We start from the raw sequence: 57,671 nt of genomic DNA, 5'->3' as shown, positions 1-57,671 counted from the left end.
AGATGGCTGAAGGTAATGAAAAAGGAAGTGGTGGGGGAATTCAACTTCCTGTTCTAATAGATGGAATGATTTATCTTGTAGGCTGTGATAAAGAATTTAAGTACTTTAAGTTATATAAAGAATTTTTGAAAAATGCTAAGGGAATGATTAGCTATATTATAAAGAATATAGAAGCTAATAAAGATTCAGATATGAAGTCATCACTTATTCATCTTAATACCCTTTGTGAAATTGAGCCTAAGAAAGAATACCTATACAATAGGGTAGTTCATCTTATGAATATGTTAGAAAAAACAAGTCTTGAGTTTTTAGAAGAAGAAATACTAAAAAGTTTAGAAAGACTTTCTGAAGAATATGAAGATTTTCCTATGCCATTTTATCACTTAGGTGAATATTATATAAATAAGGATATGGATAAGGCAAAAGTTTACCTTAGAAAGTGTTTAGATTATGATGAAACTAGATTAGATGCCGCGGATCTTTTAGATAGAATAAAAAGTGTTGAGGACTATGACTCTGCTATAGACTTAGTAAAGGAAGGTAGAGGAGAGGAAGCGCTTAAGACTCTATATAATATTACAGATAGCCAACCGGAGAATCTTGATGCTAAGTACTATCTGTGTGTTGCATTAAGACAAAGTAATCATAATCATAAGGCGCTTATGATGCTTAAGGAATTATCAGATAGTATAGAAAGACAAGAAGTTTATGCAGAAATAGCTTTGAACTTAGCTGCTCTTTCTGAATTTGAAGCCGCAATTGATTATTTTAGAAAGGCTCTAAAGATTATGCCTAATGATTCAGGGATTATATGTAATATAGGTGTTTGCCAACTAAATATTGGAGAAATAGATGAAGCAGAAAAAACATTTTCCCTTGCAAGTAGAATAAATAAAAATGATGAAATAGCACTTCAATGGTTAGATTACATTAAAAATTTACAATAAGATAAACAGAATTCTTAAATTAGAAGGAGTTTTAGCTCTAACTGATTTTTAGAAGTCGTTATACAGGAACCTAGCGCCGCTTAGCCATAACTTGCAAAAGTTATGGATTAGTGGCGGTTGGTTATCGGATAAAGCCATCCTAAAATATAGTAGTCTTTAGGATGGCTTATTTATTAATAGTATTTTTTAGGAGGAAGCAATGGACATAGAAAGATTATGTAATGAGTGGAAAACCTTCGATAAGGATACGGAAAATGAATTAGACTTTTTAAATTCAGAGGAAATAGAGGATAGGTTTTATAAGGAAATAAAATTTGGAACTGGGGGAATAAGAGGTAAGATAGGGGCAGGAACTAATAGAATTAACTATTATACTATAGCAAGAGCAACAAGGGGAGTGTCTAATTTTCTAATTAAAAATTTTGAGAAGCCATCTGTTGTAATAGCATATGATTCTAGAAAATTTTCCTTAGAGTTTTCACTTCTTTCTGCATATGTTTTTTCTTCTTATGGTATTAAAGTTAAAGTTTTTAAGGAGCCTACCCCAACCCCTATATTAAGTTATGCAGTTAGAAGATTAAATGCAAGTATAGGAATAGTAATAACTGCTAGTCATAATCCTAAGGAATATAATGGTTATAAGGTTTATGGTGAAGATGGTGGACAAATTATTAAGAAAGTATCAGATGAAATTTTCTCTGAAATATCAAAGCTCGATTATAAATTTGATATAAAATCCTTTAAAAATGTTATGTTGAATAATGAAGTTGATTTTCACTATGTTGATAACTTTGTATTAGATGAGTATATAGATAATGTTTATAAACTTTCACATAATAAAAGTTTAATAAGGAGGATGGGAGACAGGATAAAGGTAGTGTATACTCCACTGCATGGCACAGGAGGAGAGCCGATTAAAAGGGTATTTGATAAGCTTGGATTTAGCAATTTATACTTTGTTAAGTCCCAAAGATATCCAGATGGAAATTTCCCAACTGTAACATGTCCTAATCCAGAAGAGAAAGATGTCTTTGATTTAGCAGTTAGGGTTGGAATGGAGAAAAAGGCAGAAATTCTTATAGCAACTGATCCTGATTGTGATAGGGTGGGAGTAATGGTAAGAGATAAAAAAGGAGAATATACACCTCTTACAGGAAATCAAATAGGAACTATTTTAACTTACTATATTCTAAGTCAACTTAGTGATAAAGGAGAGATAAACAATAATTACGTAATTGTTAAGACTATAGTTACAACTGATATTACAAAGGCTATATGTGATGATTTTAATGTAAAAATGGAAAGTGTATTAACTGGATTTAAATATATTGGTGAGAGAATTAAAGAATATGAGGGTAAAAAGGATAAAGAATTTTTACTAGGATTTGAAGAAAGTTATGGGTATCTTGTAGGAAGTTTTGTACGAGATAAAGATGCTGTTATAGCATCTTCTTTAATATGTGAGATGGCACTTTACTATAAAGGATTAAATATGAGTCTTTTAGATGTAATGGACAAGATATATAAAAAATATGGATATTACAAAGAAAAACTTTTATCCTTTGTTTTAGATGGAAAAGATGGAGAGAATACCATTAGAATTATTATGGAAAAGGTCATTGATAATGATTTTATTAAAAGCATTGGGATCGAGAATTGTACCCTTTTAGATTACAGAAAGGGAATAGATTCTCTTCCATGCGAAAATGTTGTTAGCATTGAAAGTTCGAGGGGCAAAATAACTATAAGACCATCTGGAACAGAGCCTAAGATAAAATTTTATATATCTTCCAAGGGTAAAACATGTGATGAAGCCTTAGATTATATAAGTGAATTTGAAGGAATTGTAAATAAAATGATGAAAATTGTGCATAATATAGGGGACTAATTAATTTAGTTCCCTATTTTGCTTTTCTACAAAAATTACTATATCTATTAGGAGGTCACATATGAAGAAATACATTATCTTAGGTGTAATGACACTTTTTTTAGGGTTATCTACAATAGAAGTTAATGCATCTGTTATGGCTGAAGATTCCAAGGTAAATATGCTGAGAGTAGGACTTAAAAGAGTAAGTGGGAAGACACTTACATTAACTACGAAGGGTAAGTATTCCTTAAATAACATTGAACTGAGTAGTGGAGAGGAGTTAAGATTTAAAAGTAGTGGAAGCAAAATTATTTATAAGGGAAAAAGTTATGATGTTTTAAAGCTTATGCCAAAACAGAGGAGTAGTCGTATACTAATAAACTATGGGAAAGAAGAGCATGTTTTCTCAGGTAGTTTTGAAGTTAGAAATATTAATGGGGAAATACTACCGATAAATATATTATCTATAGAAGAGTATGTGGAAGGAGTTCTTCCTTATGAAATGTCTAGTAGTTATCCTTTGGAAGCACTTAAGGCACAGGCGGTAGCTGCAAGAAACTATGCAATATCAAATTTAGAAAAGCATAAAAATCAAAAATTCGATGTTTGCGATGGAATTCACTGTCAAGTATATAAAGGGAAGGTTAAAGCCTGTGATAATATTAAGACAGCAGTTGAGAAAACTTCAGGAGAGATTCTTAAACATAAAAATGATATTGTAAAAGCTTTTTTCTATTCTAGTAATGGTGGGCATACAGAATCAAGCAAAAATGTATGGAAATCTGATTATTCCTATCTAATATCACAGAGAGATGAATATGATACATATAAATGGGGTAAGGATGAGACTTTTACAAATATAGAAATAGAAGCAAAACTTAAACAAAAAGGATACATTTCAAAGAATGATATATTTAAAGGAATAGGAAAAGTAAAAACAAATAGTAGTGGGAGAAATTCTGAAATAGAAGTTATTTACAAAAGTTCTAATGGGGAAGAAAAAATTAAAACCTTAGAAGGTGAAGAGCCGAGGATAGTATTCTCACTTAAAAGTAGTATGTTTTATATTGAATATAATAAGGAGAAAAATACCTATACTTTTAAAGGTAGAGGATTTGGACATGGTGTAGGGATGAGTCAATATGGAGCAACAAAAAGGGCTGAAAAAGGTCATAACTACAAAGAGATACTTAAATTCTATTACCCAAACACAAAACTACAAAGTATAAATTAAAACCTAGGCTGTTGATAAGAATAATTATCAACAGCTTTTTATATGCACTAATACAAAAGCGCAAACCTACATGATATTCTAAAATATTTCCCGAGAAATATCAATATTAGATAAAATTTTATGTAAAAAGTTTTTGTAAATCTCTTAAGTTTTTTACATAAATGGAGGTCATTGACTGGTGTGTATATATTTCATATAATGGGGTTAATTTATAGAGAAAGGGGGGAAAAGGATAAAATGGGAAGAAGACTTTTGGGGGTAGTTGTTAGTTGTATTATAATGCTAAGTTTAACATTAAAGGTTTCTGAGGCAAAGACAATTAGCAATCCAGATTTAATTAAAGTAGGTTTAAAAAGTCTTCAGGCCTCTAGCTTAAGTGTAGCCTTGGAAGGACACTATAAAATAAATGGTGTGCTAACTGAAAATAAAAATATTACATTTAGTGTAAATGGTAATAAGGTACAATATAATGGTGCTTTATATGATGAAGTTTATTTAGAGCCGGCAGTATCTTCATCAAAGATAACTACAGTTGCATCAGGTAAGACTAATAGATACGGCGGAATAATTCAGCTTAAAGTATCAGGGGGTAAAATATTACCTGTGAATTATATAGATATGCAAAGTTATCTAAAAGGCGTATTACCATATGAAATATCTAATTCATATCCTATAGAGGCAATAAAGTCTCAGGCTATAACATCAAGAACATTTGCACTTTCTAACTTAAATAAGCATAAATCAGAGGGAATAAATTTATGCGATACAACCAACTGTCAGGTCTATAAAGGAGAAAATTCCTCATATAAAAATATAGAAAAAGCAGTAGAAGAGACAAAAAACATGGTTTTAACCTATAATGGATCACTTGCTAGCGTTACTTTTGGAGCTAGCAATGGAGGTTATACAGAATCCTCATTAAATATATGGGGATCAAATTATTCATATTTACCTGTAATAGAAGATAAATATGATAAAAATCCTTGGCCAGAGAGCAAGGTACATACTACTGCAAGTATAGACACGCTTTTGAAAAGTAAAGGTTACCTGAAAAGTGATGAAAGGTTCTTGAAATTTGGAGAAGTAGTGAAAAATAGTAGTTCTAGAGTTTCAGAGATGGAAGTTATTTATTCTGATAGAAGTGGATCTCAAAGCACGAAACTCCTAAAAAAAGAAGAGCCAAGATGGACATTTGGTTTAAGAAGCATGCTATTTAATGTTAATTATAATGATAAGAATAGCACCTACACATTTAGTGGTAGTGGATATGGCCACGGAGTAGGAATGAGCCAACTTGGGGCAAAGGCTAGAGCAGAAGCAGGCCATAAGTATATCAATATACTAGGATTTTACTTTCCTAGTACTATAATAGAAGTAGTTAATACATCTGAGGGAGAAAAACCTATTCTTCCACCACTTAATCCATCACCAACAAAGCCTGAAAGTTCAAATAAACCAACAACATCAAAGGATAATATATTATCTCAGGTTGGAAAAAGAGGATCCTTAGTTAAAGAAATACAAGGAAGTCTTAATTATTTAGGGTATAATGCTGGAGTAGCAGATGGTATATTTGGAAATAACACAGCAAAGGCAGTTAAGGCCTTTCAAAAAGCTGAAAAGTTAAGCCAAACAGGTATTGTGTATGAATCTACTAAAAATTTACTTGATAAAAGAGTAAATGAAAAAAAAAAGCCTAACTCAAAGCCTATAATTGTAAATAAAGTTATAGCTAAAAGTGGCAGTAGAGGCCAGATAGTAAAAGAAATACAAGCTATGCTTAATAGATTGGGCTATAATGTGGGAAAAGTAGACGGTATTTATGGGAAGAATACTGTAAAAGGAGTTTCATCCTTTCAAAGGGCTAAGAAACTTAGCCAAACAGGTAGTGTAGATCAAGCTACCTATAATTTATTAAAAAAGTAATGATGAAAAACTAAAACACTAGTGTATATAAAAGCTGCTTAAGTAGACTATAGCTACCTAAGTAGCTTTTTTGTGTATAATTATATTAAAAAGGTTAAAAATGTTAATGGTGTTCTAAAAGTTTAATATATTAGGCTGACATAATATGGACATTTATGTTGTATTGCTTTCGTAAAATACAGTATAATAAAGTGGTAAAAGTGTACAAGGCAGAAAGGGAGATACATATGAATAGATACGTAAATCAAGTTCTCCTTGCAATACTAGATGTAATATTCGTTAATGCAGCGATATTTGCAGGTTACTTTGCAAGGTTTCAGTGGAATATTCCAGGGGCTTATCTACACATATATTATAAGTCGTTTATACCAATTACACTAATTATGTTACTGTGTTTCTGGTTTTTTAGGCTATATAAGAGTGTTTGGAGATATGCAAGTATTATTGAACTTATGTATACAATAATGGCGGTTACTTTAGGATCTTTAGGTTCATTATTATATGGGATTCTAGTAGGGTATAGACTTCCGATAAGTGTTTACTTTATAATGTGGGCTCTTATTATGGTAGCTTCTGGTGGAATAAGACTTATATCAAGAGTAATAGCAAGTATAGATATTATTCCAAATTCTATAATAAAACAAAACAAAAGAGTTATTGTTATAGGTGCAGGAGATGCTGGTGCTATGGTTGTTAAAGAAATGAAGAAACATCCAGAGCTTGGGTATAGTCCTGTTGCTCTTATAGATGATGATAAGACAAAAATAGGTGGACTTATCAATGGAACTCCTATTATAGGAACAAGAAATGACATAGGTGATATAGTAAAAAATAGAGATATAGATGAAATCCTAATAGCTCTTCCATCAATAAATAATCATGAGAGAAGAGAAATTATGAAGATTTGTAGTGCAACAGGAGTGAAACTAAAAACCCTTCCTGGTATATATGAACTTATCAATGGAAAGATAAGCATTAATCAAATAAGAGATGTTGAAATAGAAGACCTTCTAGGTCGTGATCCAATAGAACTTAATATTGAAGGAATAGCAGGATATCTAAGTGATAAAGTTGTACTTATAACAGGGGGAGGAGGATCCATAGGATCAGAACTTTGTAGACAAATTGTAAAGTTCGGACCAAAGAAACTAATTGTATTAGATATATATGAAAATGGAGCATATGATCTTCAAATGGAATTAAACTTTAAATACCCTGAAGTAAGTAAAGAAGTAGTTATAGCATCGATCAGGGAAAAGGAAAGGTTAGAGGAAGTTTTTGAAAGATTCAAACCTGATGTAGTTTTTCATGCAGCAGCTCATAAACATGTTCCCCTAATGGAAGCGAACCCTAAAGAAGCAATTAAGAATAATGTAATAGGAACATTAAACTTAGCTAAAACAGCGGACAAGTATAATGTTAAAAAATTTGTTCTTATATCAACAGACAAAGCAGTAAATCCAACTAATATAATGGGTGCAACAAAGAGAATGTGTGAGATGGTTATACAATCAATTGATAAGATAAGTAAAACAGAATTTGTTGCTGTAAGATTTGGTAATGTACTTGGAAGTAATGGAAGTGTTATCCCACTATTTAAAAAACAGATTAAACAAGGGGGTCCAATAACTGTAACTCATCCAGATATAAATAGATACTTTATGACCATTCCAGAGGCAGCACAGCTTGTAATTCAAGCAGGGTCTATGGCAAAGGGTGGTGAAATATTTATACTTGATATGGGTAGTCCAGTTAAAATAGTTGACCTAGCTGAAGACTTGATAAGGCTATCAGGGCTTGAGCCAGGTAAAGATATCAAAATAAAATTCACAGGTTTAAGACCAGGGGAAAAGCTTTATGAAGAGCTATTAATGGATGAAGAAGGTATTACAAATACAAACCATAAAAAAATATTTATAGGTAAACCAGGTCACTATAGCTTTGATGATATAAACATTAAGGTTGATTCATTAAGAAACATATTAGATAAAGATGACGAAAAGATATTTGAACTTGTTGAGGAAATAGTTCCTACCTATAGCAGAAAAAAGTAAAAAGATAGACTATTTTTTGTCAAAGTGTTTGACGATATAAAAAACAAGAAGTATAATTTTGTAGATAGTAAAAAATCATTTTAGATTTAAATATAGAAAATTAGTAGTTTTGAGGAGGGTACAAAATGTCCACTAAGGAAAGCTTAATGAAAAAAATACAAGATAGAACTGCAGTTATAGGGGTAGTAGGACTTGGTTATGTAGGACTTCCACTAGCTGTAGAAAAGGCTAAGGCAGGATATAAGGTAATAGGATTTGATATACAACAATCTAGAGTAGATCAAGTAAACAGAGGTGAGAATTACATAGGAGACGTTGTAGATTCAGAACTTAGTGAACTTGTAGAGTCAGGAATGATCGTTGCTACAACAGATTATGCTAAAATCACAGAAGTTGATGCAGTTTCAATTGCAGTACCAACTCCTCTAGATAAATATAAGCAACCGGATACATCATATGTTGTGGCTTCAACTGAAAGTGTTACTAAGTATCTTCACAGTGGTATGCTTGTTGTTCTTGAAAGTACAACATACCCAGGAACTACTGAAGAAGTAGTTAAGCCAATTCTTGAAAGTACAGGACTAAAGTGCGGGGAAGACTTTTTCCTAGCATTCTCACCAGAGAGAGTAGACCCAGGTAACAAGGTATATAAAACAAAGAATACTCCAAAGGTTGTAGGTGGGGTAACAAAGGATTGTACAGAAATTGCAGCTCAGCTTTATAGAAACGTGCTTGAGGGAGAAATATGTACTGTTTCATCACCAGCTGTTGCAGAAATGGAAAAAATCCTTGAAAATACATTTAGAAATATAAACGTAGCTCTAGCTAATGAAATGGCTATACTTTGTTCAAGAATGGGTATAGATGTTTGGGAAGTTATTGATGCAGCTAAAACTAAACCATATGGATTTATGGCATTTTATCCAGGTCCAGGGCTTGGAGGACACTGTATTCCAATAGATCCATTCTACCTAACTTGGAAGGCTAGAGAGTTCGATTATCATACAAGATTAATAGAAATATCAGGAGAAATAAATGACTACATGCCTGAATTCGTAGTTGAAAAGGCAGGAGTTATTTTAAATGACGACTTTAAAAAACCTTTAAATGGATCAAATGTTTTACTTGTAGGTGTTGCTTACAAAAATGACATTGATGACTTAAGAGAATCACCAGTATTTAAGGTTATAGATAACCTTAAAAAGAGAGGTGCAAACATTATTGTTAATGAGCCATTTGTACCAGAATTCTCACATGAAGGTGTAGATTACAAATCAATTGAGCTTACAAAAGAAAATATTGAGGCTGCAGATATAGTTATAATTACAACTAATCACTCATGTTATGATTATGAGTTTATTGTGGAAAATGCAAAGGTTGTATTTGATACTAGAAATGCAACTAAGGATGTTAAGAACAATAGAGAAAAAATCTACAAGTTATAATTTAATAGATTTAAATTGCTAAGGAATATTAAGGGGGACCCTCTTGGTATTCCTTTAGTAGTAAATAGTTTGAAATAAACAGAATTCTTGAATCAAGGGGAGTTTACTCCTACTGATTCTTAGAAGTTTTTACCTAGGAGTCTAGCAGCGGTAAGATATCGGATAAACTCCTATTCCACTAAGAGGGGATGATTATGATTGTTATACTTTAAATTCCTACTAGTTTTGTCGCTATTTTGTTTATCTTGCTATCTTTTTCAAAGGGCAAGCGGTACGCTAAATCCAGCTAGGATAAACATAATTTCATATGCGTTTTATCTTTTTATAATACCATCATTTATTGGAGCAAGCTTAGTGTATTTAGGATGGGATCAACATTATATGATAAAGAAGATAACAGATCCTGCGACAATAGATAAAACATATTTTTTAATATCAGCTACAGCAATACTTCTTCCTATATCTATGATTATATGGGCTAGGATATTTAAGGTTGATACAAATAAAGATTATAAAAATTACTTAGAGAAGGAAACAAAGGTAAGTGGAGAAAAGGCTGTATTTATTGTAACTTTAGCAGTATCTTTAGTTTGCCTATTTTTTACTGCTCTAATGTTTTTTAAAATGAGAAGTATTCCTTTACTAGATCTTATACTTGGTAGGGGAGGTTCTCTTATAAGTGCAGAAAGAATTGAAATTTCAAGTAGTACACAGATGAACCCTTATATTAGAAATCTTGTTGTGCTAACATTTACACCTATATTATCTTACCTTGCATATGCATATGCACTTGTAACTAAGAAAAGAAGATGGTATGTTTTATTTTTCATTCTTCTTGGTGCATCTGTACTTATAAAAACATATAATTTTGCAAAGTCACCACTTGCTTTTTATATATTTGCCTTTGTTATTCTATATATTCTTATAAAGGGAAGTATACCTATTAAGAAGCTTTCTATTATTATAGGATTATGTATTTTTACAATACTATTTATGTACTTTAGAAATGGATTTAACTTTGAAAAAATACTTGATATATATAATGGACCACTTGGAAGAACATTATTTACTCAGGTAGGAACATTATTCTTACATGTTGACTTATTTCCTCAGCATTTACCTTTCCTAGAGGGGAGAAGCTTTTCACCTACTATCTTAAGTATATTTACTGATGGATGGGGACACTTTAGGTCAGGGTTTGTTGCTATGCATTTCTATGCACCTGAAAAGGTATATCAAGGTATTGCTGGTGTTATGAATACTTTATTTGTAGGTGAGGCATATGCTAATTTTGGAATGAAGGGTGCAATTTTATCAATAGTATATGTTGGGTTTGTTTTAAAGTCTGTATTATTACTTCTTGTTAAAACAAAAAAGACACCTATTAATATAATTATATATATTATTTTAACAACACTACTAGTAAATGCTACTCAAGGTGGGTTTACAGACTTTGTGTATAATTCATCTATTATATTTAGTATTTCATTTATATTATTAATAAAGTTTTCTGCAAAACTTGCAGAAAAGTATAAATTACTTGAAAAATTAAATCTAGAAGATAAATTAAAATAAACTTATGGAGGACAAGTAAATGAGCAAAAAATGTATTGTTCATATTCCTTTCTTAATTGGAGGAGGGCAGCAGCCTTCAGGTTCACAAATAAGACCTATGAAAATAATTCAGGCGTTTAAGAATATAGGATATGATGTTGATGTTGTATCTGGTTATGCAGCTGAAAGAAAAGAAAAAATAAAGATGATAAGGAAAAACATTAAAGATGGAGTAAAGTATGATTTTTTATATGCAGAAAATTATACAGAACCAACACTTTTAACAGAAAGTCATCATCTACCAACACACCCTTTTTTAGATTTTTCGTTTTTTAAATGCTGTAAAGATCATGGAATAAAAATAGGGTTATTTTATAGAGATGTTTACTGGAGATTTGATATATATAAGGAAAGTGTAGGAACTTTTAAAACAGCTGTTGCAACTACATTTTTTAAGTATGATCTTAAAAAGTATAATGAGTTTTTAAATATTCTATATTTCTCAGATAGAAATATGTATCACTATCTTCCATTTAAGTTCCAAGGAAAGATTGATGAACTTCCACCGGGAATAGATACAAGTGTTAACAAAGAACAGGATGCAAAACCTATTGATGAAAATGGAAAAATCAATATTTTCTACGTTGGAGGTATTGGAGAGCTTTATAATATGGAACTACTATTTGAAGCTGTTAATAAAACCGAAGAGGTATTTCTTACTGTTTGTTGCCGTGAAGGTGAATGGAACACATGGAAGACAAAGTATGAAAAATACCTAAATGATAGAATAACTATTGTTCATAAGTCTGGAGATGACTTAAAACCATATATGGAAAATGCAGATCTACTAAGTCTTTTCTTTGAACCTATTGAATATAGAAAGTTCTGTGTTGGTGTTAAAATGTATGAATACATGACATACAAAAGACCTTTACTTTCAACAAAGGGGACATCTATGGGAACAACAGTTGAAAAGTATGATATAGGATACAATATAAATTATTCATTAGATGAATTAGTGGATTTATTTAATAAACTTAAAAATAATAAGTCATTATTAAACGAGAAGATAAATAAAATTGAGGAAGTCTTTGATGACCATACCTGGGAAGCTAGGGCTAGAAAGGTAGCAAAGGATTTATCTTAAGCTAAATTAAGAGGTGAGTAAAGTGAGTAAATTAAAATTTGCAATTATCGGATGTGGAAGAATATCATATAAGCACGTTGAGGCTATAGTTAACAATTATGAAGAAGCCGAATTAGTGGCGGTATGTGATGTTGTACCTGAAAAAGCTGAGGAGAAAAAAAGTCAATACATAAATGAAATAGGAAAAGATGCTAATGTTTCTGTTTATGTTGATTACAAGGAAATACTAGACAAGGAGAATATAGATGTAGCAGCTATTGCAACAGAAAGTGGATATCACAAAGATATAGCTATAAACTGCATGAAAAAAGGTGTCCATGTTATTGTTGAAAAACCAATGGCATTATCTGTTGATGATGCAGATGAAATGATTAAGTGTGCTAGGGAAAATAATGTGAAGCTTTGTGTAAGCCATCAAAATAGATTTAATAAGCCTATACAAGACTTAAGACGTGCAATTGAAGAAAATAGATTTGGCAGAGTAATCAATGGTACTGCTAGAATTCTATGGAATAGAAATATGGGCTACTATACTCAAGCTCCATGGAGAGGAACATGGGCTCAAGATGGTGGTACATTAATGAATCAATGTATACACAATATAGACTTACTTCAATGGATGATGAACTCTGAGGTTGATACAGTTTATGCTCAGTGTGATACATTTATTCGTGATATTGAAGCAGAGGATTTTGGGGCAATAATTGTTAGATTCAAAAGCGGTGCTATAGGAATTATAGAAGGTACTGCATGTGTATATCCTAAGAACCTTGAGGAGACTTTAAGTATTTTTGGAGAAAAGGGAACAGTTTGTATTGGTGGACTTGCAGTTAATAAAATAGAAAACTGGAAGTTCGAAGATAGCAGTGAAAATGAAGAAGCTGATATTTTAAAGGCACAGGATGCAGATCCTGATACTGTTTATGGATTTGGACATATTCCTTTATTTAAGGATGTTATAGATGCTATAAAAACAGGAAGAGAGCCTCTAGTTAATGGAGAAGAAGGTAAAAGAGGAATGGCAATAATTCTTGGTGCATATAAATCAAGAATTACTGGAATGCCAGTAAAATTCCCGCTTGAAAACTTCTCAACAATGGATATGGTAAATGTTCCTAAGATAAAAAAATAATCCTTTAGGGAGAGAAATAGATATGAGATATGTATCAGAAACCGCTGTAATAGGAGATAACGTGAACCTTGGAAGGTTTGTAGTTATCGAAGATGATGTAACTATAGGAAGTAACTGTTTAATAGGCCACAACGTTGTTATCCATAAAGGAAGTATTATTGGAGACAATGTTAGAATAGATGACAATACTGTTATAGGAAAAGAGCCTATGAGAGCAGTTAATAGCATATTTAAAGATGATAAAGCTTATTCTCCATGTAGAATTTCAAATGAATGCTTGATTGGAGCAGGATGTATTGTATATATAGGATGCAATATTGGAGAAAAGACTCTTATAGCAGATCAGGCTGTTGTTCGTGAAGATGTTACTATAGGAGAAAAGACAATTATAGGAAAAGGTGCAACTATAGAGAATTTCTGTACTGTAGGTTCGAATTGTAAAATACAAACCAATGTATACTTAACAGCATACTCAGATGTTGAAGACTATGTATTCATAGCTCCTTGCGTTGTTACATCAAATGATAACTATGCAGCAAGAAGTAAAGAAAGATTTAAGCATTTTAAAGGTGTAACTATTAAAAAAGGAGGAAGAATAGGTGCAGGTGCTGTTATTCTTCCAGGAAAAACTATACACGAAGAGGCTCTTGTTGCAGCAGGTAGTGTTGTAACAAGAGATGTAAATAAAGAAATGATAGTACTTGGTTCTCCTGCTAAGGAATTTAGAAAAGTACCTGAGGATCAACTTCTTAAGAATCAGTAATAAGTGCACAGTATAGCTACAAAGGAGGTTAAGGATGGATAAGATGAATGTTAAACTAAGGTCAGTTTTAAAAAGTAAAAAATTTATATTTGTACTAGTTGTAATAGCAATACTTGCTTTAAGCATGGTGTTTACAATCCTAAGGTCACCAAAGGCTCCTGTAGTCTATAACGATGTGAAAATTGAGTATAAGGATGATAATCTTGAAGAGGCAATAAGATCGGCGATTAAGAAGCCATTTGGAGATATATATGTACACGATGTTGTAAGTATAAAAAAGATTGACCTATCTAATAAGGACATTAGATATCTTAATGGTATAGAGTATATGTCAAACCTTGAAGGGATTAACTTATCGGAAAATAAAATAGATGATATAACTCCTTTAAAAGACTTAACTAAGCTTGAAGATCTTTTCCTTGGAGTAAATAAAATTAAAGATATAACTCCGATTAAAGACCTTGATGGTATTAAAAATCTTAAACTAAATAACAATGATATTCTAGATATCAGTGTTCTAAGTAATTTTAAAAATATAACTAAATTAGAGCTAAGTAGAAACCATGTAAGGGATATAGCTCCAATAAACAATTTAACAAACCTTAAAGAACTTTCACTAGCTTATAATAACTTAGGAAATGTTGATAGCATATACAAGATGAAGGGTCTTATGACATTAAATATATCAGGTAATTCTTTGGTAGGACTAAATGGAGTTGAGAACTTAACAAATCTTACTGAATTAAATGTTTCTGATAATGCAATATCTGATTTAAGTAAAACTAGTAATTTAATACTACTTAAAAAACTAGATGCAAGTAACAATAGAGTATCATCTATAGATGTTATTAAGCCTTTAACTGATTTAGAGTATTTAAGTGTTGCAAGTAACTTTGTATCAGATATTAAGGTAGTAGTAAACTTTAAAAAGCTTGAAATTCTGTCTGTTGTAAATACAAATGTTAAGGATTTAACTGTGATTAAATCACTACCTAAAATAAATGAATTATTCCTTGATAAGGACTCAGATAGATCCCAAATTCAGTACTTAAACGGAAAGCTTAAAAATTCAGATATATACACTAAATCAGAGTTTTTAAAGAAAGAAATATTTTAATATATGGAGGATGAACAATGAAGATTTGCTATTTAGCCGATGCAAATAGTTCCCACACTAGAAAGTGGTGTGATTTTTTCTCGTCTAAGGGATATGAAATTCATGTTATCTCCCTAAATGATGGAGAAATAAAAGGAGTTAAGGTTCATAGTCTTGGAATAGATAATTCTAAAGTTGCATATGGAGGCATATTTAGTAAGCTTAATTATGTTAAGAGAATCTTTAAAATAAGAAGCCTTATAAAAGAGATTAAGCCAAATATACTTCATGCTCACTATGCAAGTAGCTATGGGCTATTAGGAAGTCTTTGTAAGTTTCATCCCTTTATTTTATCTGTTTGGGGAAGTGATATTTATAGTTTCCCAATGGAAAGTGGTTTAAAAAGAAAAATTATAGAACATAATTTAAAATGTGCAGATTATTTAATGTCAACTAGTCAGGATATGGCTAGAGAAACTAGTAAGTATACTAATAAAGATATTATGATAACTCCATTTGGAGTAGACACAAGTCTGTTTAGACCACTAGATGTTAAAAAGGACAATAAAATAGTAATAGGAGCTATTAAAACCTTAGAGTCTCACTATGGTATAGATTACTTAGTTAAAGCTTTTGCTATTCTTTGTAATAAACACGATAATATTCTTCTAAAGATAGGTGGTAAGGGATCACAGCTTGATAACTTAAAAGCACTTGTTAAAGATCTAAATATAGAAAATAAAGTGGAGTTTCTAGGATTTTTATCCCAGGATGAGATAGTAAAACAATTTAATGTCTTCGATATAGCAGTTGTACCGTCACTTCATGAGAGTTTCGGAGTAGCATCAATTGAGGCTCAGGCAACAGGAACACCTGTTGTTGTAACAAATGCAGGGGGACTGCCTGAAACTGTAGAAGGTGACATAACTGGTTTTATTGTTAATAAAGGCGATGAGAATGAGCTTTCCATAGCAATTGATAAATTGATTGTTGATGAAGACCTTAGAATAAAAATGGGTGAGAGTGCAAGAAGTTTTATAGAGAAAAATTATAGGGTAGATGAGAACTTTAAAAAGGTGGATGAGCTTTATAGGAAAATAGCTAGATAATCTATTACAAGGAGTGAAAAGATGGATGATTCTAAGAAGAAGTTTGTTTCTATAGTTATTCCCTGCAGAAACGAAGAAAATTACATTGAAAAATGTGTAGATTCTATGGCAAAGCAAAGCTATGGAATAGAAAATATAGAGGTACTAGTAGTAGATGGTATGTCTACAGATAGAACTCAGGAAATAGTTAATGAATACTCAAAAAAGGTTCCTAATGTTAAGCTTGTTATTAACGAAAAAAAGGTTGCTCCAGTTGCCATGAATTTAGGAATAAAAAAAGCAAAAGGTGATATTATTATTATCTTTGGAGCCCATGCATATATGGATAAGGATTATGTTAAAAATTCAGTTGAAAAGCTTAAAGATGATAATATAGCTGTTGTTGGAGGAAGAATAATTAATCTAAGCGAAAATGATCTTTCAGAGGCAATATCACTTGCAATGGGATCTCCATTTGGAGTTGGGAATGCGCTATTTAGATATTCAGATAAAGAAGAGCTTGTGGATACTGTTGCATTTGGTGCATATAAAAGAGAAGTTTTTGATAATGTTGGTTTATTTGACGAGGAATTTGTTAGAAATCAAGATGATGAATTAAACTTTAGAGTAAGTAAAGCTGGATATAACATGCTTTTAAGCCCAAGTATTGAATCACACTATTATACAAGAGGTTCTCTAGGTAAGCTTTGGAAACAGTATTTTCAATATGGATTTTGGAAAGTGCGTGTTATACAAAAGCATAAAAGACCAGCCTCTATAAGACACCTTATTCCATTAATTTTTGTTAGTGGAATAATAGCTGGAACGATTCTAAGTATATTTTCAAAAGTGCTTATGATAATGTTTTTAAGTGTTTTAGGACTATATGCAGCGTTATCATTAGTATATGCAGTTAAGGCATGTAATAGTAAGTACAAGTATGTTCCAAGAATTATGTTATGCTTTTTAATACTACACTTAAGTTATGGTTTAGGATTTATAGAAGGTATTTATACTTTCCACATAAGTAAAAATTATGATAGAATAAACAAGAATACAAAAATGTCGAGGTAGGTGTTTTCATAATGAAGAGAACAGAGTTTTTACCCTATGCACTTCCTTTTATTGAAGAAGAGGAAATAAACGAGGTAGTAGATGCAATAAAGTCTAATTGGCTTTCAAAGGGACCAAAGACTATAGAATTTGAAAAAAGATTTGCTGAGTATGTTGGAGCAAAGCATGCTATTGCAATGAACTCATGTACAGCAGCACTTCATATAGCTTTAGTTGCAAATGGAATAGGAGAAGGTGATGAGGTTATTACAACACCACTTACATTTGCAGCAAGTGCAAACACTATTATACATACAGGAGCTATACCTGTTTTCGCAGATATAGATGCTAAAACTCTATGTATAGACCCAAGTAAAATAGAAGAAAAAATTACAGAAAAGACAAAGGCTATTGTCCCTGTTCATTATGGTGGACAATCATGTGACCTAGATAGAATAAATGAAATTGCGAAAAAGCATAATTTACTTGTTCTAGAAGATGCAGCACATGCTGTATACACAACACACAAAGGTAAAATGATAGGGTCAATTGGAGACACTACATCATTTAGTTTCTATGCTACTAAAAATATTTGTACAGGTGAAGGCGGTATGCTAACTACAAATAGTGATGAAATAGCAGAAAAGGCTAGAGTTATGAGTCTTCATGGAATGAGTAAAAATGCTTGGAATAGGTTTGGAAAAGGTGGTTCATGGTTCTATGAAATACTTTATCCAGGTTATAAGTATAATATGACAGATATGCAAGCAGCACTTGGTCTTTGTCAGCTAAATAAGATAGAAAAAATGCAAAATATAAGAAAAGAATATGCTGACATATATAATGATGCGTTTTCAAAGTTTGAAGAAATAATCACACCAGTTGAGGTGGAAGGAAATAGACATGCATGGCATTTATATGTTATCAGAGTAAAAGAAGAAATGTTAACTATAGATAGAAGTAAATTTATAGAGCGTCTTGCAGAGGAGAATATAGGCACTAGTGTTCATTATATTCCTGTGCATCTTCACCCTTATTATGCTGAAAGATTTGGCTATAAGTTAGGAGATTTCCCAGTAGCTGAAAAAGCCTATGACGGTATGATATCACTTCCACTATATCCAAGTATGAAAAAGAGTGATGTGGAGGATGTTATAAATGCAGTCACAAGAATTATTGAAGAAAATAGAAAGTAATCTTTCAAATAAAAGATTACAATTAAGCTTGAAAAGATTATTTGATCTTTTAATTTCCTTAATATTACTTGTTATTCTAAGTCCTATATATTTATTGCTAATACTGTGGATAAAACTAGACTCTAAAGGAGAGGCTGTGTTTAAACAAACTAGAGTAGGTTTAAATGGCACGCCATTTACTATATATAAATTTAGGACAATGGTTAAAGATGCAGATAAGATGTTCAATAGAGAATTTAATCGTGAAACTTTAGATAATTTTGTTTTTCAAGAAAAGGAAGATCCGAGAATAACTAAATCAGGTAAATTTCTTAGAAAAACAAGCCTTGATGAACTTCCTCAGCTTATAAACATTTTAAAGGGAGATATGAGTCTTATTGGTCCAAGACCAGAGATTCCTGATATTGCAAATCTTTATAATGATTACGAAAAAATAAGGCTTCTTATGAAGCCAGGAGTATCTGGACTTGCTCAAGTTAACGGAAGAGGAAATCTAGAACTTAAGGAAACTATAAAATTTGATGTAACCTATGTAGAGACTTTTTCACTTTGGAATGATATAAAGATTTTCTTTAAAACATTTAAAGTAGTTCTTTTAAGAGAGGGTGCATATTAGGTTATAAATGGAGGAAATATATGAAACTAAAAAATATATTAAATATTATTTTATATACCTTCATAATAATTGTTCCCCTAGTTCCTGTAAAAACAAAAATATCATTTATACCTATTGCAGCTGATACAGTATTTGGAGGATTAGCTATATTATTTGGTATAGCATATATATCCTTAAATTGTATAAAAGATAGGTCCTATTTAAATGTGGTTAAGTCTAAGGAAATGAAATTTCTTGGGGTACTTGCAGTGCTTTTTACAATAATTTCACTTTCTTCAGTATTTTATGCACAGAATAAAGTAGCAGCAATAACTGAAACAATTAGATTTATAGAGTACGTAGTGATTTTTTATATTATACTTATAGTTTCTGATAATGATTTTATTAAAAAATCACTGTCTATATTTTATATAGTTATGATTATTGCGTCTTTGTTTGGAGTAGTGCAGTTTATCTTTAATCTTTCAGGGTTTTATGATAATGGTACTTATCATCCCCTTGGACGTGGAAGAATATACTCTACATTTGAGAATCCTAACTATTGGGGTGCAGCTATAAATATGGTTATATTTTATCCTATTATCTGCTTTGTAGAAAAAAGAGGAAGTAGGTTATTAAATGGATTAGTATTTTTACTGTTTCTTTTCAATCTAATTTTTTCATCTACAAGGGGATCATGGCTTGGCTTTGGATTAGGGCTTTTAGTAATATCTATTTTAAGATATAGAAGAATGCTTCTATCTATACCAGCTTTGATTGTAGCTGCATTAATATTACCTGCAACTAGGCAAAGGTTCCTATCAATATTTGATCCGCACAATGCATCAGAAGGTGTTAGGGTGAAAATATGGAAAACGGGACTTGAAATGTTTAAAGACTATCCATTACTTGGGGTTGGAAATGGTAATTTCCTATTCAGATATAGAGAATATATATCAAAGTATCATGAACTTTATGCAGGAAGAACAATATTTACAACCCATAATTCATATATAAAAATGCTTGCAGAACTTGGAGCAATAGGAGGAGTATTATTTATATTAATATATGCTTCTCTAACACATATAACATTTAAGGTGTATAGATATACAAAAAGGTATAATTTAGTTGCGTTATCATTTATAGGATTTTGGTGTGCTTATCTATTCCAAAATTTCTTAAATAATTTAATGTTTATACCTCAGCTTAATGTACTAGTATGGATAATAACAGCCATGCTTTATAAGGGATACTATATTGAAAGTAAGAAGGGAGTAGCAAACCATGGATAAGGTTAAAAGTCACTTAGAAAATGTCGCGGTATTTGGACAAGGATTTGTTGGTCTTCCATTATCACTAAGCTTCTCATTTAGAGGATGTAATGTATATGGAGTAGATATACTTGAAAAGCTAGTAAATGAAACTAACAAAGGAATAACACATCACACTGAATGTTTTGAGGGTAAAACAATTCAAACAATATTAAATGAGGAACTTGAGGCAGGTAGATATAGAGCTACTGCAGATATTCCAGGAGCACTTGAAAAGTGTAATAATATTGTATTAACAGTAGGAATGACAGAAGTAATTGAATGCTGCAAAACTATTGGTAAGTATCTTAAGAAAGGTGACCTTGTACTAGTTAGAAGTACAGTTGTTCCTGGAACAACAGAGGACAAGGTTCTACCAATTCTTGAAGAAGAATCAGGTATGAAGGCAGGAGTTGACTTTTATCTAGCATATTCATCAGAAAGAATAGCTGAAGGATTTGCTTTTGATGAATTTGCATACATGCCAACAATAACAGCAGGAGTTAACGCTGAGAGTGCTGCTAGAGCAAAAGAACTTCTAGAGGTTGTTTGCCAAGTTCCTGTAATAGTTGCAAGTGAAATTAAAATAGTTGAAACTTCTAAGGTATTCGAAAATGTTCAAAGAGATGTAAATATAGCAATGGTTCAAGAATTTGCAAGATTTACAGAGGCGCTTGGAGTTAGTATTCATGAAGTTATAGAAGTTGCAAACACTCATAAAAGAGTAAATTTACTTACTCCAGGACCTGGAGTTGGAGGTTACTGTATACCTAATGCATACCATTATATAGAGCCAAAGGCAACTGAAATGAATATGACTATGGATATTTTAAAACTTTGCCGTGAAAAGAATGCTGACCTTCCAAATGTTATGGTAAATATTTTAAAGGATTCATTAAAATCAGTATCAAAGGAACTTTCAGGTGCTAAGGTTGGAGTTTTAGGATTTGCTATGAAGGATTATTCAAATGATGATAGAATAAGTCCACCAATCGAAATTATAAAACTACTTATTGAAGCTGGTGCAAAGGTTGAAGCATTTGATCCTGCAGTACCAACTGATTATGATTTTAAGGTAGATTCATTAGATAAGGTTTTAAATGGAAAGGATGCTATTGTTGTTCTTGCTAAGCAAAAACAATTTGATGAAATTACTGCAGATAGCATAATATCTTCAGTTAATAAAAATGCGGTAGTATTTGACACAAGAAACCTATTTAAAGGTATAAAAGACGAATTAAATAGTTCAAATATTGTTTATACAACTATATAGTTGTATTTATTATAAGTATAATTGTTTGATATAATAAAAGGGTATTTTTATACCCTTTTATTTTTTGGAGGTAGAAAGTTATGATTATTCTTCATATGATAAGCGGAGGAGAGTCCGGTGGTTCAAAGAAACATCTTTTATCATTAGCTAATGAGATGAAGGAGAGAAAAAGTAAAAACATTATACTTTGTTTTATAGAGGGAGAATTATATAAAGAAGCTAAAGCTATGGGACTTAAAACTTACCTTGTTAAACAAGAAAAGAGGTTTGATTTATCTATTGTAAGTAAAATAAAAAGTATATGTAAAAGTGAAGGTGTAGATATTATTAATTCCCATGGAGGTAGAGCCAACTTTATATGTTATTTTCTAAAAAAATTCTTAAAGGTAAAATACGTTACTACTATACATAGTGATTATGAAAGTGATTATAAGGGAAATACATACAAAACACTTATATATACAAATATAAATAAAATAGCATTAAAATCATTTAATAACTATATTGCTGTTTCAGAAAATTTTAAAAAGCTACTAATAAAAAGAGGTTTTAGAGAAAATAGGATATTTACAGTTTATAATGGTATAGACACAAAAGAGACAATTTCTACTTTGGATTATAATGAGATTATAGATAAGTACTCTTTAAAAATATTTAAAAGATACATAGTAATGGTAGCAAGACTACATCCTATAAAGGGACATAGGGATTTTTTAAATGCATGTGAATTAATTTATGAACAAATAAAAGATACTGGCATAATATTGGTTGGAGATGGAAGTTTAAAAGAAGAATTAGTAAATCTTATACAAAGTTATAAAATAAAAAATAATATAATGTTTGTAGGATTTAAGGAACCAGGTGATTTTTTTAGGTTAGCTGAATTCACTGTACTCACCTCATATTCAGAAAGCTTTCCACTTGTTATACTAGAGTCAGGTTTATACGGTAAATGCGTAGTTGCCTCAAATGTAGGTGGCATACCTGAGATTATAAAGTCTATGGAAAATGGGCTTTTAACTATTCCAGGTAGTATAAATGATATAGCTGAAAAGTTAACTTTACTATTAGAAAATAGTAGTTTTTCAAAGGAATTTGGAGATAGACTTCGTGAAGATGTATTAAATAAGTTTTCAATTAAAGCTCTTGCAGATTCCTATGAAGAAATATGGAATAATATCTTAATGGGGGAATAGTATGAAAAATGAGAAGTATTTAGGGGTAGAAGTTTCGACTTATAGTATGGATGAGATTCTACTAAAACTAGATAATGTAATATTAGAAAATAAAAAGACCTTTATAGTTGCAATAAACCCTGAAAAAATAATGAAAGCTCAAGATGATAATAGTCTTTTGGAGCTTATTAATAGTGCGGATTTAAAAATTCCAGATGGATCAGGTGTGGTTCTTGCATCGAGGCTAAGTAATGGAAACATTAAAAGTAGGGTTACAGGAATAGACCTTATGAAAAATATCTGTATAGGTGCATCTAAAAAGAAATATAAAATATTTTTACTTGGGGCAAAACCAGAGGTTGCTAGAAGAGCCTCTGAAAAGCTAAAAGAAGAAATAAATGATATTCAAATAGTTGGTGTACAGGATGGATATTTTAAGGATGAGGAAAAAGTTATAAATGAGATAAACGATTCAGGGGCTAATATTTTATTTGTAGCTCTTGGAAGTCCTATGCAGGAAAAGTGGATTACAAAAAATATGGATAGGTTAAATTGTAATATTTTCATGGGTGTCGGAGGAAGTTTTGACGTTATTTGTGGGGATATTAATAGGGCACCTGTTTGGATGCAAAAGTGCGGAAGTGAGTGGGTATATAGATTGATTAAGGAACCTAGAAGAATAAGTAGGGTAAAAGTTCTACCGATGTTTATATTAAAAACTTTATCTAGGAGGGATTAGAATTGTCTAAATATAGAACAATGTCGCTTATATTTGGGCTATCTATAATAGTGGCTGTTTTTGGACTATATAGATTGGATACTGCTACTAAGTCAAAGGGAAATAGTAACTATTTGGTTGATATTAATACAAAATCTAATTTAAAGGATATTAGTAATACATGGTTTAGTAAATTAAGCTACAAAAATAAAAATTAAGCTAATACTAATGACAAAATAAAAGTAATTATGTTGAATTATAGAATTTGTTCAATTATAATTTAAAGGATATGCATAATAGCAAGGAGATGGAAATATGGTAGCGAACCAAGGAAAAGAGGAAAATATAAAAAGGGCCACAATTATAGTTATGCTAACCCTTTTTATAAGTAGATTATTAGGTTTTGTAAGAGAAGTAATTGTTGCAAGTGTATATGGGGCTTCAGTTCAAACAGATGCTTTTTTTGCAGCTTTTACTATACCAGATGTAATGTTTAACCTACTTATAGCAGGTGCACTAAGTTCAGGATTTATGCCTGTATTTACTTCTTATTTAGCTAGAGGAGAAGAAAAAGAAGCATGGAAGTCTGCAAATTCATTTATAACTATTTCTATGATATTTATAATCATTTTTAATATTCTTGGAATGACATTTGCAAGATACTTGGTACCTTTTGTAGCTCCAGGTATGGTTAAAACACCAGCTGGATTTGAATTAACAGTAAATCTTACTCAAATAATGTTTACTGCTGTTACATTTACAGTATTAGCAGGTCTTCTTAGAGGAATACTTAATTCATATAAAGTATTTACATCTCCAGCTATTGGTCCTGTTTTATATAATGTAGGAATGATACTTGGAGCAATGGTACTTGGAGCAACATCACTTGGAATATATGGAATGACAATAGGTGTTATATTAGGTGCGGTGATGAACTTTTTAGTTCAGGTACCTGATTTTAGAAGAGTTGGAGGAGCTAAATACTTAAAGTTATCCTTAGATTTTAAAGACCCTGGTTTTAGAAGAATGATTACACTTATGGTTCCTGCAATTATTGGGCTTTCAGTAAGTCAGCTTAATATTGTAATAAACCAAAGTATTGCATCATTAGTAGGTGATGGATATATATCCCTAGTAAGATATGCAAATAGAGTAATGCTTCTTCCACTTGGGATATTTGCTATGGGGATTGCAACTACATTGTTTCCAGTAATGAATACCCAAATTGCAAGAAAAGAATATGAAGGCTTTAAAGATACTTTCTCTGAGGGGTTTAGAACAATAATGTTTATAACAATACCTGCAGCTGTTGGTATGATAGTTTTAAGTGAGCCTGTAATTCGTGTACTATATAAATCCGGTTCATTTACAGAATCAGACGTTAAAATAACTGGTGTTATTCTCGCATGTTATAGTTTAGGACTTATAGGACAATCTGGAGTTCAAATTATAACAAGGGGATTCTATGCTATTCAAGATACAAAAACTCCGGTTAAGGTTGCTGCTATAACTGTTGCTGTAAATGCTATTTTAAGTGCTGGATTAACATTTTTAACCCCACTTGGCATTGCTGGAGTTTCACTTGCGTATTCGATTTCAAGTATGATAAATATGTATCTTCTATATAGGGGACTTAAGATGAAAACAAAGGGCCTTAGAACAAAGGAAATTGTAAAATCTTCAACTAAGGCATCTATAGCATCCTTTATTATGGGAGGAGCAGTTCTTATTATAGCTAGAACTATGGAAAGTATTGTAGGGGTAGAAACTAAACTTGACGAAGTAATTGCCGTAGGTTCAGCAATGATTATAGGAATACCACTATACTTTTATATTGCTTATAAATTTAAAATGTCAGAAATGGACTTTTTCTTAGCAAAAATTAAAAATAAGATAAAGAAGTCTAAATAAGTGAATTTCAAATTTAAAATATAGGCATACTATCCTTAGGAGGTGATATACTTGGATTTTTTAACTCTACTAAAATCAAGACATAGTGTAAAATCTTTTAAGGATCAGGATGTTCCAAAGGAAAAAATACAAAGTATATTAGAAAGTGTTACTTTATGCCCATCTTATAGGAATCTTCAAAGCTTTAAGGTACTATTAATTACTGATAGTAATGTTAAAGGTATGATAGAAGCAATTATTCCAGAGGATAATAGAGGGAAAAAGGGGTTTGTAGAAGCGCCTTTTTCAGTAGTTGTTGTAGCAGATGCAGGAGCTTCTGAAGATCAGAGAGAAAACAAATATTATATGTTTGACGGAGCTATTGTAATGTATAACATTCTACTTGCAGCTACTAATGAAGAACTTGGTTCATGCTGGATTGAGGTTGAAAATGAGGATGAACTTAAAAATGCATTAGATATTCCTAAGAAGTATAAGGTTATAGGGATATCTCCTATAGGTTATGCTGAAGATCCTACTGGGGATAATGGAAATACTGATTTAATAGATAAAAAGAGCATAGAAGAAGTTTCCTATGAAAATGTATGGAAAAATGAACTAAGTTATTTTTAAGGTGCCTATGCACCTTTTTTTAGTTATATAGTCTTAAAGGAGTGTACATAGTGAATTTAGAAAAGACAATTGATGTATTAAGAGAAGAGATAATAAAATCTACAAGGGAATTAATAGCTATAGAAAGTATTGAATCATCTCCAAAGGATAATATGCCATTTGGAGAAAACATACAAAAAGCTTTAGATTATGCACTTAATTTATCAAGAAAAATGGGCTTTAAAGTTGTTAATCTTGATAACTATATAGGTTATGCGGAATTTGGAGAAGGCGATGAATATATTGCTATTCTTGGTCATCTAGATGTTGTACCAGAGGGAGAAGGATGGATAGGAAGTCCATATTCAGGAGATTTAATAGATGGAAAGATTTATGGTCGAGGTGCACTTGATGATAAGGGACCTACTATTGCAGCTCTTTATGCTCTAAAGGCTATTAAAGACTCAAATATAAAAATAAATAAAAGAGTAAGAATTATTTTTGGGACGAATGAAGAAACCGGTTGTACAGATATTCCATATTACTTAGAGAGAGAAAAGCCTCCTATAATGGGATTTACTCCTGATGCAGATTTTCCTGTTATACATGGTGAAAAGGGATTACTTATTTTCGATGTAATGAAAGAAGTATTAGATAGGCAAACTTCAAGCTTTAAGGTAGTATATATTAAAGGTGGAACAAGGGAGAATATGGTTCCAGATTACTGCGAATCAGAAATCCTAACAGAGGAGAAAAGTAAATTTATAGATATCTTTAAAAGATTTATAGATGATACATATTTTGATATGAAATTTGAAGAAACAGATATGGGATTTATAATAAAAAGTTATGGAGTATCAGCACATGGAAGTACGCCTCATCTTGGGAAAAATGCTATTATGCAGCTTGTTAATCTTTTAGCATTACTTAATTTAAACGGAAGCTTAGGAGAATTTATAAGTTTTCTTAATAATAAAATTAGTTTTTCAACAAAGGGTGAAGGCCTTGAAATAAATCTTCATGATGAGGTTTCAGGAAGTCTTTCCATGAATCTTGGAATAATTGACGTTAAAATGGAAAGATGTCTGGTTTCTCTTGATGTTAGACATCCTGTTACATTTAAACTTGAAGATGTTATGAAGCCTCTAAAGAAAAATTTAATAAAAGAAGGTATGAAAATTCAAAACCTTACATATAACGATCCATTATACTTTGATGTAGACCATCCATTAGTAAAGTCACTACAGGATGTATATTGTAAAATTACAGGAGAAGATGTAGGACCAATAACCATTGGGGGTGGGACATATGCAAAGGAGATGCCAAATACAGTAGCATTTGGTCCTAGTTTCCCTGGAAATGAAGATGTGGCTCATAAACCAAATGAGTATATATCAGTTGAAGACCTAATAACATGCTGTAAGATATATTCCAATGCTATATTAAAGCTCTCAGAATAATGATAAAAGTTAATAATTTTTATGTTTGTAAGTAATAACTATAGAAGATATCTATAGCTATTACTTTTTTATTTCATATTTATTCAAATGTTTTAATGCTATAATTAGCCTAATATTAATAAAATTATTAATACTTTCATATATGTTTTATTAGATTAATTATAAAATGGGGTGATATTATGAGTAATAAGGGGAGGAAGTTAAAGGTAAAAAAAGAAAGAAAGTTATTATTTACATTTACATTGTGTTCTTTGGTTTTTTTATGTACTATGATATTTTCGCTTTATAAGATGATTGAAGTATCAAGATCATCTAAGAATATGGATTCATCTGAAGGTAATATATTATTAAAAAATAGAGAGTCAAATAAAGATTCATTAAGCAAGGTGAAGGATGTTAATGAAACTATAATAAAAATAAGTGCAGTAGGAGATTGTACACTTGGATCAGATACCGATGATAGGGGAAATAGTTTTACCTCTGTTTATAACAAAAAAGATGATCCATCTTATTTCTTTTCCGGGGTTAAAAATATATTATCATCAGACAGTCTCACAATAGCTAATTTAGAGGGACCACTTACTACAAGAGGAGAAAAATCATCGAAAAGATTTTCTTTTAGGGGAAGTCCGGAATATACTAAAATATTAACTACTGGTAGTGTAGAGGCAGTAAATCTTGCTAATAACCACAGTATGGATTATGGTCAGATTGCCTACGATGATACTAAAAAATACTTAAAGGGTGATGGAATAGAGTATTTTGGTAATAATGAAAAGTCTATAATAGAAAAGAATGGAATAAAAATAGGTCTTTTAGGATATAAAGGATGGAGTAGTAGTAATCAAATAAAAAAGAATATTGAACTTGAAATAAAAAGATTAAAAAGTGAAGTAAATCTTATTATAGTATCTTTTCATTGGGGTGATGAAAGGGCAAAAACCCCTAATAATATACAAAAAAGCTTAGGTAAACTAGCAATAGATAGTGGCGCAGACCTAGTGCTTGGACATCATCCCCATGTAATTCAAGGTATAGAGGAGTATAATGGAAAGTACATAGTATATAGTCTTGGAAACTTTAGCTTTGGTGGAAATACAAATCCTAAAGACAAAGATTCATTTATATATCAACAAAGTTTTAAATTTGATTCAAGCAAAAAAAATATTAAAATAGAAACTCCTTTAACAATACCTGTATCTATATCTTCAAGTGAAGGCTCAAATGATTATAGACCATATATCTTGGAAGGTGAGGAAAAGTCAAGGGTACTTAAGAAGATAGAAGAGAGATCCAAAATTATAAATTATTAAGTTTAAGAATATATTTTTCATAGGGTGGGAAACTACAATAAAATAATATTAATAGGTGGTTTCATGATACTATATGAGATTTTTAGTAAGTATACAACTTCTATATTATCAACAATTTCTATTTTAATAGGAAGTTTAGTTGGTTCATATTGTAGTTGGATTATTGCTAAGAAAACCAATTGTGAAAGTATTAAAGAGCAGTATAGGATTTTAGAAGAGAATAGAAAGTATGATTTATATCATCGAAACAAGAATATAGCAATAAGTGCTAATATTGTTAGACTTGATATTGCAAACTCAATATTTCAAAGTATAAGATTTTGTAGTAACTATAAAGAAAAGAGAGAAATAAATTACTATTCTATTCCTTCGACTAAGGATTATTCCTTACATGTTGCGTCACTTTCACAAAAATATTCAATTAAAGAGTTAAGTTATATATATCAATTATACGGTATAATAGATAGGTTAAATTATATAACAATAGGATATGAAAGATATGAAGAATCAGTAATCGTAGACGCATATACAAGTCTTCTAAGAAAAATTTATGGAGATAATTATAATATTGTAATAGATTTAGATGATAAACAGTTAAGCTACAAGGACTTATATAATAATAACCTTATTCTAGAAGGTTATAAAAAGGTGCTTAGCATACTTGATGAGATTTGTAATATTGAAGAAATAAATATAAACATAGTAAGTGATGATTTTGAAAGATAAATATTAATATGAAAAACTGGATAAGGAAAACCCTATCCAGTTTTTTAGTGATTAAAGTGACGTATTCCTGTAAATACCATAGGAATATCTAGTTCATTACATTTATTAATTGATGCATCATCATGAATTGACCCTCCAGGCTGAACAATTGATGATATATTATATTCCTTACATAATGTTACAATATCATCAAATGGGAAAAATGCATCTGATATAAGAACGCCTTTTCCACCTGACATATTTAAGGCATTTTTAGCTGCACCTATTCTACTAACCTCTCCCCCTGATATTCCAATAGTTTTTCCATCTTTAACTACTAATATTGCATTAGATTTAACGTATTTTGCTATTTTCATTCCAAATACCATATCATCTAAATCCTCTTTAGATGGAGATGTGTTTGTTACAACTTCTAATTTATCTAATACCTTTGAATCATTACTTTGAAGTAGAAGTCCACCGGATACTGAAATAACTTGTATTTCATTTTCTACCTTTGGAGTATTAATTTCAATTAGTCTAAGATTAACTTTCTTAGAGAAAAATTCTCTAGCATCAGTACTAAACTTAGGAGCTATTATAACTTCTAAGAATGTTTCACTTAACTTCTCAGCAAGATCTAGTTCAACTTCTCTATTAAATGCTACAATTCCACCAAATATTGATGTACTATCACATTCGTAGGCCTTTGTGTATGCTTCAAGTGGAGAATTAGCTACAGCTGCACCACATGGTATATTATGCTTAACTGCAGAGCATGCACATTCATCGAATTCATTAACAATTTTCCATGCTACGTCAATATCACGAATATTATTATATGAAAGGGCTTTCCCTTGAAGTATATTAAAGTCTTTTAATGAACCATCTTTATTAAGAGAAGTATAAAAGGCTGCTTTTTGATGAGGATTTTCTCCATATCTTAGTGTACTTTCTCTTTTAAATGACCCTGAATAGAACTCAGGAAAATCTTCTTCAAGTAGAAAGCTAGATATTGCGCTATCATACACAGCTGTGTATGAAAAGGCTTTCCCAGCAAGATATTTTTTCTTTTCAAAGGATAGTGAACCATTTGAGTTTATTTCATTCATTATATCTTCATAGTCATTTGGATCAATAACAGGAACAGAATATTTAAAGTTTTTAGATGCCCCTCTTATTAATGATGGGCCGCCGATATCTATATATTCTATTTTTTCATCAAAGGAAATATTAGAATTTACATTTTGAAAAAATGGATATAGATTAACTATTACCATATCAATACTTTCACAGTTCATTTTTTCAATTGTTTCTACATGTGATTTATCATCTCTTCTGTATAGTATTCCAGCATGAATTAGTGGGTGAAGTGTTTTAACTCTCCCGTCTAATATTTCTTCAAACCCAGTAACATCTTTTATTTCTATAGCGTTTATTTTGTTATCTAAAAGATAAGTATAGGTTCCCCCTGTTGATATTATTTCATAACCCTTTTCTACTAGAAAATTAGCAAATGGTATAAGATTTGTTTTATCAGAAACACTTATTAATGCTCTTTTCATATGTTTACCTCCTAAACCTAATATATATAAAATTTAACACAAAACATATTGACTTTAAAGAAAAAAAACTTTATGATATTATTAATTTAACTTGATAAAGTGATAAAGAGTGAAATCGTGAATATAGATAAGGGGGAAAGGTTATGGAGAGTATTAAGGGATTTGTACCTGAAGGTGTTGAGGATATTAATAGCTTAGAATTTGGGATGAAAGACAAGGTAATAGAGGGGATTAATCAGGTGTTTAAAAGTTTTGGATATAAGCAGATATTAACTCCAACATTTGAATACTACGACCTTTTCAATGACATTAAGGGAACTATAGACAAGGAAGAAATGTTTAAGTTAATAGATAGAAATGGAAGAATCCTTGTTTTAAGACCAGACGTTACTATTCCAATAGCTAGAATGGGGTTATCAAGCTATAAGGAGAAAAAAGAGGCGCTAAAGTTTTCATACTCAACAAGTGTATATAGAATGCAAAGTATTGAAAACGGAGGAAAAGCAGAATTTATTCAATCAGGTGTAGAATTCCTTGGAGAAGAGGGAGTAGATTCAGATGCTGAAATTATAGTAATTGCTATAAAGTCTCTTTTAAAATGTGGATTTAATAATTTTAAAATTGATATAGGTGAGGCATCATATTTTAAGTGTCTACTTGATGAAACTAAGCTTTTAAATAGTGAAATAAATGAAATAAAAAAATATATAGAAGCTAAAAATTTTACAGGACTTGAGTTTTATATCCACAGCTTAAGTATAGATGAAAATGTTAAAAAGGTTATATTAAGTCTACCAAGTTTATATGGAAATGTAGATAGGGTTATAGAAAGGGCTAAAGAACTTTCGCTTAATGAAAACATGAAAAAGGCTGTAGATAACCTAGGGAAAATCTATGAGGTATTAAAGGAATATGGTTATGAAAAGTACATCCTAGCTGACCTTGGAATTGTAAGCCATATAAACTATTATACAGGACTTGTTTTTAAAGGATATGTTAATGGATATGGACGTGAAGTTTTAGGTGGAGGTAGATATGATAATCTAACTAAAACATATGGAGAATATATGCCATCAACTGGCTTTGGCATAAATATAGATGCCATTATAGAGGCTATGAAAATAAATTCTCTTTGCGATGAGGCTGTTGAAAATGTAGATTATGGAATCATTTATGAGACAGACAAAAGAAAGGATGCTATAAGAATTGCAAGTCTACTTCGCGATGCAGGTTATAGTGTTGATACAAGAAAGTTAAAGGGTAATGAGTCAGGTTTAAATGGGTATAATAGGATAATACTTATTAAGGATAGAATTTACATTTCTAATAAAGAAGATGATAAAGAATCCTTCGAAGGAACCTATGAATTTATAGAAAGTTTAGGGAAAATGGTGTAAGGGGGTTAGGTAGTTGGATTATATTAATATAGCATTAGGTAAAGGCAGAATAGCTAAAAAAAGCATAGAGCTACTTGAAAAAATAGGAATAACATTTGATGATTATTCAGATGATAGTAGAAAATTAATATTTGAAAATAAAAAGGATAAAGTTAGACTTGTTTTTGTTAAGGCTACTGATGTTCCTGTTTATGTTGAAAGAGGAGCTGCTGATATAGGGGTTGTTGGTAAGGATACACTACTTGAGGAAAATAGGGAGCTTTATGAAATACTTGACCTTAACTTTGGAAAATGTAAGTTTTCAGTTGCGGCACCTACTGGATACAGCTATGGTAAGTCAGGCAAATTAAAGGTTGCTACAAAGTATCCACATGTTGCAAAGATGCATTTTAGCAAAAAAGGTGAAGATATTGATATTATTAAGCTTAACGGTTCAGTTGAACTTGCACCCCTTGTTGGCCTTTCAGATGTAATAGTAGACATTGTAGAAACTGGAACAACACTTAAGGAAAATGGTCTTGTTGTTATAGAAGATATATGTTCTATAAGTGCAAAAATGGTTGTAAACAGAGCAAGCTTTAAGGTTAAAAATGAAAAAATAGAAGAAATAATAGAAAAAACACGCGCTTTAGTTAAGGAGGATAAATAAATGAAAATAGTTAAAGTTAATAGTGAGAATTATATAGAATTAGTTGAGAAGATGCTTAATAGAGGAGAAGACTCATTTGATAAAATAGACGAAATAGTAGAGGGAATTATATCTGATATAAGAAAAAGAGGAGATAGTGCCCTAATCGAATACACAGAAAAGTTTGATAAGGTAAAACTTGAATCTTTAAGAGTAACTGAAGAAGAAGTTAAGGAAGCTGTTAAGGAAGTTGGAGAAGACTTTATAAGAATACTTGAAAAAGCTAAGGCGAATATTGTAAGTTACCACGAAAAACAAGTTGAAAAGTCATGGATGACAAACGAAGGAAATGGTAGCATACTAGGTCAGGTTGTAACTCCAATTGAAAGAGTTGGTATATATGTGCCAGGAGGAAAGGCTGCATACCCATCAACTGTTTTAATGGACGCTGTACCAGCTTTAGTTGCAGGGGTAAAGTCTATTGCAATGGTAACTCCACCACTAGCTGATGGAAAGGTAAACCCATATATTCTAGCATCAGCTTATGTTTGTGGAATAGATGAAATATATAAAATAGGTGGAGCACAAGCAGTTGCTGCACTTGCATATGGGACTGAAACAATAAAGCCAACTTATAAGATTGTAGGACCAGGAAATATATTTGTTGCAAGAGCTAAGAGAATGGTATTTGGAAAAGTTGGAATAGATATGATAGCAGGACCTTCAGAAATTTGTATAATAGCAGAGGATGGAGACGAAAAGCTAATCGCAGCAGATCTTTTATCACAAGCTGAACATGATGAAATGGCAGCAAGTGTACTTGTTACTACTTCAAGTGATCTAGCTGAAAGAGTATCAAAGGAAGTAGATGTACAATTAAAGTCACTTCCAAAATGTGAAATGGCACAAAGTGCAATTGATAACCAAAGTGCTATATTCCTAGTTGAAACACTTGAAGAAGCATTTGAAGTTGTAAACCAAGTAGCACCTGAACACCTTGAAGTTATGGTAGATAATCCATTTGAATACCTACCTAAGATAAGAAATGCAGGGGCGATATTCCTTGGAAAATATTCACCAGAACCTCTTGGAGATTACTTTGCAGGACCTAACCACACTCTTCCTACAAGTGGAACAGCAAGATTCTCATCACCACTTGGAGTACAGGATTATGTTAAGAAATCAAGCCTTATTTATTACTCAAAGGATGACTTAGCAGGCGTTAAAGATGATATAATAACATTTGCAGAGAATGAGGGGTTAACTGCACACGCAAATTCAATAAGAGTGAGGTTCTAACAATGGAAAATTATATTAAAGAAAAAATAAAAACTCTTAAACCATACGTGGTTCAAGAGAATGATTGCACAATAAAACTTGATGCTAATGAAAATTCAGAAAATCTATTTAGATCATGTTTTAATGACTTTGTAAAAAAGGTTTCTGAAGGGACGATTAATAGGTATCCAGACCCATCTTCAACGCTACTTAGAGAAAAGGTAGCAAACTATGTAGGAGAAGGCGTAGATCGTGATAATATTATATGCGGTAATGGTTCAGATGAGCTTATTTCATGTATCATATCAACCTTTGTAGGTGAAAGTGATACAGTAGTTACACATTCTCCAACTTTTTCAATGTACAAAATAAGCAATCAAATACTTGGTGGAAAGTTTATAGAGGTTCCATCAAATGAAAAATTTGAAGTTAATATAGATGAGATAATAAATGTATCAAATGAAAACAACGCTAAACTAATTATCCTATGTAATCCAAATAATCCAACTGGAACAATTATAAAAAGGGAAGACATAGAAAAGGTGATAAATTCAACTAATGCTGTTGTTATTGTTGATGAAGCTTACTATGAATTCCTTGGAGAAAGTTTAGTTGATATCGCAAAGGAAAATAAAAGAGTAATTGTTTTAAGAACTCTTTCAAAGGGATTTGCACTAGCAGGGGCTAGATGTGGCTATTTAGTAGCTAGCTTAGACACTGTAAATTCTATATTAAAGGTAAAACCACCATATAATCTAAATACTCTAACTCAATATGCAGGGGAATGCATACTTGATAACTATGAAAAGGTATCAAAATCTATTGAAAGAATTAAGTCTCAAAGAGATGCTATGCTTCCTAAGTTAAGAGAAGTAAAGGGACTTACTGTGTATGATACAGGTGCAAACTTTATACTTGTAAAAACTGATAAGTGCAGTGAAGTTATAAAGAAATTTGAAGAAGAAAAGATTCTTGTACGTGGTTTCTCAGAAGGGGCACTTGAAAACTGCATTAGATTTTCAATTGGATTTGAAAATGAAAACAATAAAGTAATTGAAATTATAAGTGAGGTTCTTGAAAATGAGAATTGCAAAGCTTAATAGAAAAACAAATGAAACTGATATAAAGTTATCTATAAACCTTGATGGAGAAGGAGTTAGAAATATTAATACAGGTGTTCCTTTTCTAGATCATATGATGGATTTAATGGCAAAGCATGGGTTCTTAGATTTAGATGTTGACTGCAAAGGTGATGTGCATATAGATGCACATCACACAGTTGAGGATATAGGGATAGTTTTAGGTGAGGCATTTAATGAAGCAGTAGGTGATAAAGCTGGAATAGTTAGATATTCAACTGTATTTACTCCTATGGATGAAGCTCTTTCAATGATATCACTAGACGTAAGTGGAAGACCGTTTTTACACTTTAATGTAGAATATACCGCAGACAAGGTAGGAGAATTTGATGTAGAGCTTTGTGAAGAATTTTTCAGAGCATTTGCATATAATGCAAAGGTAACTCTTCATGCAAATTTAAATTACGGAAAAAATAACCACCATATTATAGAGTCACTATTTAAGGGACTTGGACGCGCTATAAATCAGGCGTGTGAGAAAAAGGATAGTATAAAGGGAGTTTTATCTACTAAGGGAGTTTTATAGGAGGTACATTATGATAGCAATTATTGATTACGGTGTTGGTAACCTGAAGAGCATATATAACTCTCTAAAAAGAGTTGGAATAGATTCAGTTGTAACAAGTGACGAAAATGTAATAAATAGTGCAGAGAAAATAATACTTCCTGGTGTTGGGGCATTTAATGATGCTATGGAGTGCCTTAAAAAGTCTGGACTTATAGACTGTGTTAAGGAAAATATAGCTAGTGGAAAGCCAACACTTGGAATATGCCTAGGAATGCAATTATTATATGAGAAAAGCTATGAAGACGGAGAATTTGAGGGACTTGGTGTTCTTAAAGGGGAAGTCGTAAAGATAAAAGAAGGTGTAAAGATTCCTCATATGGGATGGAATAGCCTTAAAAAAGGAATAGACCACAAAATAGCTGAGGGAATAAATGAGGGAGAATATGTTTATTATGTTCACTCATACTATGTAGAACCAGATACTATGGATGAGGTTGTGTTTTATTCAGACTATAATGTTTGTGTTCCAGGAGTTGTTGCTAAGGGAAATATAATAGGAATGCAATTCCACCCAGAGAAAAGTGGAGATACAGGACTTAAGCTTTTAAAGAATTTTGGGGGTATGTAAATATGCTAGCAAAGAGAATAATTCCATGTCTTGATGTTAGATCAGGAAGAGTAGTTAAGGGGAAAAAATTTACAGATATATCAGATGTAGATGATCCTGTAACTCTTGCTAAATTCTATAGTACATCAGGTGCAGATGAATTAGTATTTTATGATATAACTGCAAGTTCTGAAGAAAGAGATATATTCCTTGATGTTGTTGAAAATACAGCAAAGGAAATAAATATTCCTTTAACAGTAGGGGGAGGAATAAAAACAGTAGAAGATTTTAGTGCAGTTTTAAAGGCAGGTGCTGATAAGGTATCAATTAATTCATCAGCAGTTAGGAATCCAAACCTTATTAAAGAAGGTGCCTTAAAGTTCGGTAGACAATGCGTAGTTCTTTCTATGGATATTAAGAGAAATAGTGAAGGGATATGGAAAGTATACGTAAAAGGTGGAAGAGAAGAAACAGACCTTGAAGCTGTATCATGGGCACTTGAAGGAGAAAAGTTAGGTGCTGGAGAAATAGTTATTAATAGTATAGATACAGATGGAGTACGTGAGGGGTATGACCTTGATATAACAAAGAAAATATCTGAGCTTGTAAATGTACCGGTTGTAGCATCTGGTGGAGCAGGAAAAAAGGAAGACTTTCTAACTGTTTTAACTACAGGTAGTGCTGATGCTGCACTTGCAGCTTCTGTTTTTCACTATAAAGAAATAGACATAAAAAACCTTAAGGAATACCTATATGAAAATGGTGTTGAGGTTAGGAGGATATAATATGGAAATAAAATATGATGCAAATGGACTAGTTCCAGCGGTTATTCAATGCGTAAACACAGGGAAAGTTTTAATGCTTGGATATATGAATAGTGAATCACTAGAAAAAACTATAGAAACTAAAAATGTATGGTTTTACAGTAGAAGTAGACAAAAGCTTTGGATGAAAGGTGAAACATCAGGAAACATTCAAGTAGTAAAGAGTATAAAGTCTGACTGTGACAATGATGCACTACTAATTGAAGTAGAAAGCAGAGGTCCTATTTGCCACACTGGAAATAGTACATGCTTCTTCAATGAAATTGAAAAAGAGTCTGAGTATGTAAATATTGTAGATGAACTTTATAAGACAATAGTACACAGAAAAGAAAATCCTGTTGAAGGTTCATATACTAACTATTTATTTGATAAGGGTGTAGATAAGATTCTTAAAAAGGTCGGAGAAGAAACAAGTGAAGTTATTATAGGAGCTAAAAATGATTCTAAGGAAGAAATGAGTTATGAAATTTCAGATCTTATTTATCACTTATTAGTTCTTATGGTAGATAGAGGAGTTAAGGTAGAAGATATAAAGGCTGAGCTTTTAAAAAGATTTAAGTAGAGTTAAATGGAGTAAATAGTTTTATTTACTCCATTTTTATATATATCTAAGGTATGGATTTTAAATAAAAACTTTATTAGAATTTAATTAGAAGATTGGTAAATAATTAATATATAAAGTTTGTGGAGTTGATATATATGGACTATGAAAGTAAAGTAATAAAAGAAAACATTCAATGGCAGGAAGAGATGAAAAAACCTCCGAAGTCATCTAGCATAATAGCAAAGAGTATTCAAAATAAGGTGAATAGTATGGTACCTGAAAAAGTACATGAAATTATAACAGATACAATAAAAAATATGATAAAGATGGTTTTAAAGGGTTCAGAGTTTATAAGTTCGAAACCATATGTATCCTTAACACTAAAGGAGAGGGAATACCTTATAGATGAAAAAGTAAAATCCTATAGAAAAGGAGGAGTAATAGCGGGAGCAGGTATAGGCGCTGGAGGGATAATTTTAGGGCTTGCAGATTTTCCGGTTTTAGTTAGTATAAAAATAAAATTATTATTTGATATAGCTTTGATTTATGGTTTTGATGTAACTAATTTAAATGAAAGGCTTTATATACTTAACATATTTAAATTAGCTTTTTCAAGTGATGAAAAAAGAAGAAGTGTTTATCTAGATGTTGCTAATTGGGAAGAAGTTCAAGCTTCCTTTCCAAATAATTATGAAGACTTTGACTGGAGAGATTTTCAGCAAGAATATAGGGATTATATAGATATATCTAAGATGCTACAGCTTCTTCCTGTAGTTGGAGCAGCATTTGGAGCAGCAGCTAACTACAAACTTTTAAATAGACTATCATATATAGCTAAAAATGCATATAGATTAAGAATATTAAAGCAAAAAGGGCTTCTTTAAATTAAGAGGCCCTTTTGATATATAATTGTTACTTATATTATAAATATTTGTTTTAGTCGTTATATATATTCTGTATGTTGACAAATTTCTTGCATATATATATAATTTGTTCTGTTTGGTAATAATCAGGAGAATTTTGTAGGAAGCCGACCTTTTAATAAGTAAGTATGGGAGGTAGTAAAATGGAAATTGGAGAAAATATAATCGAACTAAAAGGACTAAGTAAGGAATATGATGGTCAGAAAGTATTAAAGGAAATTAATCTTTATGTTAGAAAAAATGAGTTTATAACATTACTTGGACCAAGTGGTTGTGGAAAAACTACAACATTAAGACTAATTGGAGGATTTGAAGTTCCAACTAGTGGCCAAATTTTATTTGAAGGTAAGGATATCGCAAGTCTTCCTCCGTATAGAAGAAGGGTAAATACTGTTTTTCAAAAGTATGCTTTGTTTCCTCATTTAGATATTTATGAAAATATTGCATTTGGCCTAAGACTTAAGGGAATGGATGAAGATTTAATTGATTCAAAGGTAAAGGACATGCTTCATCTTGTAAACTTAGATGGTTTTGAAATACGTGATGTTGATTCACTAAGTGGAGGGCAACAACAAAGAGTCGCAATTGCAAGAGCACTTGTTAATGAACCAGAGGTACTACTACTTGATGAACCGCTAGCGGCATTGGACCTTAAAATTAGAAAAGAAATGCAAACTGAGCTTAAGAAGATGCAACAAAGACTAGGGATAACCTTTATTTTTGTAACCCATGATCAGGAAGAGGCACTAACTATGTCTGATACTGTTGTTGTTATGAAGGATGGTAGCATTAGGCAAATTGGTACTCCGGAGATGATATATAATGAGCCTAAAAGTGCATTTGTTGCTGAGTTTATAGGAGAAAGTAATATTGTTAGTGGAATTATGCATGAGGATTTGGTGGTTGAATTTATAGGAAGAAAATTTAAATGTTTAGATAAAGGCTTTAAGGAAAAGGAAGAGGTTGATGTTGTTATAAGACCTGAGGACATCAAAATAGTAAATTTTGATGAAGGAATGCTTATAGGTACAGTAGAATCGGTAATTTTCAAAGGTGTCCACTATGAAATGATAGTAAATGTATCAGGAAATGAGTTTATGTTACATAATACTCATATGGCAAAGGTAGGTAGCAAAATAGGACTAAGAATAGACCCAGACGATATTCATATTATGAAAAAGGTAGATAATAAATATGATAAATAGAAAAAAGCTACTAGCTTCACCTCATATAATTTGGACAATACTATTTACTATTATTCCTGTAATTTTGATATTTTCATATAGTTTTACATATAAGAATGGAGAAGGTGTTAGATTTACCCTTGAGCACTTTAAAAGATTTTTAGAACCATTATATTTAGATGTACTATGGAGATCTATATTATTGGCCTTAGTTAGTACGATTATATGTTTAATTCTAGGTTATCCACTAGCTATGATTCTTGCAAATTCAAGGCTAAAGTCAAGGAACTTATTAGTACTTCTTTTAATAATACCTATGTGGATGAACTTTCTTTTAAGAACATATGCATGGATGAATATACTAGAGAAAAGTGGACTTTTAAATAAAGCTTTATCATTTATTGGACTACCAACTATTAATATTATGTATACTAACTATGCGGTTGTGTTAGGAATGGTTTATAACTTTTTACCATTTATGATACTTCCTATTTATACTGTTTTAACAAAAATAGATAATAGGTTAGTAGAGGCTGCACAGGACTTAGGTGCAAATAAGGTAATTGTTTTCAAAAAGGTGATACTTCCATTAAGTATTCCAGGAGTTATATCAGGTATTACTATGGTGTTTATGCCTGCAGTAACCACCTTTGTTATATCAAGGCTACTTGGTGGAGGCCAATATACATTAATAGGAAACTTAATAGAACAGCAATTCCTAACGACATTAGATTGGAACTTTGGTTCTGCTATAAGTGTTATTATGCTCATTGTAATTCTTATGAGTATGGGAATAATGTCTAAATATGACAAGGATAAGGAAGGTGTTGGACTATGGTAGGAAAGTACTTAAAAAGAATATATACCTTTCTTATATATTTGTTTTTATATGCTCCAATAGGAGTTTTAATAATATATTCATTTAATAAGTCACGCTCCCGTGGGAATTGGGGAGGATTTTCACTAAAGTGGTATAGGGAGTTATTTAATGACCCTCAGATAATGAAGGCACTATATTATACATTAGTGGTGGCTGTTTCCTCAGCCTTCATTGCTACAATAATTGGTACCGCTGCATCACTCGGAATACATTATATGAAAAGAAGAGGTAGAAATGTAGTTATGAACTTAACATACATTCCTGTTCTTAATGCAGATATAGTAACAGGTGTAGCATTAATGTTACTTTTTATTGCTGTAAATATACCACTTGGACTGACTACACTACTTTTAGCACATATTACATTTAATATTCCCTATATAATATTATCTGTATTACCAAAGCTTAAGCAAATGGATCCAAATCTACAAGAAGCAGCACTTGATTTAGGTGCAACTCCTATAGTGGCATTTAAAAAAGTAGTACTTCCAGAAATTATGCCAGGAGTTCTAACAGGTGCACTACTAGCATTTACTATGTCACTTGATGACTTTGTTATAAGCTTTTTTACTACTGGAGGAGGGGTATCAAATCTTTCCATTCAAATATATTCGATGGCAAGGGTAGGTGTAACCCCTACAATAAATGCACTTTCTACTCTTTTATTTGTAACAGTACTAGGATTATTGTTACTTGTAAATTCTAGAGATGGAAAAAGTGCTAAAAGACAAAAGAGAAGAAAGAAGAAAAGTAAAAAAACTACTTTAATAAAAATATTAGTAGCTGTTACTATACTTGTTACGATAATTGGATATGCGGGATTAACATCTAATTCGGAAAAGGTAGTATTAAATGTATATAACTGGGGGGAATACATTGATAAGTCTGTTATAGGTGAATTTGAAAAGGAATATGGTATTAAGGTAAATTACGAAACATTTGCAACAAACGAGGATATGTATGTAAAGATAAAATCTGGTGGAAGTAGTTATGATGTTACCTTTCCATCTGATTACATGATAAGTAAAATGGCAAATGAAGGATTACTTTATGAAATAGATATGAAGAATGTTCCTAATTATAAATATATAGATAATGTTTTAAAGAACCAAGTATTTGACCCTAAAAATAAGTATTCAGTTCCATATACATGGGGAACAGTAGGTATTATATATAATAAGAAGTTAGTAAAAGACAAGGTAGATAGCTGGGATATACTATGGGATAAAAAATATTCTAAAGGCATAATGATGTTAGACAGCCAAAGAGAATCAATTGGAATTGCTCTTCAAAGAAGAGGAAAATCACTTAATAGTGCCAACACAGAGGATTTAAACATCGCTAAAAAGGATTTAATTGCTCAAAAGCCTCTTGTTCTTGCTTATGTAGTAGATGAAGGTAAGGATAAGATGGTTGCAGGAGAAGCAGCTATGATGGTTACTTGGGCAGGAGATGCTATGACAATGATGGCAGACAATAAAGATTTAGCATTTGCAGTACCACATTCAGGAAGTAATATATTCTTTGATTCTATGGTTATACCAAAAACATCAAAGCACAAGGCAGAAGCAGAACTTTTTATTAATTTTATGACTAGAACAGATATATCATTAAAAAATACACTTGAAACTGGATATTCAACTCCACAGGTAAATACAAAAAAGGCACTTCCTAAGGAAATAAAAGAAAATAAGACAGCCTATCCAGATAAAAGTATTATAGAAAAATGTGAAGCATATCAGGATCTTGGAAGTAGGGTTTATTTATATGATAGAATTTGGACGGAAGTAAAAGCCGCTAGATAATAAATTAAATTAAAACAATAACCTAGGTAAAAAAATACCTAGGTTATTGTTTTAATTTAATTTATCAAGGGATAGGAATTCATATCCTTCAGCCTTTAAATCCTTAATTACAGAATCAAGTGCCTTAGTATTACTTTCTGATACTGCATGGAGTAAAATTACACATCCATTGTGCATGCCACCTTTTATTTTTTTTATTGTATGTTCAACAGAAGGCTGGTTATTAACCTCCCAGTCTTTATGTGCAAAGCTCCAAAATACACTTTTATAGCCTAGCTTCTCTGTTAGATATAAAGATTTTTCACTATATCTTCCCATAGGTGGTCTAAAAAATTTAGGCATATCCTTACCAGTTACAGCCTTAAAGGATTCCTCTGTATCTGTAAATTCCTTATTAAACTTATCCTCATCATCTGTAACAGATGGCATAGCCGGATGATTAGATGTATGGTTACCAACTATATGACCTTCATTAACCATTCTATTGATTAGGTCTTTTTCTTTCTCTATGTAAGGTTTGGTAACAAAGAAAGCGGCGGGTACATTATTAGCCTTTAAAATATCTAGGATTTCTCCAGTATAACCATTTTCATATCCTTCATCAAAGGTTAAATAAAGCTTTTTAGATGAAGTATCTCCTACAAAATAACCAGAATATTTCTTTAAAAGCTCATTAACGCTTTCAACTATTTCAGGGGTTCTAAATTCTTTATTTGGTCTATAACCCCAATGAATTTCTTTGTTAGATAATGATGAAGCATCAGCACTCTTACTAGGTTTAGATGAGGCCTCTTTAGTTGAAACTTTACTTTCATTTTCAGTTTTATTATTAGGAAGTTTCTCAGAATTATTATCCTTAGACTCCGTAATATTATTTCCCTTACTAATATTACTAGTATTAGGGTTATTATCATTATACTTTGCACATGATGAAAGAGATAAAGATAATAAGATTGTTAAAGAAATAATAAGTTTTTTTTGCATATTTTACCTCCATATTATTCTTTGATATACTTAGTATGGTTAAAATTGAAAATGATATACTATATAAAGAGAGAAATAATTTAAATTATTAACAATTATATTTGATAAATAGATATTTTCATAGTTAATATGAATTAATACGAATGAGGTTATTTTATGCTAGATTTATTTGTTCAGGATTTAGAAAGTCTTTATAACGATATAAAAAAGTTTAAAGAAAAAGAATATATAGAAAAATTTAAGAAAAGGTGGAAAATAAATAAAAGTATAGGGGAGTTTTATCAAGGTATTTCTTTAAAGGAAAGTAAAAAGAAAAGTGGAAGCTTTTACACTCCATTTGATGTAGTAGATTATATTAATAGTAATATATCTAAAAATATAAAAGATAAAAAAGAATATGAGATTAAAATATTAGATCCTTCATGTGGTGGAGGATATTTTTTAATAGATATATATATAAAGCTAGAAAAGCTACTCTCTGACATAAACTTTCCAATGAAAGAAAAGTTTATTATAGATAAGATTATATATGGATATGACATTGATAAGGTTGCGACTCTAATAACAATAATTGAGCTTTTTTATCTTTCAGGATATATAAGTGAAAATATATTTAATAAAGACTTTTTATTTGATAATAATGATATAAAATATAACTATATATTAGGAAACCCACCTTACATAGGTCATAAAGTATTAGAGGCAAGCTATAGAAAAGAACTATCTAATTTCTATGGTGATGTTTTTTATGATAAAGGTGATTTAAGTTACTGTTTCATAAAAAAATCAATAGACTTACTAGTAAATGGTGGACACCTTGTATTTTTTACATCTAGATATATACTTGAATCATTATATGGTAGGGAAATACGTAGGTTTATACTGGATAATTGCAATATAAACAGGATAATTGATTTTTATGGTGTGAGAATAGTAAAAGGTGCAGGAGTAGATAATGTAATACTTAATTTTGAAAAAGCAAACTATAAAAATGATACCGCAGAATATTTTAAAATTAATATAGAAGGAAAAGATAAAGGTGCTGAAGTTTTTAATGATATTGATAAAGGTCTAGGTAAATATACAAGACATATTAAAGTAAATACTAGTGAACTTAATCCAGAAGGATGGAGTTTTTTAAGTAAAGAAGAAAAAAATATAATATCTAAAATTTTGAATAAATGTAATGTTAGATTAGGTGATATAGCAGATAGCTTTCAAGGAATTATTACTGGTAAAGATGAGGCTTTTATAATTAAAAAGGAAGATGCTAAGTTACATAGTATAGAGAATGACTTATTAAAGCCTTGGATAAAGGGAAAGCAAATAATAAAGTTTAAGGTTAATTCATCAGATAAGTTAATTGTTTATTCCGATATAATTAAGGATGAAAAGGATTATCCTAATACACTTAAGTATTTATCTTTTTATAAAGAAATACTTCAAAAGCGTAGAGAGTGTGTAAGGGGATTGAGAAAGTGGTATAACATACAATGGGGAAGAAAAGCTGAGTTATTCGAAGGTAAGAAGATTATTTTTCCCTATAAGTCAGATTCTAATAGGTTTTCAATTGACATTGGTAATTTTTTTAGTGCGGATATATATTCAATAGTGCTTAAAAAAGAATATGAACACTATACATATGAATACATTGAAAGTTTACTTAATAGTAGTGTATATGAGTTTTATATAAAAACAATTGCCAAAAAGTTAGGGGATAGTCTTTATGAATATTACCCAAATAAAATAATGAATATATTTATTCCCGAGGTTATTAAAGATATATGTAGTATTTATAACTCTAGTAATACGGATATTAACAAAATAGATAATATCCTAGGGCAATATTTTGGTATTACTGAAGAGGAATTTAAGCTTATAAAACTATGGTGTAGCTAGTATGTGAAGCACATAAATGAACACTGGGCTCATGTTTACATTTAAAGAAAAATAATATATAATCATACTTGATTGTATCGAATTTTATGTTTTTTTTAAACTATCAATGATATATTGGCAAACCGCCTTTCGTCTGCGTCAAGGACGAAGGGCTTTTTTTCGCAAATTACATACTTAGGAGGGATTACATGGAGAGCAAAAAAGTTATATTCAGTGGAACTCAGCCTTCAGGAAAATTAACATTAGGAAATTATCTAGGAGCACTTAAGAACTGGGTAGACCTTCAAGATGATTATAATTGTTACTATTGCATAGTAGACTTACATGCTATTACTGTGCCTCAAGAACCAAAGGATTTAAGAGCAAGAACACTAGAAGTTCTAGCTCAGTATATAGCATCAGGAATTGACCCAGAAAAGAATACTTTATTTATACAGTCACATGTAACAGCTCATGCTGAACTTGCATGGGTATTAAACTGCTTAACATATATGGGTGAGCTTAATAGAATGACCCAGTATAAGGAGAAGTCATCAAAGGTTGGAGCTAATTTAAATGCAGGATTATTTACATACCCTTCATTAATGGCTGCGGATATATTATTATATGGTTCAGATTTAGTTCCTGTTGGTGAGGATCAAAAGCAGCATCTAGAGCTTGCACGTGATCTTGCAGCGAGATTTAATACAAAGTATAGCGAAACATTTAAGGTTCCAGAGCCTTATATTCCAAAGGTTGGGGCTCGTATTATGAGTTTACAGGAGCCAACTAAAAAAATGTCTAAGTCAGATGATAATAAAAATGCATTTATATTGTTATCTGAAACTGCAGATGAAACAAGAAGTAAGGTTAGAAAAGCTGTTACAGATTCAATAGGGGAAGTAAACTATTCTGATGATCAGCCTGGAATAAAAAATCTTCTTACAATGTATTCTATTTTTACAGGAGAGTCAATAGAATCTATAGTAGATAGATATAAAGGGGAAGGATACGGTAAATTTAAGGAAGATACTGCAGAAGCCATAATAGAAGGACTTAGACCATTGAGAGAAAAGTACAATTACTTAATGAGTAATAAAGACTATCTTGAAAACATATATACAGATGGAGCTAAAAAGGCTGAATATGCAGCAAGAAAGATGTTAAGAAAAGTTTATAAAAAAGTTGGATTTATACCAAGAAAGTTTGACTAAAAGGGCAGATAATATCTGTCCTTTCTAAAGTTTAGAAAGGATGAGGGAATGAATAAAGATAAATTAAAAAAATCCATACTAAAGAATGGTTTAAAGGTTATAACCTATGAAGCAGAAGGAAATATTTTTTCTTTAGGTTTTGGTGTAAAAGTAGGTTCCCTATATGAAAACGAAAAAGTAAGCGGTATATCCCATTTAATAGAACATATGCTTTTTAAAGGAACAAAAAATAGAAATATAGATGAATTTAATATGGATTTAGAAGAGTTAGCTACTGAAATGGATATATATACATCCTATGATCAAACTGTTTTAGGAATAGATGTAATAAAAACGAAGGCAGATAAGGCAATGGAAATAGTAGCTGATATGATGATGAATCCACTTTTTGATGATAAGGAATTTAAGCTTGAGAAAAAGGTTATACTTGAAGAGATAAAAATGGGCGAAGATGACCCAGAGGATATAGCTTATCAAGGCCTTTACAAAGAAGCATTTCCAAGTAGATGGCATAATTATTATATAGCAGGAACACTAAAATCTGTTAAAGCTACTACAAAGGAAGAAGTAATAGAGCATCATAAGAAATACTACGTTCCTAATAATTCAATAATGTGTGTAGTAAGTTCATATTCCCATGAAGAGGTACTCCAAATTGCAGAGAGACATTTTGGAGATTGGAAGGAAGGGGAAGTTGAAGCTGTAATAGAGGAGCACATAGATATTCCATTTAAAAAGGTAAAAAAACATAAAAAAGGAATATCCCAGGCTCATGTTATATATGCCTTTGACATTCAAAATCTAACTAGGGAAGAAAGTATAGTATTAACCCTATTTAGTGAAAAGATAGGATCAGGTGGAAACTCTATTTTATTTAAAGAGCTTCGTGATAAAAGAGGACTAGCATATAGTGTATATAGTGATATAGATTTCATGAATAATCTTAAAATGATGTATATATATGCTGGAGTTTCAAGTGAAAATGTAAATGAGACATGTCTAGTAATAGATGATATGATTAATTACATTAAAGGTGAATTTAAAATAACTGAAAAATCTCTAAGCCTATTAAAGGAAAGATTTATAATAGATACAGAAGTAACCCTTCAGTCATCTTCAACTATAGTTGAGTATATGATGCAAGGAGAGATAGAATATAATAACCCTTTAGAATATCTTGAAGTTCTAAAGGTAATGAATGAGGTATCAACTAAGGAGCTTGAAGAAATAGCGAGTAAGGTATTTAACAATCCATTGATTTATATTTTAATGCCTAAGGAATAGATAAATTTAATTTAAAACCTCTATAGTAAAATTGGCACTATGCTATTTTCTATAGAGGTTTTTTCGTCTTTTTATAGAATATTTATCATAAACACTTTATTATTATAGTGATTAAGGTAGAATAAAAGCTAAAATTAATAAAAGACTAAAGAATTTGTAATACGATTCTTTAATTTATTTAAAGGGTTTAACTATAAGGCGAAAGAATATATTATCTTGAGGTTACGTAATATGGAGGGATTAATATGTTTATAAGTTTTGATAGAAAAGATGCAACCTTGGTTGTAACTTTAGTTGGAGAACTTGATCATCATAATGCAGAAATAGTGAGAATTAAAATAGACAATAAGATAGATGAGCTTGGAAGTCAAAATATTATATTTGATTTTAATGGAGTGAACTTTATGGACAGTTCAGGAATTGGAGTAGTTATGGGTAGATATAGAAAACTTTCAACAACAGGCGGAAAAGCTTGTGTTATAAATTTAAAGCCTCAAATAAAGAGAGTTTTTGAATTAAGTGGACTTTTTAAGATAATTCCAGAATATGAAGATATTCAAAAGGCAGTTTCAAATTTATAGGAGGGTTAAGTAATGTTTGAAAATCATATGAAGTTAGAATTTCCAAGTATATCTGAGAATGAGGCCTTTGCAAGAATTGCAGTAGCAGCCTTTGCCTCCCAACTTGATCCAACAATTGAAGAGCTTTCAGATGTCAAAACAGCAGTTTCAGAGGCAGTTACTAACGCTATAATACATGGATATGAAAACTCCTATGGAAATATAATAGTGGAATGTGAAATAAAAGGAAATGTACTAACCGTAGAAATAAGAGATTTTGGACATGGGATTAGTGATATTGATTTAGCAAAACAGCCTTTATATACATCTAAACCAGAGCTTGAAAGATCAGGAATGGGATTTACCGTTATGGAGTCATTTATGGATGGCATGGAAGTAGAAACTAGTAAAGAAGAGGGTACTAAAGTTAAATTAATAAAAATTTTCAAATCAGTATCAGTATAGCTTGGAGGTAAGATATGTATAATGAAAAAACAAGCTATGATATGATAAGTCAGGAGGAAACTTTAGAACTCTTAAAAAGGGCCCAAAGCGGAGATCAAGAGGCACAGGATGTATTAGTAAGATGTAATATAGGGCTTGTTGCCTCTATTGCTAAAAAGTTCTTAAATAGAGGCTATGATTATGAAGACCTATTCCAACTTGGTTCAATAGGAATAATAAAGGCAATAAAAAACTTTAATTCTGAATTTAATGTTAAGTTTTCAACCTATGCTGTTCCTATGATTATGGGAGAAATTAAAAGGTTTCTTCGAGATGATGGTATGATTAAGGTTAGTAGGAATCTTAAAGAAACATCTAAAAAGGTTAAAATCATAAAGGAAAGATTAGCAAAGGAAGAGGGAAGAGAAGCTTCTGTTGAAGAAGTAGCAAAGGAACTTGGTATAAGTTCTGAGGATGTTATTTTAAGTTTAGAAAGTACAAGTCAACCGGGGTACTTATATGAAACGATTCATCAAGATGATGGATCTCCTGTTCTTTTAATAGATAAAATAGGTGAAGATAGAGATTATGGAACAGAAGTAGTTAATAAAATAGCTCTTAAGGATCTAATAGGTACATTAGATTCAAGAAGTAGGCAAGTAATTATTCTTAGATACTTTAAAGATATGACACAAAATCAAATAGCTCAAATACTTGGAATATCTCAGGTACAAGTATCTAGAATTGAAAAAAAGGTTTTAAAATATTTAAAGGAAAGTTTATCATAGAAAGATTTATAAATTAACATTTAACAATATGAGGTCATATTGTTTATTTTAAAGTATATATTTACAAAAAATAACAAAAAAGATTGGAGTAATCCAATCTTTTTGTTTTTTATACATAATATTTTAAACTTATATAGAAGTTAAGACTATAAATTTTAGGGCTTCGGATAAAAAAAAATTATTTGGTAAAAATAAATAATAAACTTAGGAGGTGAATATCTTGAAAAGCCTAAAAAGTAATGATTTTATAAGTGGAGTTTGTACTCAGAGCAAATCCTCTAGGTATGACTACAATAAAATAAATGTTGATTCAACCTCAATTAGTGTAGGTAGTGAAGGAATCTATAAAGAAAGTAGGTAATAAACTTGGAAAAGAAAACGGAAAAAAAGTTATCTAAAAAGTATAGTCAGATGGTAGAAGACTCAACACCTCCTTCAAATTTATTATTTAATTGTGTAAAAGCATTTATAATAGGTGGCATTATTTGCGTTATAGGACAATTTGTAATGAACTACTTTATATCTTTAGGAGTAGATAAGGAACAGGTAGGTTCATATGTATCACTTGTAATGATTTTTATTGGAGCATTTTTAACAGGAATTGGAGTATATGATGATATTGGTAAGTTTGCAGGTGCAGGTTCAGTTGTTCCTATAACAGGTTTTGCAAATTCAATCGTCTCTCCAGCTATGGAGTTTAAAAGAGAAGGATATGTACTTGGAGTTGGAGCTAAAATGTTTACTATAGCAGGACCAGTACTAGTATATGGAATATCCTCTTCTATTGTTGTTGGTATTATTTATTATTTTATAAAATAATGAGGTGAGATAAGTGGCTATTAAGAAGTTAGGCAAACAAACAGTAAAACTTGAAAATCCTCCATCAATAGTATCCACAGCATCAATAGTTGGTTCTAAGGAAGGACAGGGACCATTAAAGGATAAGTTTGATATTATACTTGATGATGATCTATGGGGAGAGGATTCATGGGAAAAAGCGGAAAGTAAAATGCTTGAAAATGCAGTAAAATTAGCAATTGATAAAGGAAACCTATCACCAGATGAGATTGATTATATGTTTGGTGGAGATTTACTAAACCAAATTATATCAGCAAGCTTCGCAGCAAGGCAATTATCGATACCTTTTTTTGGTCTTTATGGTGCATGTTCAACAATGACAGAATCATTAAGCCTTGCATCTATGATAATTGATGGAGGATATGCAGATCATTGTATAGCGACTACTTCAAGTCATTTTGCTGCAGCAGAAAGACAGTTTAGATTCCCTCTAGAAATGGGATCTCAAAGAGCTCCATCAGCACAGTGGACAGCTACAGCATCAGGCGCAGCTCTTTTATCAAAGGAAGGCGATGGACCATATATTACCCATGTAACGACTGGAAAGGTTATAGACTTTGGAATAAAGGATTCAAATAACATGGGAGCTGCTATGGCACCTTCAGCAGCAGATACGATACTTAGACACTTTAAGGATACAGGGTTACAACCAAAGGATTATGATCTTATCATAACTGGAGATTTAGGTGAGGTAGGAAAAGACCTTGCTATAAAGTTATTAAAGGAGAATAATTTAGATATATCATCAAATTTTACAGATTGTGGAGTTGAGATTTTTGATATTAAAAATCAAGATGTAGGATCTGGTGCCAGTGGATGTGGATGTTCAGCATCTGTATTTTGTGGACATTTTTATTCTTTACTTAAATCAGGAGAATTGAATAAAATACTTATACTTTCAACAGGAGCTTTAATGAGCCCAACAAGTACACTGCAAGGTGAAAGTATACCAGGAATAGCACATGCAGTAGCTATTCAAAGGAGGCTTTAATATGGATTACTTAAGAGCATTCATTATTGGAGGTGGAATTTGCATTGTAGGGCAAATTCTCATTGATAAAACTGCATTAACACCGGCGAGAATATTAGTTATATTTGTTACAGCAGGAGTTGTACTTCAAGGACTTGGATTATATCAATATTTAATTGATTTTGGAAAAGCAGGAGCAAGTGTTCCACTTCCCGGATTTGGGTATAGCTTAGCTAAAGGCGCTATAACAGAAGTTGATAAGGTAGGGTTACTCGGTGCATTTACAGGAGGTATAAAAGCTACCTCTGCAGGAATAGCTGCTGCAGTATTTTTTGGATACCTAATGGCAGTAATTTTTAACCCTAAGTCAAAAGAATAAAACAAAAAGGTGTCATATAGACACCTTTTTGCTATTTCCATAATATTAAACCTAATATATTAGTAAATGTTTTTACTAAGGCAGTTGGAGATGGTGGAGTTGTCGTTGTTGGAGGCTTAGGTTTACCTCCTGCATCAGTATTGCCACCTGTTCCTCCGCTATTACCCCCAGTATTACCACCGATATTACCACCATTATTAGTACCATTGTTTCCATCAGTACCATTACCATTGTTTGGAGTACCATCAGTATTACCGTTTGTATTACCATCAGTGTTGCCAGTATTACCATCAGTATTACCACTATTAGTGTTCCCATTATCAAAGTTACCTTCCTCTGTGGAAGGTGTAGTTGCTGGTGGAGTTGTTGTAGATGGAGTCTCAGGAGTAACTTCTTCTGTTTTAGGTATTCCTGTATGAACATCACAAACTTCACTTGGTTGACTTCCAGCAGGGAAGTAATCAGAAGTTGGAGTAATTCCCGCTTGTCTACAGAATTCTGTTACTAACTTACCTGAAACTGGACACACTTCTACAGATACAAATCCAGCAGGCCTTTTAAAATCTTTATAGGAAAGACCTCTATGGGCTTCACGCATTATATCAGCCCAAATTCTTGCAGGAACATTACTTTTTAGCCCATTAACTGCAATGCTTGGCTTGTCATGTCCTACCCAAACTGCACCGGAATAATATGGAGTAAGGCCTGTAAACCATACAGTTGCACTTTCATTGGTTGTACCTGTTTTACCAGCTGTAGGCATACCACCAAAGGCAGCAGATTTACCTGTACCATTTGATACAACGCCTTTCATCATATCAAGAGTTAAATATGATGCAGTTGAAGAAAGGGATCTATTTTCAGTTGATTTCTTTTCAAGTACTAAATTTCCATTTCTATCAAGAACCTTAGTATACATTCTAGGTTCTTTGTACATTCCATTGTTACCAAATACCCCGTAAGCTGCAGCCATTTCAGTTGCAAGTGTACCATGTGTCATACCTCCAAGTGATAATGCAGCTAAGGATTTATCATTTTCAGTAACTGTAGATAAGTGGAATTTGTTCTTTAGATAATCCATAGAATTAGATTTGCCCACCTTAATACCTAAGCGAACAGCTACTGTATTCATAGATACTCTTAAAGCATCTCTAACAGTTATTCTATCTGGATATTGTCCATTAGCATTTTTAGGGTTCCATCCACCTGTTTCTGATGGTGAAAGTCTGCTACCACTAACTGTACTTGCAGGAGTAACTAGATTTCTATCTAGAGCAGGACCATAAACAGATAGAGGTTTAATAGATGAACCAGGTTGTCTTGGAACATCAGTAGCTCTATTTAAGGATCCTATTTCATGTTCACCACGACCACCAACGATTGCTACCATATCACCAGTATTATAATCATATATTGCAGCTGCAACCTGTGGTTGAATCTTCTTTTCTGTTTTCTCACTAGGTGAGTACTCCTTATATTTTGAAGGAACATATAAGCCACTGTAATACTTAGGATTATTAGCAACTCTTTGAGCAGCTTCTTGAAGAGTTGGGTCAACAGTTAGGTATATACTGTATCCACCTGTTGCAATTTGATTTCTAGCATCTTTTTCATTAATGTTGTATTTAGCAGCAAAGTCCTTTGCAATCTCGTCTAGAGCTGGCTCTACAAACCACTGGTACTTTCCTGTATAAGTAGGTTTTTTATCTACAAATTTAAGTTTATCAGCCTTAGCTGATTCATATTGTTCTTTAGTTATATATCCATTTTCCAACATCTTATAAAGAACCGTATGTTGTCTTTGTATATAAGCTGATGGATCTTTTTCATTACGTTTACTATAAGGATAATACTTTGAAGGGTTTTGAGTGATTCCTGCTATTAAAGCAGATTCTGCTAAAGTAAGTTTTTCTACATCCTTACCAAAATAATGCTGTGAAGCACTTTCAACTCCATAAGTATTATAACCACCTAGGAATATAGTATTTAAATATGCTTCAAGTATTTGTTCTTTACTTAGTTTCTTTTCAAGTTGTAGTGATAGATACATTTCTTGAAGTTTTCTAGTGAATTTCTTTTCAGGGGTAAGTGCATAATTTTTAATAAGCTGTTGAGTTAAAGTTGATGCACCTTGAGACTTTGACATTGTTCTAACGTTGTGAAATACTGCACCGAAAATTCTTTTAATATCTATTCCACTATGTTTATAAAATCTCTCATCTTCTATTGATATAAAAGCTTTTTGTAGATTATCTGGAATTTCATTTAAAGGAACTACAGTACGGTTTATTTCCCCAGAAACTCTTTCTATTGGTTTTTGGTCTTTATCAAACATCATACTTGATTGTTTTAGGTTGTTTAGTATGTCAGTATCAATGTTAGGTGCAGACTTTATTACAGCAACTGCAACTCCAGCTCCTGCACCGGTTAAAATTAAAAGAGTTATTAAAAAACCAATTAATATAGTCTTACCAAAACTTCTTTTATTCTTCTTTTTATTTTTTTTCTTTGTAGTGTTATCAGAATTTTTTTGATCCATAAGGAACCTCCTTTAAGGGCTTTGTAGCTTGAATGGAACAAATACGAAAAAACATATTTATAATTAATATATATACCCTTATAGTAATAAAAAATGTTAAAGTTACATAAATCTTTAACATGTCCAATTATATCATATGAATATTAGAAATAGAAATATAAAGTAAAATTGATTGTTAATAACTTTGAAATAATTAAAGTTTATCTTTTAAATTTCATAAATACTTGTATAATGGATAATGTAAATAATAGGAGGGTATATGTATTATAGTTTCTATTTAAGTAGAGTTAAACTATGATAATATATGTTTGGCTCTAAGATTTTTACATTTTTAGCTTGATTTAAACAGAATTTAATTTATTATTATTATTATGGGTAGTTAAACTTTTGGAGGAATGTATATGGAAAGCATTTATAAGATAACCTATGTGCTTCAGGTACTAGCTTTCTCTGTGCTTATTTATCATCTTGGTATTTCCTTATTTGGATTATATAAGCATAAGAATAAAAAGTACGATGATATTGAAGATAAGACTTTTGCACTTGTCGTAGCGGCACATAATGAAGAGGTTGTTATTGAGCAAATAGTTGAAAGTCTAAAACATTTAGATTATAAAAGAGAACTTTATGACATATTTGTTATTGCAGATAACTGCAATGATTCTACTGCACAGATAGCAAGGGAGGCTGGAGCCTTAGTTTGTGAAAGGTTTGACGGTAGTAAAAGAGGTAAGGGTTATGCCCTTGAGTGGATGTTTAGTAAAATATTTCAAATGGAAAAGAAATATGATGCTGTTGTAGTATTTGATGCAGATAACCTTGCATCTAAGAACTTCCTTACAGCAATGAATGATAAGCTTAAGGAAGGATATAAGGTAGTACAAGGATACTTAGATAGTAAGAATCCACATGATTCTTGGATAACAGAATCATATTCTATAGCATTTTGGAGTAATAATAGATTATTTCAATTAGCAAGGAATAATCTAGGATTGTCAAATCAAATAGGTGGAACTGGATTTTGTATAGATACAAAAACATTAAAAGAGCTTGGATGGGGTGCTACTTGTTTAACAGAGGACCTTGAATTTACATGTAAGCTAGTAATGAATGGCCATAGAGTAGGTTGGGCACATGATGCAGTAATCTATGATGAGAAGCCTATAACTCTTAAACAATCATGGAATCAAAGAAAAAGATGGATGCAAGGATTTGCAGATGTTGCATCAAGATTTTTCTTTAAACTATTAAAGAAATCTATAAAAGAAAGAAATTGGACTGCTTTTGATTGTGCGCTATATACTATACAGCCGTATATAACAATCTTAACAGGAATATGTGTACTGTTAACAGCTTTTCAGTTTGTGGATAGGGCTCATATTGTTACAATTGCTAGTATTGTAGATGGTATTTCTAAAGAATATATGATTGGACTGCAAATATTTGCAATATTTCAGTTTTTATTTACCCCTATGGTAATGGCTATTGATAAGAAAATATCTAAAAAATTACTTTTATATTTTGCTCTATATTCAAGTAACGTACTACTTTCAGGACAATTATTTGCATATCTTAGAGATAAGCAACATTTAGATAATTTTGAGGTTACGATGCTAGTTGCAATAGCTGGTATAGCATTTTTATTAAGTATTATAGCTATAATTTATATTATACATAGTAAACATTTAGCTAAATTATTCGTGTGGTATTTAATATATGGATTATATGTACTAACATGGTTCCCAATAACTATTCAAGCTATTATTGATAAAAATAATAAAGAGTGGAGCCATACAAAGCATACAAGGGGAATATCAATTAACGAACTAGAAAATATAAATAAAGAATCTGTAGCTTAAGAGGTGCAATTATGCATCTCTTTTTTTATTTGTGGCAGATTGAAAGTATTGTGCATATTATAGCTATAAGGAGGTAGTAAAATGAGAAAAAGACGTATTGCACGTAAAACAAATAAAAGATTTAAGCTTCCACAGATTATAATAATTGTAACGATTTTGATTTCACTTGTTACTTTCTATGAAATAGATAGAAAACTAAAGCCGACATTAATGACGTTGTGTGATACTGAAGCTAGAAATGCTGCTACGTCAACTATAAACAACACAGTTAGGGAAGAGTTTGGAAGTAAGATTTCCTATGACAATATGATGGATATGAGAGTTGATAAGGACGGAAATCTAGTTATGATTCAGGCTAATACTGTAGAGCTCAACAGAATAGGATCCCAAATATCTCTAGCTATACAAGAAAGGATAAAAGATATAGGGGTTAGGTCAGTGAAGATACCACTTGGGGTAATTACACAAAATGATCTTTTTGCATCCTATGGTCCAAAAATTAGTTTTAAAATGAAACCTGTGGGATCCGTAGCCACAAGTTATAGATCAGAATTTCAAGCACAGGGTATTAATCAAACAAGACATATTATATATGTGGATGTAACTACAAGTATTCAAGTTATAGTACCACTTGCTACAAATAGCATAAAAGTTACAACTAACATTCCTATAGCAGAGAGCATAATTGTAGGAAAGGTGCCAGATACATATGCAAACTTTAATAAAGATTTACAAAGCATAGGAAAAGCAGAATATGGTATAGTAAAAGAACAAAGTGAATAACAACACCACCAAGTGTATCTAAATGAGAAAAGAAGTGAAAATAAGAGTAAAATATATAATATTACTATATAAATTGATTAAATAAGCCTTAGTTGGATAATTCGACTAAGGCTTATTTAGTAAGATATATCTTGTCGCCGGGAGCAGAGGCTTGGAAGCGATGTAAAAATGAGTTTCTAAAAAAAGTTGTAAAATGTTGTTGACAGAATGAAAATTATGTTTTACAATAATAGAGCACTTGGTCATTGAAAACTAAACAGTAACTATAGCGAGCGTACAATAATTTTGTGTGT

At 31.3% G+C, this 57,671-nt stretch carries 52 protein-coding genes (1 of these 52 running past the window's edge); 49 read left to right on the top strand and 3 right to left on the bottom strand.

Annotation, left to right across the window (positions count from 1 at the left end; translation table 11 throughout):
* From CLCY_RS03870 to CLCY_RS03750, 25 genes are all read left to right on the top strand, one after another.
* Positions 1-947: the 3' portion of a tetratricopeptide repeat protein gene (locus CLCY_RS03870; RefSeq protein ID WP_048569829.1), read on the top strand. 142 nt of this gene lie to the left of the window's left edge; only the last 947 of its 1,089 coding nucleotides appear in the window; the start codon falls outside the window, past its left edge; it ends in the stop codon at positions 945-947.
* Between the two features lie 199 nt (positions 948-1,146).
* Positions 1,147-2,835, top strand: a complete 1,689-nt coding sequence (locus CLCY_RS03865) for a phospho-sugar mutase (protein WP_048569828.1) — start codon at positions 1,147-1,149, stop codon at positions 2,833-2,835.
* A 61-nt stretch (positions 2,836-2,896) separates the two neighbouring features.
* Positions 2,897-4,051 carry a SpoIID/LytB domain-containing protein gene (locus CLCY_RS03860; RefSeq protein ID WP_048569827.1) on the top strand — a complete coding sequence of 385 codons (1,155 nt, stop codon included), beginning with the start codon at positions 2,897-2,899 and terminating at the stop codon, positions 4,049-4,051.
* A gap of 237 nt (positions 4,052-4,288) precedes the next feature.
* Positions 4,289-5,977 carry a SpoIID/LytB domain-containing protein gene (locus tag CLCY_RS03855; protein ID WP_161797101.1) on the top strand — a complete coding sequence of 563 codons (1,689 nt, stop codon included), beginning with the start codon at positions 4,289-4,291 and terminating at the stop codon, positions 5,975-5,977.
* Between the two features lie 227 nt (positions 5,978-6,204).
* On the top strand, positions 6,205-8,031 hold the full coding sequence (locus CLCY_RS03850; RefSeq protein WP_048569825.1) for a nucleoside-diphosphate sugar epimerase/dehydratase: 1,827 nt from the start codon (positions 6,205-6,207) through the stop codon (positions 8,029-8,031).
* A gap of 125 nt (positions 8,032-8,156) precedes the next feature.
* Positions 8,157-9,476 carry a nucleotide sugar dehydrogenase gene (locus CLCY_RS03845; RefSeq protein WP_048569824.1) on the top strand — a complete coding sequence of 440 codons (1,320 nt, stop codon included), beginning with the start codon at positions 8,157-8,159 and terminating at the stop codon, positions 9,474-9,476.
* A 198-nt stretch (positions 9,477-9,674) separates the two neighbouring features.
* Positions 9,675-11,051: an O-antigen polymerase gene (locus CLCY_RS03840; RefSeq protein WP_048569823.1), complete on the top strand. Its 1,377-nt coding sequence runs from the start codon at positions 9,675-9,677 to the stop codon at positions 11,049-11,051.
* Between the two features lie 19 nt (positions 11,052-11,070).
* Entirely contained in the window at positions 11,071-12,177 is a 1,107-nt protein-coding gene (locus CLCY_RS03835) for a glycosyltransferase family protein (protein WP_048569822.1), read from the top strand.
* Positions 12,178-12,199: 22 nt separating this feature from the next.
* Positions 12,200-13,309, top strand: a complete 1,110-nt coding sequence (locus CLCY_RS03830) for a Gfo/Idh/MocA family protein (RefSeq protein ID WP_048569821.1) — start codon at positions 12,200-12,202, stop codon at positions 13,307-13,309.
* Between the two features lie 22 nt (positions 13,310-13,331).
* Entirely contained in the window at positions 13,332-14,072 is a 741-nt protein-coding gene (locus CLCY_RS03825; RefSeq protein ID WP_048569820.1) for an acyltransferase, read from the top strand.
* A gap of 34 nt (positions 14,073-14,106) precedes the next feature.
* Positions 14,107-15,189, top strand: coding sequence for a leucine-rich repeat domain-containing protein (locus tag CLCY_RS03820; RefSeq protein ID WP_048569819.1), 1,083 nt, complete (start codon positions 14,107-14,109; stop codon positions 15,187-15,189).
* 17 nt (positions 15,190-15,206) lie between these two features.
* Positions 15,207-16,277, top strand: a complete 1,071-nt coding sequence (locus CLCY_RS03815; protein WP_048569818.1) for a glycosyltransferase — start codon at positions 15,207-15,209, stop codon at positions 16,275-16,277.
* Positions 16,278-16,298: 21 nt separating this feature from the next.
* The gene (locus tag CLCY_RS03810; RefSeq protein ID WP_048569817.1) at positions 16,299-17,330 is read left to right on the top strand and encodes a glycosyltransferase family 2 protein; all 1,032 of its coding nucleotides are present in this window, start codon (positions 16,299-16,301) and stop codon (positions 17,328-17,330) included.
* 11 nt (positions 17,331-17,341) lie between these two features.
* Entirely contained in the window at positions 17,342-18,505 is a 1,164-nt protein-coding gene (locus CLCY_RS03805; RefSeq protein WP_048569816.1) for a DegT/DnrJ/EryC1/StrS family aminotransferase, read from the top strand.
* Positions 18,468-19,121 carry a sugar transferase gene (locus CLCY_RS03800; protein ID WP_048569815.1) on the top strand — a complete coding sequence of 218 codons (654 nt, stop codon included), beginning with the start codon at positions 18,468-18,470 and terminating at the stop codon, positions 19,119-19,121. Before CLCY_RS03805 ends, CLCY_RS03800 begins: the two co-directional genes overlap by 38 nt.
* A 20-nt stretch (positions 19,122-19,141) precedes the next feature.
* On the top strand, positions 19,142-20,392 hold the full coding sequence (locus CLCY_RS03795) for an O-antigen ligase family protein (protein WP_048569814.1): 1,251 nt from the start codon (positions 19,142-19,144) through the stop codon (positions 20,390-20,392).
* On the top strand, positions 20,385-21,683 hold the full coding sequence (locus tag CLCY_RS03790) for a nucleotide sugar dehydrogenase (RefSeq protein ID WP_048569813.1): 1,299 nt from the start codon (positions 20,385-20,387) through the stop codon (positions 21,681-21,683). Before CLCY_RS03795 ends, CLCY_RS03790 begins: the two co-directional genes overlap by 8 nt.
* Positions 21,684-21,763: 80 nt before the next feature.
* Positions 21,764-22,879 (top strand): glycosyltransferase family 4 protein, encoded by a 1,116-nt coding sequence (locus CLCY_RS03785; RefSeq protein WP_048569812.1) that lies wholly within the window; start codon positions 21,764-21,766, stop codon positions 22,877-22,879.
* Position 22,880: 1 nt separating this feature from the next.
* A complete protein-coding gene (locus CLCY_RS03780) occupies positions 22,881-23,597 on the top strand; it encodes a WecB/TagA/CpsF family glycosyltransferase (RefSeq protein ID WP_048569811.1) in 717 nt (238 codons plus the stop codon).
* Positions 23,598-23,599: 2 nt separating this feature from the next.
* Entirely contained in the window at positions 23,600-23,794 is a 195-nt protein-coding gene (locus CLCY_RS03775) for a hypothetical protein (RefSeq protein ID WP_048569810.1), read from the top strand.
* A 97-nt stretch (positions 23,795-23,891) separates the two neighbouring features.
* Complete coding sequence (gene murJ / locus CLCY_RS03770; RefSeq protein ID WP_048569809.1) at positions 23,892-25,487, top strand: murein biosynthesis integral membrane protein MurJ; 1,596 nt, start codon at positions 23,892-23,894, stop codon at positions 25,485-25,487.
* 51 nt (positions 25,488-25,538) lie between these two features.
* Positions 25,539-26,099, top strand: a complete 561-nt coding sequence (locus CLCY_RS03765) for a nitroreductase family protein (RefSeq protein ID WP_048569808.1) — start codon at positions 25,539-25,541, stop codon at positions 26,097-26,099.
* 50 nt (positions 26,100-26,149) lie between these two features.
* Entirely contained in the window at positions 26,150-27,538 is a 1,389-nt protein-coding gene (pepV, locus tag CLCY_RS03760) for a dipeptidase PepV (protein WP_048569807.1), read from the top strand.
* Between the two features lie 179 nt (positions 27,539-27,717).
* The gene (locus tag CLCY_RS03755; RefSeq protein WP_152668089.1) at positions 27,718-28,851 is read left to right on the top strand and encodes a CapA family protein; all 1,134 of its coding nucleotides are present in this window, start codon (positions 27,718-27,720) and stop codon (positions 28,849-28,851) included.
* Positions 28,852-28,914: 63 nt separating this feature from the next.
* A complete protein-coding gene (locus tag CLCY_RS03750; RefSeq protein WP_048569806.1) occupies positions 28,915-29,577 on the top strand; it encodes a hypothetical protein in 663 nt (220 codons plus the stop codon).
* Between the two features lie 44 nt (positions 29,578-29,621).
* Here CLCY_RS03750 and purH read toward each other — a convergent pair whose 3' ends face one another.
* Complete coding sequence (gene purH, locus CLCY_RS03745) at positions 29,622-31,121, bottom strand: bifunctional phosphoribosylaminoimidazolecarboxamide formyltransferase/IMP cyclohydrolase (RefSeq protein WP_048569805.1); 1,500 nt, start codon at positions 31,119-31,121, stop codon at positions 29,622-29,624.
* 143 nt (positions 31,122-31,264) lie between these two features.
* Between purH and hisZ the strand changes: the two genes are divergently transcribed.
* From hisZ to CLCY_RS03685, 12 genes are all read left to right on the top strand, one after another.
* Complete coding sequence (gene hisZ, locus CLCY_RS03740; RefSeq protein WP_048569804.1) at positions 31,265-32,518, top strand: ATP phosphoribosyltransferase regulatory subunit; 1,254 nt, start codon at positions 31,265-31,267, stop codon at positions 32,516-32,518.
* A 13-nt stretch (positions 32,519-32,531) separates the two neighbouring features.
* Positions 32,532-33,167 (top strand): ATP phosphoribosyltransferase, encoded by a 636-nt coding sequence (gene hisG, locus CLCY_RS03735; protein WP_048569803.1) that lies wholly within the window; start codon positions 32,532-32,534, stop codon positions 33,165-33,167.
* Positions 33,168-34,445 (top strand): histidinol dehydrogenase, encoded by a 1,278-nt coding sequence (gene hisD, locus CLCY_RS03730; RefSeq protein WP_048569802.1) that lies wholly within the window; start codon positions 33,168-33,170, stop codon positions 34,443-34,445.
* 2 nt (positions 34,446-34,447) lie between these two features.
* The gene (hisC, locus tag CLCY_RS03725; protein ID WP_048569801.1) at positions 34,448-35,524 is read left to right on the top strand and encodes a histidinol-phosphate transaminase; all 1,077 of its coding nucleotides are present in this window, start codon (positions 34,448-34,450) and stop codon (positions 35,522-35,524) included.
* Positions 35,505-36,089, top strand: a complete 585-nt coding sequence (gene hisB / locus CLCY_RS03720; RefSeq protein ID WP_048569800.1) for an imidazoleglycerol-phosphate dehydratase HisB — start codon at positions 35,505-35,507, stop codon at positions 36,087-36,089. Before hisC ends, hisB begins: the two co-directional genes overlap by 20 nt.
* Before the next feature lie 10 nt (positions 36,090-36,099).
* Positions 36,100-36,699: an imidazole glycerol phosphate synthase subunit HisH gene (gene hisH / locus CLCY_RS03715; protein WP_048569799.1), complete on the top strand. Its 600-nt coding sequence runs from the start codon at positions 36,100-36,102 to the stop codon at positions 36,697-36,699.
* Positions 36,700-36,701: 2 nt separating this feature from the next.
* Positions 36,702-37,463, top strand: a complete 762-nt coding sequence (hisF, locus tag CLCY_RS03710; protein ID WP_048569798.1) for an imidazole glycerol phosphate synthase subunit HisF — start codon at positions 36,702-36,704, stop codon at positions 37,461-37,463.
* A 1-nt stretch (position 37,464) separates the two neighbouring features.
* The gene (hisIE, locus tag CLCY_RS03705) at positions 37,465-38,064 is read left to right on the top strand and encodes a bifunctional phosphoribosyl-AMP cyclohydrolase/phosphoribosyl-ATP diphosphatase HisIE (RefSeq protein ID WP_048569797.1); all 600 of its coding nucleotides are present in this window, start codon (positions 37,465-37,467) and stop codon (positions 38,062-38,064) included.
* A gap of 137 nt (positions 38,065-38,201) precedes the next feature.
* Positions 38,202-38,930 carry an EcsC family protein gene (locus tag CLCY_RS03700; RefSeq protein WP_048569796.1) on the top strand — a complete coding sequence of 243 codons (729 nt, stop codon included), beginning with the start codon at positions 38,202-38,204 and terminating at the stop codon, positions 38,928-38,930.
* Between the two features lie 188 nt (positions 38,931-39,118).
* Positions 39,119-40,174, top strand: a complete 1,056-nt coding sequence (gene potA, locus CLCY_RS03695) for a spermidine/putrescine ABC transporter ATP-binding protein (protein WP_048569875.1) — start codon at positions 39,119-39,121, stop codon at positions 40,172-40,174.
* Positions 40,164-40,994 (top strand): ABC transporter permease, encoded by an 831-nt coding sequence (locus tag CLCY_RS03690; RefSeq protein WP_048569795.1) that lies wholly within the window; start codon positions 40,164-40,166, stop codon positions 40,992-40,994. The genes potA and CLCY_RS03690 overlap by 11 nt, the downstream gene beginning before the upstream one ends.
* Positions 40,988-42,838, top strand: a complete 1,851-nt coding sequence (locus tag CLCY_RS03685) for an extracellular solute-binding protein (RefSeq protein WP_048569794.1) — start codon at positions 40,988-40,990, stop codon at positions 42,836-42,838. Before CLCY_RS03690 ends, CLCY_RS03685 begins: the two co-directional genes overlap by 7 nt.
* A gap of 51 nt (positions 42,839-42,889) precedes the next feature.
* Here CLCY_RS03685 and pdaA read toward each other — a convergent pair whose 3' ends face one another.
* The gene (gene pdaA, locus CLCY_RS03680) at positions 42,890-43,822 is read right to left on the bottom strand and encodes a delta-lactam-biosynthetic de-N-acetylase (RefSeq protein WP_048569793.1); all 933 of its coding nucleotides are present in this window, start codon (positions 43,820-43,822) and stop codon (positions 42,890-42,892) included.
* 156 nt (positions 43,823-43,978) lie between these two features.
* Here pdaA and CLCY_RS03675 point away from each other — a divergent pair, with 156 nt between their 5' ends.
* The 10 genes from CLCY_RS03675 (at position 43,979) to spoVAE (ending at position 52,197) form a co-directional block, all read left to right on the top strand.
* Complete coding sequence (locus tag CLCY_RS03675; protein WP_048569792.1) at positions 43,979-45,721, top strand: Eco57I restriction-modification methylase domain-containing protein; 1,743 nt, start codon at positions 43,979-43,981, stop codon at positions 45,719-45,721.
* A 188-nt stretch (positions 45,722-45,909) separates the two neighbouring features.
* Positions 45,910-46,914 carry a tryptophan--tRNA ligase gene (trpS, locus tag CLCY_RS03670; RefSeq protein WP_048569791.1) on the top strand — a complete coding sequence of 335 codons (1,005 nt, stop codon included), beginning with the start codon at positions 45,910-45,912 and terminating at the stop codon, positions 46,912-46,914.
* Positions 46,915-46,962: 48 nt separating this feature from the next.
* A complete protein-coding gene (locus CLCY_RS03665) occupies positions 46,963-48,198 on the top strand; it encodes a M16 family metallopeptidase (RefSeq protein WP_048569790.1) in 1,236 nt (411 codons plus the stop codon).
* A gap of 245 nt (positions 48,199-48,443) precedes the next feature.
* A complete protein-coding gene (gene spoIIAA, locus CLCY_RS03660; protein ID WP_048569789.1) occupies positions 48,444-48,779 on the top strand; it encodes an anti-sigma F factor antagonist in 336 nt (111 codons plus the stop codon).
* A 12-nt stretch (positions 48,780-48,791) separates the two neighbouring features.
* Positions 48,792-49,223 (top strand): anti-sigma F factor, encoded by a 432-nt coding sequence (spoIIAB, locus tag CLCY_RS03655; RefSeq protein ID WP_048569788.1) that lies wholly within the window; start codon positions 48,792-48,794, stop codon positions 49,221-49,223.
* A 14-nt stretch (positions 49,224-49,237) separates the two neighbouring features.
* Positions 49,238-49,990, top strand: coding sequence for an RNA polymerase sporulation sigma factor SigF (gene sigF, locus CLCY_RS03650; RefSeq protein WP_048569787.1), 753 nt, complete (start codon positions 49,238-49,240; stop codon positions 49,988-49,990).
* Between the two features lie 220 nt (positions 49,991-50,210).
* Entirely contained in the window at positions 50,211-50,351 is a 141-nt protein-coding gene (locus CLCY_RS13730) for a hypothetical protein (RefSeq protein ID WP_161797100.1), read from the top strand.
* Positions 50,352-50,356: 5 nt separating this feature from the next.
* Positions 50,357-50,809, top strand: a complete 453-nt coding sequence (gene spoVAC, locus CLCY_RS03645) for a stage V sporulation protein AC (RefSeq protein WP_423230487.1) — start codon at positions 50,357-50,359, stop codon at positions 50,807-50,809.
* 13 nt (positions 50,810-50,822) lie between these two features.
* Positions 50,823-51,839 carry a stage V sporulation protein AD gene (spoVAD, locus tag CLCY_RS03640; protein WP_048569786.1) on the top strand — a complete coding sequence of 339 codons (1,017 nt, stop codon included), beginning with the start codon at positions 50,823-50,825 and terminating at the stop codon, positions 51,837-51,839.
* 1 nt (position 51,840) lies between these two features.
* On the top strand, positions 51,841-52,197 hold the full coding sequence (gene spoVAE, locus CLCY_RS03635) for a stage V sporulation protein AE (RefSeq protein WP_048569785.1): 357 nt from the start codon (positions 51,841-51,843) through the stop codon (positions 52,195-52,197).
* Between the two features lie 31 nt (positions 52,198-52,228).
* Here the strand turns inward: spoVAE and CLCY_RS03630 are convergent, their stop codons facing one another.
* Positions 52,229-54,736, bottom strand: a complete 2,508-nt coding sequence (locus CLCY_RS03630) for a transglycosylase domain-containing protein (RefSeq protein WP_048569784.1) — start codon at positions 54,734-54,736, stop codon at positions 52,229-52,231.
* A 401-nt stretch (positions 54,737-55,137) separates the two neighbouring features.
* On the opposite strand from CLCY_RS03630, the gene CLCY_RS03625 reads away from it, so the two are divergent.
* Positions 55,138-56,595, top strand: a complete 1,458-nt coding sequence (locus tag CLCY_RS03625; protein WP_082141697.1) for a glycosyltransferase family 2 protein — start codon at positions 55,138-55,140, stop codon at positions 56,593-56,595.
* 81 nt (positions 56,596-56,676) lie between these two features.
* The gene (gene yunB / locus CLCY_RS03620; protein WP_048569782.1) at positions 56,677-57,378 is read left to right on the top strand and encodes a sporulation protein YunB; all 702 of its coding nucleotides are present in this window, start codon (positions 56,677-56,679) and stop codon (positions 57,376-57,378) included.
* Positions 57,379-57,671: the final 293 nt, after the last annotated feature.

The organism is Clostridium cylindrosporum DSM 605, from assembly GCF_001047375.1.
Taxonomy (GTDB): Bacteria; Bacillota; Clostridia; order Clostridiales; family Caloramatoraceae; genus Clostridium_AB; species Clostridium_AB cylindrosporum.
Note: the sequence above shows the minus strand (reverse complement) of the source record. Positions and strands in the feature narration are given on the sequence as shown.

Coding starts and splice junctions, on each gene's coding strand:
- CLCY_RS03865 (WP_048569828.1), top strand. CDS start 1,147: ATGGACATAGAAAGATTATGTAATGAGTGGAAAACCTTCGATAAGGAT.
- CLCY_RS03860 (WP_048569827.1), top strand. CDS start 2,897: ATGAAGAAATACATTATCTTAGGTGTAATGACACTTTTTTTAGGGTTA.
- CLCY_RS03855 (WP_161797101.1), top strand. CDS start 4,289: ATGGGAAGAAGACTTTTGGGGGTAGTTGTTAGTTGTATTATAATGCTA.
- CLCY_RS03850 (WP_048569825.1), top strand. CDS start 6,205: ATGAATAGATACGTAAATCAAGTTCTCCTTGCAATACTAGATGTAATA.
- CLCY_RS03845 (WP_048569824.1), top strand. CDS start 8,157: ATGTCCACTAAGGAAAGCTTAATGAAAAAAATACAAGATAGAACTGCA.
- CLCY_RS03835 (WP_048569822.1), top strand. CDS start 11,071: ATGAGCAAAAAATGTATTGTTCATATTCCTTTCTTAATTGGAGGAGGG.
- CLCY_RS03825 (WP_048569820.1), top strand. CDS start 13,332: ATGAGATATGTATCAGAAACCGCTGTAATAGGAGATAACGTGAACCTT.
- CLCY_RS03820 (WP_048569819.1), top strand. CDS start 14,107: ATGGATAAGATGAATGTTAAACTAAGGTCAGTTTTAAAAAGTAAAAAA.
- CLCY_RS03815 (WP_048569818.1), top strand. CDS start 15,207: ATGAAGATTTGCTATTTAGCCGATGCAAATAGTTCCCACACTAGAAAG.
- CLCY_RS03810 (WP_048569817.1), top strand. CDS start 16,299: ATGGATGATTCTAAGAAGAAGTTTGTTTCTATAGTTATTCCCTGCAGA.
- CLCY_RS03805 (WP_048569816.1), top strand. CDS start 17,342: ATGAAGAGAACAGAGTTTTTACCCTATGCACTTCCTTTTATTGAAGAA.
- CLCY_RS03800 (WP_048569815.1), top strand. CDS start 18,468: ATGCAGTCACAAGAATTATTGAAGAAAATAGAAAGTAATCTTTCAAAT.
- CLCY_RS03795 (WP_048569814.1), top strand. CDS start 19,142: ATGAAACTAAAAAATATATTAAATATTATTTTATATACCTTCATAATA.
- CLCY_RS03790 (WP_048569813.1), top strand. CDS start 20,385: ATGGATAAGGTTAAAAGTCACTTAGAAAATGTCGCGGTATTTGGACAA.
- CLCY_RS03785 (WP_048569812.1), top strand. CDS start 21,764: ATGATTATTCTTCATATGATAAGCGGAGGAGAGTCCGGTGGTTCAAAG.
- CLCY_RS03780 (WP_048569811.1), top strand. CDS start 22,881: ATGAAAAATGAGAAGTATTTAGGGGTAGAAGTTTCGACTTATAGTATG.
- murJ (WP_048569809.1), top strand. CDS start 23,892: ATGGTAGCGAACCAAGGAAAAGAGGAAAATATAAAAAGGGCCACAATT.
- CLCY_RS03755 (WP_152668089.1), top strand. CDS start 27,718: ATGAGTAATAAGGGGAGGAAGTTAAAGGTAAAAAAAGAAAGAAAGTTA.
- CLCY_RS03750 (WP_048569806.1), top strand. CDS start 28,915: ATGATACTATATGAGATTTTTAGTAAGTATACAACTTCTATATTATCA.
- purH (WP_048569805.1), bottom strand. CDS start 31,121: ATGAAAAGAGCATTAATAAGTGTTTCTGATAAAACAAATCTTATACCA.
- hisZ (WP_048569804.1), top strand. CDS start 31,265: ATGGAGAGTATTAAGGGATTTGTACCTGAAGGTGTTGAGGATATTAAT.
- hisD (WP_048569802.1), top strand. CDS start 33,168: ATGAAAATAGTTAAAGTTAATAGTGAGAATTATATAGAATTAGTTGAG.
- hisC (WP_048569801.1), top strand. CDS start 34,448: ATGGAAAATTATATTAAAGAAAAAATAAAAACTCTTAAACCATACGTG.
- hisB (WP_048569800.1), top strand. CDS start 35,505: ATGAGAATTGCAAAGCTTAATAGAAAAACAAATGAAACTGATATAAAG.
- hisH (WP_048569799.1), top strand. CDS start 36,100: ATGATAGCAATTATTGATTACGGTGTTGGTAACCTGAAGAGCATATAT.
- hisF (WP_048569798.1), top strand. CDS start 36,702: ATGCTAGCAAAGAGAATAATTCCATGTCTTGATGTTAGATCAGGAAGA.
- hisIE (WP_048569797.1), top strand. CDS start 37,465: ATGGAAATAAAATATGATGCAAATGGACTAGTTCCAGCGGTTATTCAA.
- CLCY_RS03700 (WP_048569796.1), top strand. CDS start 38,202: ATGGACTATGAAAGTAAAGTAATAAAAGAAAACATTCAATGGCAGGAA.
- CLCY_RS03690 (WP_048569795.1), top strand. CDS start 40,164: ATGATAAATAGAAAAAAGCTACTAGCTTCACCTCATATAATTTGGACA.
- CLCY_RS03685 (WP_048569794.1), top strand. CDS start 40,988: ATGGTAGGAAAGTACTTAAAAAGAATATATACCTTTCTTATATATTTG.
- pdaA (WP_048569793.1), bottom strand. CDS start 43,822: ATGCAAAAAAAACTTATTATTTCTTTAACAATCTTATTATCTTTATCT.
- CLCY_RS03675 (WP_048569792.1), top strand. CDS start 43,979: ATGCTAGATTTATTTGTTCAGGATTTAGAAAGTCTTTATAACGATATA.
- trpS (WP_048569791.1), top strand. CDS start 45,910: ATGGAGAGCAAAAAAGTTATATTCAGTGGAACTCAGCCTTCAGGAAAA.
- CLCY_RS03665 (WP_048569790.1), top strand. CDS start 46,963: ATGAATAAAGATAAATTAAAAAAATCCATACTAAAGAATGGTTTAAAG.
- spoIIAA (WP_048569789.1), top strand. CDS start 48,444: ATGTTTATAAGTTTTGATAGAAAAGATGCAACCTTGGTTGTAACTTTA.
- spoIIAB (WP_048569788.1), top strand. CDS start 48,792: ATGTTTGAAAATCATATGAAGTTAGAATTTCCAAGTATATCTGAGAAT.
- sigF (WP_048569787.1), top strand. CDS start 49,238: ATGTATAATGAAAAAACAAGCTATGATATGATAAGTCAGGAGGAAACT.
- spoVAE (WP_048569785.1), top strand. CDS start 51,841: ATGGATTACTTAAGAGCATTCATTATTGGAGGTGGAATTTGCATTGTA.
- CLCY_RS03630 (WP_048569784.1), bottom strand. CDS start 54,736: ATGGATCAAAAAAATTCTGATAACACTACAAAGAAAAAAAATAAAAAG.
- CLCY_RS03625 (WP_082141697.1), top strand. CDS start 55,138: ATGGAAAGCATTTATAAGATAACCTATGTGCTTCAGGTACTAGCTTTC.
- yunB (WP_048569782.1), top strand. CDS start 56,677: ATGAGAAAAAGACGTATTGCACGTAAAACAAATAAAAGATTTAAGCTT.